Below are 55,683 nucleotides of genomic sequence, written 5' to 3' on the forward strand. Positions count from 1 at the left end.
CAGGATCTTGGCGCCGCAGTCGGCGAGCACATAGGCGATTTCCGGCTTCTGCTGCCGCGTGCCGAGCAGCACCGTGACCAGCCCCTCATGAGCGGCAGCGAACAGCAACAGCGGAAATTCGACGCGGTTGCCGAGCAGGATCGCGACACGATCGCCACGCTGCAGTCCGAGCTTGCGAAAGCCGGCCGCGATCCGCGCGGCCTGCTCCGCGGCCTGCCCCCAGCGCAGCCGGACATTGCCTGAGATCAGCGCTTCACCGTCGCCATTGCGGGCGCAGGCGTCCGCAATCATCGCCCACAGGCTCGACGGCCGATCGCAAAATGCCGGCACTACCCGATCGCCGAAGCGCGCCTCGAACCGCATCGGCGGGATCTGAGATTGCGACCAGTCCATCGGAATGCCCTTGGCTTGTTGCTCTTGTTACCTTCCGCGCATGGGCATGCCGGTCCTGTCTTGTGCTGATCGGCTAGCTGCCGATCACGGGAACACCGATCACGACCGGATGGAACGCAAAAGCCAGCGCCAGATAAGCGACGATTCCGACCGCGACCGCGATCAGATCATTGGTGACGCCGCCCACTGGAATCGGCGGGCCGCCACCATCGGTGCGACGCTTCAGCGTAATGCGATCGTACACCGCCCAGCCCAGGAAGGAGCCGAACAGGATGACGGAGCCGAGATCGCCATTGGCCAACAGATGCGCCGCCGCCCACAGCTTGATGCCGGCCAGCATCGGATGCTTCAGCGTCGCATAGATGCGGCCGCGCAGATATGACGCAACCACAAGGATGACCGCGGGCAACATCAGCGCGAGCGTGATGTGCTTCAGTGCCTTCGGCGGATACCAGACGTCGATCCAACCGGTCGCACGGTAGTGGGCGAAGCCCCAGATGATCAGCGCGAGCCCCGCGAGCGAGACAAGCGAGTAAAGGATCTTGTAGGTCCCCTCGCCCAGTCTCGCGATCGCCTGCGCGCGCGCCTCGCGTTTCGTCGTGAAAACATGGGCCGCGAAAAACAGCGCAAGCCCCAGGATCATGACCAGCAGACCCACGAGATTCTCCCCAACCAGTGCCCCAGCCCATGGCGTATCATCGATTGGCGGCAGGTCGCAACTGATGCGCTACTTGCCGATCTCGCGATTGTCGACATACCGGATCGCGATCGGCCGTCCGGCGAGGGCACCGCCAAGACCGCCCGTGAATTTCAGCGGCAGGCAGGCGTTCAACGATGATTTGATCGCATTGAGGTAGGTGGTTCTAATCTCGGCGGGAACGCCCGAGGTCGCAAAGGTCAGGCGCGGCGGACCGATCAGTCCACCCGCCTTGTTGAAGCTGAAACGCACCGCCATCTGCATGCCCGCCCGCGTATTGTCCGATGGCGGCGACCAGCAGGTGCGCAGCTCGGCGAAGAGATCGCCGATCGTGTCGAGATCGTGATCGGGCTTTTGGTATTTGGCGCGATCGGCCTCCGCCGGTACGCTTTGGATCGTGAGTTGGAGGTTCTGTCCGTAGGGATAATCGATCTCGGGAATACAGGGACCAGGCTCGAGCGGGCTGCAATAGGACGGCGTGCAGGGCCTGCCGTCGAGCACGCTGCATGGCTCGTGCGAAAACGGTATGGGGTTGATCTGCCGGGGCCGCGCGTCCGCGGCGATCGTCGAGATCGCCAGCAGGAGGAAAACAAGGATGCCGCGCCACATCATGCGAGCTCACAGTGCCACATGGAGAAAGGTGGCATCGTCAGTGCACACGTCAAGTCCCCGCGCATTCACGTGCTCGCGCGCGACCCGTTTGCGCGCACGCTAGCCCTTCTTCTTGACGTCCTTGACGTTGGTGAACTCAATGCCTTCGGCCCGTTCCCGGGTGTAGCCGAGGTAGAACTCGTTCCTCGCCAGATACACGGGATCGCCATCGACATCGTCGGCGATGCTGGATGTGTTGGCGGCGATGAAGGTGTCGAGCTTCTTGCGGTCGTCCGAGGAGACCCAGCGCGCAAGCTGGAACTCGCTCACCTCGAACTCGACCGGCAGCGAATATTCCGCATCCAGCCGCGCCTTCAGCACGTCGAGCTGGAGCGCACCGACGACGCCAACCAGCGCGGGTGCGCCGTCGCGCGGGCGGAACACCTGCACCACGCCCTCTTCCGACATCTGCTGAAGCGCTTCCTTCAGCTTCTTCGCCTTCATCGCATCGGTGAGACGCACCCGGCGGACGATTTCCGGCGCAAAGCTCGGCACGCCGACGAAGTTAAAATCCTCACCGTCGGTCAACGTGTCGCCGATGCGCAGCGTGCCATGATTGGGAATGCCGACGACGTCGCCGGCATAAGCCTCGTCCGCAACCGAACGGTCCTGCGCGAAGAAGAATTGCGGGCTGGACAGCGGCATGCTCTTGCCGGTGCGCACGAGCTTCGCCTTCATGCCGCGGCTGAGCTTGCCGGAGCACAGACGCGCAAAGGCGATGCGGTCGCGGTGATTCGGATCCATGTTGGCCTGGATCTTGAACACGAAGGCGCTCATGCGCGGATCGGTGGCTTCGACCCTGCGCTGGTCGCTCTCCTGCGCGCGCGGCTCGGGCGCGAACATGCCGAGGCCTTGCAGCAGGTCGCCGACGCCGAAATTGCGCAGCGCACTGCCGAAATAGACCGGCGTCAGATGGCCCTCGCGAAACGCTTCGAGCTCGAACGGTTTTGACGCCGCGGTGACGAGATCGAGCTCGTCCTTGACCGCTGACACATCGAGATTGGCATTGAGCTTGGCGAGCTCGGCAATCTCGATCTGCTGCGCCGCGCCGGTCTTGGCGCCGCCGCCTTCGAGCAGGCGCACGCCGCCATTGACGACGTCGTAGGTACCGAGGAACTCGCGACCGCGGCCGACCGGCCAGGTCATCGGCGTGGTGTCGAGCGCCAGCGTCTTCTCGATCTCGTCGAGGAGCTCGAAGACATCGCGGCTCTCGCGGTCCATCTTATTGATGAAGGTGATGATCGGGATGTCCCGAAGACGACACACCTCGAACAGCTTTCGGGTGCGCGCCTCGATGCCCTTGGCCGCGTCGATCACCATGACGGCGGAATCGACAGCCGTGAGCGTGCGATAGGTGTCTTCCGAAAAGTCCTCGTGGCCCGGCGTGTCCAGCAGATTGAACACGAGGCCCTCGAACTCGAAGGTCATGACCGAGGTCACGACCGAGATGCCGCGCTCGCGCTCGATCTTCATCCAGTCCGAACGCGTGTTGCGCCGCTCGCCCTTGGCCTTGACCTGGCCGGCCAGATTGATGGCGCCGCCGAACAGCAGCAGCTTTTCGGTCAGCGTGGTCTTGCCGGCGTCCGGATGCGAAATGATCGCAAAGGTCCGCCGCCGCGACACTTCAGCGGCAAGCGGGGAACGGGCCGGCGATTCGGCTGTGGTGGCGATGTCGGACATTGCGGCAGCGTTTGGCAGGGAAAATGAGCCTTATCAAGCCTCATTTGGTGATTGCAGTGCCTTCCGGCCAGCCCCATATCGGGCTTGGATCAGGGCTTGGGAAGGACGGCCTTCCCGCCCATCAGCACGCCAGTCGCGGGGACGACCCTGCCTCGAAGGGAGGGTCGCCATGGCCTGGAGCATCCTGTTCGTCGCCGGTCTCCTGGAGATCGCCTGGGCGATCGGCCTCAAATACACCGAGGGATTTACGAAGCTCGTCCCGTCTGTCCTCACGCTCGGGGCCATGGCCGGCAGCATTATCCTGCTTGGGCTTGCCCTCAAATCGCTGCCGATTGGAACCGCTTATGCAGTCTGGACCGGCATCGGCGCGGTCGGCACCGCGACGCTCGGCATCATCCTGTTCGGCGAGCCGGCCACCGCGTTCCGCCTCGCCAGCATCGGGCTGATCGTCGCCGGGATTGTCGGGCTGAAGCTCGTTACCTGATGAAGATCTGTACTGCCCACCAGGTCAGCGCGGCGACGATGGCGGAGGCCGGCATCGTGATGACCCAGGCATAGACGATCGAGCTGGCGACATTCCAGCGCACCGCCGAGAGGCGGCGGGCGGCGCCGACGCCGACGATCGCGCCGGTGATGGTGTGGGTGGTCGAGACGGGAACACCGAGAAAGGTCGCCATGAACAGGGTCGCGGCACCGCCGGTCTCGGCGCAAAAGCCCTGCATCGGGGTCAGTTTTGTAATCCGCAATCCCATCGTGCGGACAATGCGCCAACCACCCATCAGCGTGCCCATTGCCATGGCCGCCTGGCAGGAGAGCACCACCCAGAAGGGCACGAAGAATTCGCCGCCAAGTTGGCCCTGCGAATAGAGCAGCACGGCGATGATGCCCATGGTCTTCTGCGCGTCATTGCCACCATGGCCGAGCGAATAGAGCGAAGCAGAGGCGAACTGCAGAATGCGGAAGGCGCGATCGACGGCAAAGGGGGTGGAGCGCACCGAGGCCCAGGAGACGATTGCAACCAGTACCATCGCGAGCAGGAAGCCGACGAGCGGAGACAGCACGATCGCGATCACCGTCTTGGACAATCCGCTCCAGACCGCCGCCGAAAGGCCGGCTTTGGCCACGCCGGCACCAAATAGACCGCCGATCAATGCGTGGGACGAAGACGATGGGATGCCGAGCGCCCATGTCACGAGGTTCCAGACGATGGCGCCGACCAGCGCCGCGAAGATCACCTGGGCATCCACGATCGCGGGATCGATGATGCCGGTGCCGATGGTCTGGGCGACGTGCAGCCCGAACACCATGAAGGCGACGAAATTGAAGAACGCGGCCCAGAACACCGCGAATTGCGGCCGCAGCACGCGGGTCGAGACGATGGTCGCGATCGAATTGGCGGCGTCATGCAGGCCGTTCAGGAAGTCGAACAACAGCGCGACGGCGATCAGTCCGACCAGGACGGGAAGACCCAACGCAACATCCACCGCGCGGCCCCTGCCCTAAACTTGCTCGATGACGATGCTGTTGATCTCGTTCGCGACGTCGTCGAAGCGGTCGGCGACTTTCTCGAGATGGTCGTAGATCTCCGCGCCGACGATGAAATCCATCGCGTTGCCGTCGCGATGCTTGAGGAATAGTTCCTTCAGCCCGATATCCTGGAGATCGTCGACGCGCCCCTCGAGCTTGGTCAATTCTTCCGTGATCGCAGTCAGCATGGCCACGTTCTGACCGATCGCCTGCATCAGCGGCAACGCGCGACCGACCAGATTGGCGCATTCCACCAAGAGCACGCCGATCTCGCGCATCGGCGGCTCGAAGATGCGAACCTCGAACAGCATCACGGCCTTGGCGGTCTGCTGCATCTGGTCGATGGCGTCGTCCATCGAGGTGATCAGGTTCTTGATGTCGCCGCGGTCGAACGGGGTGATGAAGGTGCGGCGCACCGCCGTCAGCACCTCGCGGGTGATGTTGTCGGCATCGTTCTCGAACTGGTTGACGCGCTGGCAATAGACCGGCGTCTCCGCGCCCCCGTTGAGCATGCCCTGGAGCGCGATCGAGCCCTGAATCACGGTCTGGGCGTGGCGGTCGAACAGGTCGAAGAACCGTTCTTCCTTGGGCAGGAAAGCGCGAAACAATCGCATCATGGGGGAGAGACTACCGGTTGGATAATGGCCTAGCCCAAGCGGGCCGTCATGAAACTGTCATAGACCATTTTCGATCCACGCGCGTGCCACCTCACGCCCGTGGAGTCGGATCATCCACCGCTTTCGCGCGCCAACGATTTTTCTGCTACATCAATGGCTTACAGCGAACGCCGGAGGTAATGCGCGATTTCGCCGATGACGCCACGGCGGAAGGTGAGCACACAGATCACGAAGATCGAGCCCTGGATCACCGTCACCCACTGGCCGAAGCTCGCCAGATATTGCTGCATGGCGATGATCGCGAAGGCACCGACCACGGGCCCGAAGATGGTCCCGAGCCCGCCGACCAGCGTCATCAGCACCACCTCGCCGGACATCGACCAGTGCACGTCGGTGAGCGAAGCGTTCTGCGCCACGAACACCTTCAGCGATCCCGCAAAGCCGGCGAGCGTGCCCGACAGGACGAAAGCCAGGAACTTGTACTGATCGGTCCGGTAACCGAGCGAGATCGCGCGCGGCTCGTTCTCACGGATCGCCTTCAGGACTTCGCCGAAAGGCGAATTGATGATGCGGTAGATCAGCAGGAAGCCGGCGAGGAAGCCGACCAGCACCACGTAGTAGAGCACGGTCGGCTTGGTCAGATCGAACACGCCGAACATGCGGCCCTGCGGGATGCCCTGGATGCCGTCCTCACCATGGGTGAACGGCGCCTGGAGGTAGATGAAGTACAGCAGCTGCGACAGCGCCAGCGTGATCATCGAGAAATAGATGCCCTGGCGGCGGATCGAGATGAAGCCGGTGATGAGCGAGAGCCCGAACGCCGCGGCAATGCCGACGAGGATGCCGAGTTCCGGCGGCAACGCCCACACTTTCAGCGCGTGCGCGCTGCAATAGCCGGCGGTGCCCATGAACATCGCGTGGCCGAACGAGAGCAGGCCGCCATAGCCGATCAGGAGATTGAATGCACAGGCCAGCAGCGCGAAGCACAGCGCCTGCATCACGAAGAACGGATAGATGCCGCTGAATGGCACCGCAGCCAGCAGCAGCGCCATCACCACGAACACGATCATCTCGTCGCGGATCGCGCGCGGGGGCGCCGGCAGTGTGTCGTCCGTCAAGGCTGTCATATCAGGCCGCCCTTCCCGTCAATCCCGTTGGCTTCACCAAGAGCACCAGCACCATCAGCACGAACACGACGGTGTTGGAGGCCTCGGGGTAGAAATACTTGGTCATGCCCTCGATCACACCGAGCGCGAAGCCGGTGATGATGGAGCCCATGATAGATCCCATGCCGCCGATCACGACCACCGCGAACACGACGATGATGAGGTCGGCTCCCATCAGCGGCCGCACCTGGTTGATCGGCGCCGACAGCACGCCGGCGAGCGCGGCAAGGCCGACACCGAGGCCGTAGGTCAGCGTGATCATGCGCGGCACGTTGACGCCGAAGGCGCGCACCAGCGTCGGGTTTTCGGTGGCTGCGCGCAAATAAGCGCCGAGCCGTGTCTTCTCGATCAGGAACCAGGTCGCGATGCAGACCGCCAGCGAGAAGATGACGACCCAGCCGCGATAGACGGGCAGGAACATGAAGCCGAGATTCATGCCGCCCTTGAGCTGGTCCGGAATGGCGTAAGGCAGGCCGGAGGAGCCGAAGTAGTTCTGGAACACGCCCTGCACAATCAGCGCAATGCCGAAGGTCAGAAGCAGACCGTAGAGATGATCCAGCCCGGTCAGCCATTGCAGCATGGTCCGCTCCAGGATCATGCCGAAGATGCCGACGATGATCGGCGCAAGCAGCAACGCCCACCAGTAGTTGATGCCGCCGAGGTTCAGCAGGAAATAGGCAGCGAACGCGCCCATCATGTAGACCGCACCATGGGCGAAATTGATGATGTTGAGCATGCCGAAGATCACGGCAAGCCCGAGACTGAGCAGCGCGTAGAACGAGCCGTTGATCAGTCCCACCAGTAGCTGAGCGTAAAGAGCCTGCATCGATCCCGCACCCGGTCCCTTCGGCGTTCCCTGAAAGTCGCCCGCAGGCCTGATGGCCTGCGGGCGGTTATCTTACTTCTTCAAGAGCGCGCACTTGCTCTCGGACAGCGGCGTGAAAGCCTGGTCGCCCGGCACCGTGCCGACCAGCTTGTAGAAGTCCCACGGTCCCTTGGACTCGGAGGGCTTCTTCACCTCGAACAGATAGGCATTGTGGATGGTGCGGCCGTTGGGCTGGATCTCGCCCTTGCCGAACAGATCGTCTTCCGTCGGCATCGACTTCATCTTCTCGACGACCTTGGCGCCGTCATGCGGGTTGCCGCCGAGCGCTTCCAGTGCCTTGAAATAGTGACGCACGCCCGCATAGACGCCGGCCTGCACCATGGTGGGCGGCGCGTTGCTCTTCATCCTCTCGGCGAAGCGCTTGGAGAACGCCCGGGTCTGGTCGTTCATGTCCCAGTAGAAGGTCTCGGTGAAGTTGAGGCCCTGCGCGGTCTCGAGCCCGATCGCCTTGACGTCGGTGAGGAACAGCAGCAGCGCCGCGAGCTTCTGACCGCCCTTGACGATGCCGAACTCGGCCGCCTGCTTGATCGTGTTGGTGGTGTCGCCGCCGGCATTGGCAAGGCCGATGATCTTGGCCTTGGAGGCTTGCGCCTGGAGCAGGAAGGACGAGAAGTCCGGCGTGTTCAGCGGATGCTTGACGCTGCCGACCACCTTGCCGCCATTGGCGGTGATGACCGCAGTGGTGTCGCGCTCCAGCGCCGCGCCGAAGGCGTAGTCCGCGGTCAGGAAGAACCAGGTGTCGCCACCGGCCTTCACCAGCGCCTGGCCGGTGGTATGCGCCAGCATGTAAGTGTCGTAGGTCCAGTGCACGGTATTCGGCGAGCACTGCGCATTGGTGAGGTCGGAGGTCGCCGCACCCGAGTTGATGTAGACGCCGTTCTTCTCCTTGACGACGTTGTTGACGGCCAGCGCCACGCCGGAATTCGGCACGTCGACGATGATGTCGACCTTGTCGACGTCGAACCATTGCCGCGCGATCGCGGTGCCGATGTCGGGCTTGTTCTGGTGATCGCCCGAGATGAGGTCGATCTTCCAGCCCTTCGCAGCCAGGCCGGAATCTTCAATGGCCATCTGCGCGGCGAGCGTCGAGCCCGGTCCGCCGAGGTCGGCGTAGAGCCCGGACTGATCGGACAGCGCGCCGATCTTGACGGTCTTGTCCTGCGCGGACGCGACGCCCGTTACGGCGAAGGTGAGCGCGGTGGTCAGCAGCAATGACGCAATCGACATGGTCTTCATGCAACTTTCCTTTTGAATTTTCTCGTTCGCAGTTCTTTTGTTGAGCATGATCTTTCGGAAAACCGCTACACACTTTTCCGGATCATGCTTTAAACGCCGAGATAGGTGTGGAGCTTGTCCATGTTGGCGGCAAGCTCCGCATTGGAAAATCCGTCAATGATCTTGCCGTGCTCGACCACGTAATAGCGGTCGGCGACGGTGGATGCGAAGCGGAAGTTCTGCTCGACCAGGAGGATCGTAAAACCCTCCTTCTTGAGCCGCGCAATGGTGTGGCCGATCTGCTGGATGATGACGGGCGCGAGACCCTCGGTCGGCTCGTCCAGCATCAGGAAGTTCGCGCCGGTGCGTAGGATGCGCGCGATCGCGAGCATCTGCTGCTCACCGCCGGAGAGTTTGGTTCCTTGGCTGTTGAGCCGTTCCTTCAGGTTCGGAAACAGATCGAAGATCTGCTCGAGCGGCAATCCCCCTGGGCGCACCACCGGCGGCAGCATCAGGTTCTCCCGCACGTCGAGGCTGGAGAATATCCCCCGCTCTTCCGGACAGAACGCGATGCCCATGCGCGCGATCTTGTCCGAGGTCGTACGGATGATGTCCTGGTTGTTGAACTTCACCGAGCCGGTACGCTTGCCGATGATGCCCATGATCGACTTCAGCGTGGTGGTCTTGCCGGCGCCGTTGCGCCCGAGCAGCGTGACGACCTCGCCCGCATTCACGTCGAAATTGATCCCGTGCAGGATGTGGGACTCGCCGTACCAGGCTTCCAGGTTGCGGACCTGAAGGATGTTGCCGCCGCTTGCGGTCTTTGCGGGAGCTTGCGCGGTTGCAGTCTCAACCATGACCGGCTCCCAGATAGGCTTCCTTGACGCGTTCGTCCTTGGTGAGTTCGCTGTAATGGCCTTGCGCGAGCACCTGCCCGCGCGTCAGCACGGTGATGATGTCGGAGAGGTTGGCCACGACGCTCAGATTATGCTCGACCATCAGGATGGTATACTTCGCGGAGATGCGCTTGATCAGCGCGGCGATCTTGTCGATGTCCTCGTGGCCCATGCCGGCCATCGGCTCGTCCAGCAGCATCATCTCGGGGTCGAGTGCAAGCGTGGTTGCGATCTCCAGTGCGCGCTTGCGCCCGTAAGGCATCTCGACCGCGGGCGTATTGGCGAACTCGCTGAGGCCGACATCGTTCAACAATTCGCGCGCGCGATCGTTGAATTGGTTGAGCACGGACTTGGAGCGCCAGAAATCGAAGGAGCTGCCGTGCTGGCGCTGAAGCGCGACGCGGACATTTTCCAGCGCGGTGAGATGCGGAAATACCGCCGAGATCTGGAACGAACGAACCAGCCCCAGGCGAGCCACGTCGGCGGGCGCCATCGTGGTGATGTCCTGCCCCTTGTATAGGATTTTTCCGGCAGACGGCTTGAGGAACTTGGTCAAAAGATTGAAGCACGTCGTCTTGCCGGCGCCGTTGGGGCCGATCAACGCGTGAATGCTCCCACGGCGAACCTTGAGCGCAACGTCCCGGACGGCGAAGAAGCCCGCGAACTCCTTGGTCAAGCCTTCCGTTTCGAGAATGAACTCATCGGCCAAACAGTTTTCCCCCTGCCCGCGCAACACGCGTGGCTGTCCTTGTTGCTTCGGTTTCCGGAGGCCTTTTTCCGGAGGCCTTGGAGCCTCTCCGGAACGCCGCCTCCGGGCGCGGAATATGCCGGAGGTGACGGGGGTTAGGCAAGGCGGAAAGCTGAGCAGGTCAGGCCTCCGGCCGGGAGACTTATGCTCCCTTAGTCGGACGTGTTTTGATGTCGCCTGCCCAGCCTCCCGGTCGCAAGGCGCCGGTCATCAAGCCGTCGTTAACGGTCTTTCGGTCCATGCGCCAGCCTTCATAGAAAATTTTCCCGCAACCAGGATCATGCGCGGGTTTTATACGTCGGGAATATTATCGTGGATTTTGCAAGCGCCGCTCCTTCTGTGGTGAAGTCGATCAGGCAGCGTGATCTCCTGAACACGTGGCTGCGGCTTTATGCGCGCGAGCAGATGGCCCCGGCGATCTGGGAGTACCAGCCCGAGCGGCTCGAGGAAGAGCTCTCCGATCTCATCTATTATACGGTCGACATTTCGGCGCCGAAGCCGCGTCTGACCATCCAGAGCGAAGGTACGCGCATCTCGCGCGCCTATGGACACACGGGCAAAGGCGTTCTGCTCGACGACTATATCGGGCCGCGACTCGTGCCCTTTGTGATGCCGGTCTATTATGAATGCGTGGCGCGCGGCCTGCCCGTCTACAGCGTTGCCGACGTCGACGACATTTACGGGCGGATCGTCGCCTATGAGCGCTTGCTGCTGCCGTTCCAGGTCGACGGCAATATCTGTCACATCATCGCATCGCTCAAGACCTTCTGCGAGGATGGCGGCTTCGAGATCAAGAACCTGATGCGCGGAAATGACGCGCTGCCGCGCCCGAGATCGCGCGCGGTGATCGACCGCGACCTGTTCCATCGCGCTCCCGGCCGCATCGCGCCCGCCGAACTGGTCGAGTTCGCGGACCAGTCGGGCTCCGGTGTCACCACCGCGATCATCGAGCTGAACTAGCCGTCAGCGCGATTTGGCGCCGAAATCCTTGGCGTAGATCTCCGGCTTGAAGCCGACCAGCACCTTGCCGCCAATTTCCAGCACCGGCCGCTTGATCATCGATGGTTGCGCTAGCATCAACACCAGCGCCTTCTTCTCGCTCAAGCCTTCCTTGTCGGCATCGGGAAGCTTCCTGAAGGTCGTCCCGGCGCGATTGAGCAGCGTCTCCCAGCCGACCTTGTCGCTCCACTGCTTGAGCTTGTCCTTCTCCACCCCCTCCGTCTTGTAGTCGTGAAACGTGTAAGTCACGCCATGGGTGTCGAGCCAGGCGCGCGCCTTCTTCATGGTGTCGCAGTTCTTGATGCCGTAGATGATGTTGGGCAAGACGTTCCTCGCGCATGCGTCGTATCGTGATCCCCAAGCGTTGTACGCAACTCCGGTTCGCGCGACAATATTGCGAACGACGCCAACTCTCCGAACGGACACTCCATGCACGTCACCCACGATCCAGCCGCGACCGCGTCGCCGACCATCGACTTCAACAGCTTCCTCGCGGTCGATATTCGCGTCGGCACCATCGTCGATGCAAAACCGTTCCCGGAGGCGCGCAAGCCGGCCTGGCGTCTGTGGATCGACTTCGGTCCCGCGATTGGCGTGCGCAAGAGCTCGGCGCAGATCACCGAAAACCATCCGCTTGAGACGCTGGTCGGCCAACAGGTCGCGGCCGTCGTCAATTTCCCGCCGCGCCAGATCGGTCCGGTCGTCTCGGAGGTACTGACGCTCGGTTTCCCCGATGCCGAGGGCAAGGTCGTGCTGGTGCAGCCGAGCAAGCCCGTGCCGAACGGCGGACGGCTGTTCTAGCCCTAAGGCCGCTTCGGAATGTTCAGCCCGCTCTGGACGGAAGGACGCGCAAGGCCGCGTTCGAGCCAGGCGCCCACCGACTTGAATTGGCCGAATTCTACGAGATCGCCGGCGCCGTAGAACCCGACGAGGTTGCGCACCCAGCCGAGCATGGAAATGTCGGCGATGGTGTAGTCGTCATCCATGAACCATTGCCGGCCGGTAAGATGCGTCTCCATCACGCCGAGCAGGCGCTTGGCCTCGCCCGCGTAGCGCCCGAGCGGCCGCTTGTCCTCGAAATCCTTGCCGGCGAATTTGTGGAAAAAGCCGACCTGGCCGAACATCGGCCCGATGCCGCCCATCTGGAAATGCAGCCACGCGAGCGTCTGGTAACGGCGCGCCGCATCCTGCGGCAGCAGCTTGCCGGTCTTCTCCGCGAGGTACTGCAGGATCGCCCCGGACTCGAACAGCGGCAGCGGCCTACCGCCGGGACCGTTCGGATCGAGGATCGCCGGGATCTTGCCGTTCGGATTAAGCGAGAGGAATTCCGCCGTCTTCTGATCGTCTTTGCCGAAATCGACGAGGTGGACTTCGTAAGGAAGCCCGATCTCTTCCAGCATGATCGAGACCTTGACGCCGTTCGGCGTCGGCAGCGAATAAAGCTGGAGCAACTCCGGGTGCTTGGCTGGCCAGCGCTTGGTGATGGGAAAGGCGGACAGATCGGACATCGGGACCCCGGCTTCGTTCATGAGACGCCGCCTAATCTAGGCGAGCGGACGAACGACGCAAGGTCGAGTGCTCAGATCGATTTCCCGCACCGGGATCAGGTCACAATGGCCGTAGCAAATGGCTGGTGGCGTAAGTCATATCGCGCTGTACGCGCTGCTCGATGAAGCGCTGCCCGGTAACGAGCAGCGCTCCGGTGAAAACAAGCGCGAGCATCGCGGTCGCGAACTGACTGGTATCATTCATCGCACGAGCTTCTCTCACATCGGTTCGCACGGGGAACGCGGGCCGACCATCGACAGTTCCTGCAGGCTTCAAATAAATTGCCGCTTTTTCCCGGCTCATGAGCCGGCTGCCCGCCTCAATAGTTGATCTCCATCCGCAGTCCGTGCGGGTCCTCCTCCTCGCCGACACGTTGCGTGCTGTCGCGTGCCGCGACGGTGCAAGCACAGGCGTCGATAAGATCGTCGCGGCCGATGCCGGTGCCGTGACGTTGGGTCAACCATTTCGGCAGGCGCGTGAAGCCGCGTTGCGCGAGGAGCGCGATGCGCTGCTCACGGCCTTCCGCGGATGTCTTCTTCGCAAGCCGGACACACCCTGCGAGATTCCAGAAGATCAATTCCGGATGCGCTTCGCCGATCGTCGCCTGCCGCGCCGGCGTCATGATCCCGTCGACGTCCCTGATCTTGTCTCTGATATTCCAGAGCTGTGCCGATACGCCCCTGCCCTTGCCTTCGCGCTCCCAATAGTGGCGATTGGCTGCCGCCATGTCGGCAAATGTCCAGAGGTCTCGGCGCGCGCCGAGAAACACGGCGGGACCGACCAGCTCGCGTGCGCGCAAATCGCAGATGCGATAGCCGCTCGGCTTCAATCCGATCGGCATATCGATCATCGCACGCGCGTGCGGCATCGCGAGCAAGCGCGTCAGGCCGGGTGAATAATCGAAGCCATGATCGCCGCTCGCGTCGATCCAGGCAGCGACCCAGCCGAAGCGAAATCCGTCGAGGCCGAGATAGTTGTTCACGCGTACGATCCAGCCGCCGACCCGCGCTCGTTCATCCCGTGCCCTCGCTCCGATGTCGCTCGAACAGGCGCTGCGCCAACAGTGCATGGCCGAGCGTGCCGCCGGCGCGAACAGCCGCCGCAATCAATGCGGCCTCCGCGACTTCCTCGCGCGTTGCACCGGCCTTCGCCGCCTGCGCCGTGTGCACGTCGAGGCAATAGGCGCATTGCGTGGTGAGTGCGACCGCGAGGGAGATCAGCTCGCGATATTTTGGCGGGATCAATCCGTCCTTGCGCTCGACCGCGTGGTTGAACGCAAGGAACGCGCTGGCCTCGACCGGCGCGAGCGCCACGAAGTCCGGGATCGATTTCAGATCGTCAGGGCTTTGATAACAGGTCATGGCTCACCTCGTCAGATATTCGCGCATCAGGGCGCGGGCGCGATGCAGGCGTGCCTTCACGGTTTGCCTTGTCGTATCGAGTGCGACGGCGATTTCGTCGATGGTCATTTCCTTGACGTCGCGCATCAGCGCGACATCGCGGTAGTGCGGCGGCAGCGCCTCGAAGGCTGCCGCGACGTCGAGCCGCAAATCGGCTTCTGGGCGCGACAGCAGCAGCGCCTCCGCCTCTCCGTCGTCAATCGCCGGCGCGAGCCCCGCCTTGCGGGCGAGCCGCAGGCATTCGCGGCGGACCACGCTGAACAGCCAGGCCGAAAACGCGAGCCACGAGCGGATCGTGCCGACATGGCGAAACAGGATCCACAGCGCCTCCTGCGTCGCATCCTCGGCATCCGCCGAGCTGCGGCAGGTGGCGCGGGCATAGCGACGGATGTTCGGCTGCGCCGTCTTGAGCAGAGACGCGATCGCCTGGGGATCGCCGAGGCGCGCGGCCTCGAACAGGTTTGGCGAGATCACGGCGGCTCTCACGACACCCCTCCCCTTCCGATGCCGGCCATCGCGCAGATCGGACAATAGCCGACCAGGCCGGTCAGCGCGAAGCCGGCGCCGCCGAACGCAACCAGCCACGCCGCAGCACCGCTGAGATACACGAATGCGGCGACCGTCACCGCGACGCCTAAGGCAATCCGCACCGCCTGATGCAGGCCGCCGATGTTCTTCCTGTAAAATGCCATCACATCCTCCGAGATGAGCCGAAGCAAAATGCCCCGACCATCAAGAGAGGGCGCGACGACCCGAAACGATTCGCGGCACCGTGCAATTTTTTTCGCGCTCAGCTTCCGACGGCCTGATAGGCCAGACGCTTGAATTCGAAGAAGAACGGATTCCAGAAACCCATGTAGCGCTGCGTCATCAGCACGCCGGCGGTATTGGCCTGCGGGCAGATCCACCAATGGGTGCCGGCAAGGCCGCCCCACTGGAATTCGCCGGTGGAATTCGGGGGATCGAACGGCATCGGCGCGAAGGTGACGGCGCCGCCGAGGCCAAAGCCTTTGCCGGGGATTGGGCCGAGATTGGCGAAGCGGATGGTCTGGCCTGCGGGCAACTGGTTCGTCATCATCTGCCGCAGCGTCTCCGGCTTCAGCAGCGCATCCGGGCCGGGTAGCAGCGCCCGTACCAAAGCGAGCATGTCGGGCAAGGTCGAGACCAGCCCGCCGCCGCCCGACAGCCGCGGGAACTGCCGTCGATAGGCCTGCGGATAAGGCAGATTGTCGGCCCGGGTGAGGCCGGGCTTCATCGGGTCCAGCACGTCGGCACCATTGTACAGCGCGACCAACCTGCCCTGCTGCGCGTCCGGCACGTGGAAGCCGGTGTCGGTCATGCCGAGCGGCTCGAAGATGCACGCCTTGAAGACGGCGTCGAGCGGCTTGCCGGAGACGACCTCCACGACACGCCCGAGCACGTCGGTCGCAACCGAATATTCCCAGGACGAGCCGGGATGATAGGACAGCGGCAGATCGGCGAGCTGGTCGATCATGCCGGTCAGCGGCGTGAGCGGATTGAGGATGATCGCCTCGTTATAGCCTTTGAACAGCACCGAGCCGGGATCGAAGATGCCGTAGCTGAGGCCGGCCGTATGGGTGAGAAGCTGGCGGACCGTGATCGGGCTCTTGGCTGGCTCGACGTCGGCAAGGCTCGAAGCGCCCGGCTTCAGCACCTTGCGATTGCCGAGTTGCGGCAAGAATTTCTCGACGACATCATCAAGCCCGATGCGGCCTTCCTCGACCAGCAGCATGACCGCGCAGGTGACGAAGATCTTGGTATTGGAAAACGCCCGAAAAATGTGATCGGGCCGCAGCGCGGTACTCGCCTCGCGATCGGCGAAACCGACGCATTGCTGATCGACGACCTCGCGCCCGCGCAGCACCGCCCAGGATGCGCCAGGAATGATCTCCTGATCGACGTAACGCTGCATTGCCGTCCGTGTGGCGGAAAAATCAGGTGTTCTGGCGTCCATGTGCTTCCCCCAATGATGGTTGGGATCGATATAGCGTGAATTCGCCGGATATGAAGCCCGTCCGAACGGCGCAGCTCAGTCCTGTTTCATGAACGCAGTGATGTGCAGGCGGCGCCGAATCCGCATCCCCTGCCGCAGGTACAGCGCGATGGCTGATGAGTTGCTCGAAAACACGTGCAGGAACGGAATTTCGCCGCGTGCCTCGATCTGGCGCGCGACCGCCGCGAGCAGTGCCTGCGCGTAGCCTCGCCCCCGATGATCAGGGTGGACGCAGACGGCCGTCATCTCGACGAAATTGCCCGGCTTCATGCGCTCGCCGGCCATCGCGACCAATTCGCCGCCGGTGCGGATGCCGAGGAACGTGCCGAGCTCGTGCGTGCGTCGCGCGAAGGGACCGGGCTTGGTCAACTCGGTCAGCGCCATCATGGCGGGAACGTCGGCCGCACCCAACCTGACGATCTCGGCGTCGCGAAGCGGGCTGTCGGCGGGCGAGCCGATCATCTGCTCGCAGGGTCCGGCGAGCACGACCTTGAAGCCGGCGGGAACGTCGACCGTATCCGGCGTAAACAGCGCGGCGACCTGCGAGCCGGAGAGAAGATCGCCGAGCGCGGCAAAGCTCGCCTCGGACATGTCGACCATGTCGGCAAACGGCGTCATGTCCACGGGGTAGCGCAGCGCGCGCGGGTCCCCTTCGGCCAGATGTTTGTGGCTGGTCGTGAGCGCGCTCCAGATCGGGCGATCCAGCAGCGTCACGTCACCGTCGGACACAGTCTCAATCCTGCTCGAAGCTGACGATGACGGCGGCATTGGCGATGAGGATGGGGTCGTTGCCCTGTTCCGGGGCCGAGGGAATCTCCAGCCCACCCTTGACCGCGTTGACGGTCACCGTGCCGTAAGGCAGCTCCTTGGCGACGGCTTCCTTGTCCACGCTTTCCGGATTCGGCACGGCGATCGTGACGTCGACGAACATGTCGTTCGCGGTCTTGTTGATCATCCGGAAGAAACCGAGGCTCGAATGCCTGATGGCATCCGACACCGCGCGCTTGGCCGCTTTGGTGGCGTCCTTGCCGTGGACGTCCACGCCCATGCCCATCTCGGTGATACAGCGAACGCGAGTCATGCTCATTCCTGTCGGTGCTGGAATTTCGGTGCTGGAATTCAGAGGGGCTGAGCTTCCGCGATCCGCGCCTCCGGCACAAGCGCCTTTTCGCGCAGGAAATATGCGTTGCGGTCCTCCTCCTGCGCATTCACGACCGCGCGAATTCGCAGCAGATCCTTGCGCGCCACCAGACCCACCACACGATGGTTGGCGCGGTCGACCACCGGCAAGCGGCCGATATCCGAGGCGACCATGAGATCGGCGACCCGCCCCAGGACGTCGTCGGGATGTGCCACCACTGCCGACGTATCCGACACGACATCGTCGAGCGTTGCGGCCTGGTGATCGCCCTCGGTGCGCCAGCGCAGCACGTCGGCACGGGTGACCATGCCGGCGAGCCGCCCGTCGGCGGCGACCACCGGATAGGATTTGTGACGGCGCTGATCGGCGGTGAAGAAAGCGACCGCCGCGTCGACAGGCATGTCGACCGGCAGCGTGTCGACATTCGTCACCATGACATCGGCGGCGCGCAGCAGCTCGAATGGATCGATCGCGTATTCGCGCGTGATGTGCTGACCGCGGCGCGCAATCTTCTCGGTCAGGATCGAGCGCTTCAGCAGCAGCACGGTAACCGCATGCGCCGCGCCGGTTGCCGCCAGCAACGGCAGCAGCATGTCGATGTTACCGGTCAGCTCGATCGCGAACATCACGCCTGTCAGCGGCGAGCGCATCGTGCCGCCCATCATCGCGGCCATCCCGACCAGCGCCCAGAACGACGTTCCGCCGGGCAGCACCAGTCCCTCGATCCAGCCGGCCGTGCCGCCGAGGATGAGCAGCGGCGCCAGTACGCCGCCTGACGTACCCGAGCTCAGCGCGATCACCCAGATCGCGGACTTCACCAGCAGCAGCCGGATCGCCTCGTCGCGCGCCATGTGACCCGACAACAGATCGGCGATCACGTCGTAACCGACGCCGAGCGCGCGCGGATCAATGAACCCGCCGAGGCCAACGGCGAGGCCGCCGAGCATCGGCCACCACATCCAGTGCACCGGCAGATGGTCGAACAGGTCTTCGATCGCGTAGAGCAGCCGCGTCATCAGGCCGGATTGCAGGCCGGCCACGATCCCGACGCCGACCGCAGCTGCCAGTCCCCACCAGGGCAGATCCGGCCGCTCCGCGAACGGAAACAATGGCCCTGTCCCGAACAGCAACGGGCGCCACGCCGCCGAGATCACCGCCCCCGTCACGACAGGCAGGAAGCTGCGCGGCTTCCATTCGAACAGGAGCAGCTCGACTGCGAGCAGGACCGCCGCGATCGGCGTGCCGAAGATCGCCGTCATGCCGGCAGCGGCACCGGCGACCAGCAGCGTCTTGCGCTCGGCTGCGGTGAGATGGAAGCACTGCGCGAAGATCGAGCCGATCGCACCGCCGGTCATGATGATCGGCCCCTCGGCGCCGAACGGACCGCCGCTTCCTATCGACACCGCCGAGGACAGCGGTTTCAGGATCGCGACCTTCGGCTGCATCCGGCTGCCGCCGATCAGGATCGCCTCGATCGCTTCGGGGATGCCGTGGCCGCGGATCTTCTCCGAGCCGAACCGCGCCATCAGCCCGATCACGAGGCCACCGAGCGCCGGCGCCAGCACCATCCAGATTCCCGGATGGGCGTTCGCGAGCGAGACATTCTCGGTGCTGATATGACCGAACCAGACCAGATTGGTCACCAGCGCAATCAGCTTCAGCAGCACCCACGCGGCTCCGGCGCCGAGGCTGCCGACCAGCACCGCCATGCCGATCAGGACCAGCACGCGGCGGTCGGCGGTGAAATCTCCGGGCTTGCCGCGAGGACGCGGGAGGCCGCCGGTAATGTCCACGGTCTGGCGCATGAACTGCTCTTGAAGGATTTGATTTGGGAGGGATTCTTGTGCCTGCCAATATATCGTAACACGATATATATCAAGGAATGGCTGCCATGATCCTCCGAGACCATTCGATGGCCTGGGCGCTACTTCTCCCGCGCCCGCAACTCGTCGACGAGCACCCGCACATTCTCCGAATAATCGATCGGGATCACGACCAGATGCACGCCGCCTTCCTTGAAGGCGGCATCGAGCGTCGGAGCAAAACTGTCGATGCTCTCGATTCTATGTCCCTTCGCCCCATAGGCCTGCGCGTACAGGACGAAATCGGGATTGCCAAAGGTCATGCCGAAATCGGCAAAATGGTCGACGGCCTGTTTCCAGCGGATCATGCCATAGGCGTTGTCCTCGAGCACCAGCACGACCAGGTTGAGCTTGAGGCGGACGGCGGTCTCCATCTCCTGGCTGTTCATCATGAAGCCGCCGTCGCCGGCGACCGCGAGCACGCGGCGGTCGGGATAGAGCATCGCGGCCATCATCGCCGACGGCAGGCCGGCGCCCATCGTCGCCAGCGCGTTGTCAAGCAGCAGCGTGTTGGCGACGCGGGTGCGATAGTTGCGCGCAAACCAGATCTTGTACATGCCGTTGTCGAGCGCGACGATACCGTTCTCCGGAATGACCTGCCGGATGTCGTGCACGATGCGTTGCGGCGTCGGCGGCCAGCGCGCTTCAGTGGCGCGATCGGCGATCCGGCCGAGAATCGTTTCGCGCAGCGGCAGCAGCGCGGCGGCTTGCGGCAGCTTGCCTTCGAGCCGGTCGGCGAGCAGTTCCAGGCTCGGGCCGACGTCGCCGACGACTTCCGCATCCGGAAAATACACCTGCTCGACGCTGGCCGGCGTGTAGCTGACGTGAATCACCTTCGGGCCCGAGGGCCCCATGATGAAGGGCGGCTTCTCGATCGGGTCGTGGCCGATCGCGACGATCAGATCGGCGGCGTCGATCGCGTCATGAACGTAGTCGCGTTCGGACAGCGCGGCAGTGCCCATGTAGAGATTGGTACCGCCCGGCACCGTGCCCTTCCCCATTTGCGTGGTGAAGAACGGAATGCCGGTCCGCCGCACGAAGGTCGCGATGCCGTGCGTCGCGCGCGGCCGGCTGGTCGCAGCGCCCATCATCACCAGCGGGTGCTTCGCAGCCAAAATCATCTCGGCAGCGCGATCGAGCGCGGCGCGATGGGCGACCGGGATCTCGATCGGATGAACCGGGATCATCGGGACATCAGGCACTTCATCGCCCGCGATGTCCTCGGGCAATTCGAGGTGCACCGGCCCCGGCCGCTCCTCCATCGCCACGCGAAACGCATCGCGCACCACAGTCGGGATGCTGGAGGCGCTGATGATCTGCCGCGACAGCTTCGTCAACGGCTTCATGGAGGCAACCACGTCGACGATCTGGAAACGCGCCTGCCGGCTGCTCATGATCGGCTTCTGGCCTGTGATCAAAATCATCGGCATCGCACCAAGATGCGCATACGCCGCGCCCGTCGACAGATTGAGCGCGCCCGGACCGAGCGTCGAAAGACAAACACCGGGCTTGCCGGTCAGCCGCCCGTACGTCGCGGCCATGAAGGCCGCGGCCTGTTCATGGCGGGTCAGGATCAGCTCGATCCTGGAGGTACGGAGCGATTCGACCACATCGAGATTTTCTTCGCCGGGCACGCCGAAGATGCGGTCGACGCCTTCGTTCTCCAGCGCGGCGACAAACAGGTCCGATCCTTTTGCTTTACGCTCCTGCCCACTCATGTCGCCTCCCGGTCACAATGTCGGCTCCCGTGTTCCACGGCAGCGGAGGCATGGTAACGGTCCGCAGCGCAGGCACAACTCACAAAGAGGCGCGCAGCTGCATCATCCCTGTCATCGCGAGCACAGCGAAGCAATCCAGACTGTCGCCGCGGAGAGATCCTGGATGGCTTCGCTGCGCTCGCAATGACGGAGTGTGGCGACAACGCTCCTCCCTCTCGTGTCCCGGACGCGGTGCGGCACGCAGTGACGCTTCGCAGAGCCAAGGAAGCTACGCCCATCGCTGTTGCACAGGCCCCGCCTCCAGCGCACCGCGAAGAGGCGCTGCGCTGCGTCTGGGGCACGACCATCGTTGAAGGACTGGCATGGGCTCGCATCCTCGCGGCATGTTCGCCCGAGCTTTGCTTTGCTTCATCGCCTTGCCCTCTTATGAAAGAGGGCGCAGGGAAGACCGGGTGCCGGCTGGCACCCACGGTCCACTGTGCGAAAGTTGCGCTACGAAAAGCTGCACAGCGGCATACAGGTGAAGCCAAACAACCGGCCTTCCCTGCGCAGCGGTTTTACGGCTTATGCCGTGCTCTCCCCGGGGAGCGATGCACTATTGCCCCCGTCGCCTCACAGATGCGCGGACCCGGTCGGGCCGCCACATCACCGCAAGACTTGACGCACAGACCCCGGGCGTCAGGACGACACGGTTTTGCCGTACGCGAGAGCGCACCGGTCGTGTGCGCGACGCCTTCGCTCACGGTTGCCCGCCCTGCGAAGCCGTTCGCGCCGGTGTGCCCAGCGTCCGCCGCCGCCCGGCCCGCGTTCGTGACGATCGCGATACGCCCCTCTTCCTTGGGCCGGAGTGAGGCGACACATACGTCGTTTCCGAATTTCGGTAAAGTGGAATATTTTTGATGGCCGGCATCGACCAACGGATGGCGTGTTTTGCCGACGGGCAACACAAAGTCTTGTAGCCCGGCGCCCTCACCTCGCCATCAGGCTAATCTCCGTGACGAGGCGGCGTTGCAAGCCGCGTGCGCCGTGCTATCGCTTGGGCGATGACTCCCAAAACCTTCGAAACCCGCTGCCTGCACCTGCCCGCTGTCACCAAGGTGGTACAGTGGGAGGGCACCTCCGTGTTCAAGGTCGGCGGCAAGATGTTCGCACTCGGCGGCGGCTTTGCCGCGCGCTCCGGCGGCTACATGTTCAAGGTCTCGAACATGGCCTATGCCATGCTGATCGAGCACGGCCTCGCGCGGCCGGCGCCGTATCTGGCGCGCGCCAAATGGGTGCAGCTCGTCGGCAACAGCGCACTGTCAGACGCCGAGCTCACAACCTATCTGGCGCAGGCGCACACGCTGATCGTGGCGAAACTGACGCGGAAGTCCCGCAAGGCGCTGGGCCTGGACTGAAGCGCGGCCGCTGCTGAGGCTGCTGAAGCGAGGGCCTGCAGTGATTGACTTCGATAATATGCCTGACTAAAGTCAGACATCATGCTCGACCCTGTTTCCCGCGTCCGCCGCTTCAACCGTGCCGTCACGTCGGCTGTCGGCGCGCTCGATACGTCATTCCTGGGACGCGGGCGGCCACTGGGGGCGGCGCGCGTGCTCAACGCGATCGGGCACGGGCGGTCGGACGTGGCCGAGATTCGCGACTATCTCGGCCTCGATTCCGGCCTGATGAGCCGCCTGCTCCGCAGCCTCGAGGACGAAGGGCTGGTCGAGACCATTGCGCATGAAGATGATGCGCGCCGCCGCGTGGCAACGTTGACACGTGCGGGCCGGCGCGAGTTCGCGGCCTATGAGGCGCTGTCGAATACGCAGGCCGAGAGCTTTCTCGCCCAACACTCGCAACGCGAGGCGCTGCTGGCGGCGATGGATTTGATTGCCTCCGCATTGACGCGCGAGCGCGTCACGCTGGACGAGATGGATCCACGGAGCGAACAGGCCCGTTATTGCCTCGGCGAATATTATGGCGAGCTCGGCCGCCGCTTCAAGCAGGGCTTTGACGTCTCGCTGTCGCGCGATCCTGACGCCAAGGATATGCGCCGCCCGCGCGGCACGTTCATCATCGCGATCTCGGACACGCTGCCGATCGGCTGCGTCGGGCTCAAGGGCACGGATCACGGCTATGCCGAGATCAAGCGGCTGTGGGTCGCACCGGCAGCGCGCGGATTGCGGCTCGGCCGGCGCCTCATGGAAATGACCGAGGATGCTGCGCGCGGGCTCGGCATCAAGCTGCTGCGGCTCGACACCAACAGCGCCCTGGCGGAGGCCGGCCAGCTCTACCGAGGAAGCGGCTGGACCGAGATCCCCCGCTTCAATGACGATCCCTACCCGGACCTGTTCTTCGAAAAACGTCTGTGAGCGCCGGCGCCGATCGCCCTGTTGCCGCGTTATGGCCGGAGCCGCAGGAGCAACGCCATGACCAGGTCCGACCTCGCCGACATCTACCGCGACTACATCGCCTGCCTGAACCGGCGGGATTGGCCCGCCCTCGGACAGTTCGTCCACAATAACGTCGCCCACAATGCGCGACCGTTCGGACTATCCGGCTATCGTGCCATGCTGGAGCAGGATTTTCGCGCAATTCCGGATCTGCATTTCGACATCGAGCTGCTGGTCTGCGATCCGCCGCAAATCGCCGCCCGGCTGAAGTTCGATTGCACGCCGGCTGGAACGTTTCTGGGGCTGGATGTGAACGGCAGGCGCCTGTCCTTTTGCGAAAACGTGTTCTATCAATTTCGTGACGGAAAAATACGGCAAGTGTGGTCCATCATCGACAAGCGCGCGATCGAGGCGCAGCTCTAGCGCTGCGCCTCGATGAACCTGCTTACGCCGCCGCCGGCGCCACCTCCGCTTGAGGCTTCGCGAACGGCCTGAAATTCATCGCCATCAGGAAGGCGCCGAGGCCCATCGCCCAGGAGGCGATGTAGAGCCAGGCGTAGCTCGAGAACGCATCGTAGATCAGGCCGCCCGCGAGCGGGCCCGTGGCCATGCCGAGGCTGCCGGCCATCGCAGTGCCGCCGATCACCGTACCCATCATCTTGAGCGGAAAGTTCTCGCGGATCAGCACCGCGTAGAGCGGCATGGTGCCGGCATAGATGAAGCCGAAGACGGCCCCGACCGCGTAGAACGTCGCAAGCTGATGCGCGAAGACATAGGCGAGTGCGCCGAACGCCTGCAACAGCAGACCCGAGACCAGCACGCGCTTGGCACCGAAGCGGTCGCCCATCAGGCCGAAGGCGATGCGCCCGCCCATGCCGGCAAAGCCCTCGATGCTGTAGATCGTCACTGCCGCAATCAGCGGAATGCCGCAGCTCACGGCATAGGAGACAGTGTGGATGATCGGGCCGGAATGCGTGGCGCAGCAGAAGAAATTGGTCGCGAGCAGGATTAAAAATTGCGGCGAGCGCAGCGCTTCCGTCAGCGACATTTCCCCTTGCGGCGCACCCTCGCCCGCAGGCGCGGCCACGGCGTGCGCGAGCGCCGGCGGGGGACGCACCAGGAACGAGACCGGGATCATGATGGCGCCAACCACCAGCGCCACGATCTGCATCGAGGTGCGCCAGTCATGGCCGGAGACGAGCCAGGCCGCGAGCGGCGCCATCGTCATCGGCGCCATGCCCATGCCGGCCGACACCAGCGACACCGCGAGGCTGCGATGGGTGTCGAACCAGCCGGTCACGGTCGCCATCATCGGCGCGAAGATCGCTGCACAGGAGGCCCCGACCAGAAGGCCAAAGACGAACTGAAACGCCAGCAGCGAGGTCGCGTGGCTCGCGGCGAACAGGCTGACGGACAGCACCGCCGAGCCCGTCAGCACCACCGGCCGCGGCCCGAACCTGTCGCTCAGCGTGCCCCAGGCCATGCTGGTGCAGGCCATCGCCAGAAAGCCGATTGTCATCGCGCTGGAAATGCCGGTCACGGACCAGCCGGTGTCCTTTGCAATCGGCTGCAAAAACACCGGCAGCGAAAACATGCCGCCGATCGCGACGCAGCCGAGCAAGCCGCCCGCGGCGACGACCACCCAGCGATACGAGGAAGAGTTCATTTTGGTCTCCCGTCAGGTCTGTCTGGGTGGAAGACGAATGGGAACTGCTCGCGGCGACAGCCGGCACCACGGCATCGGAGCAATTTTTTCGGGACCGGCCGCGCTCACGCTCCGCCTAGTTCGCCAGTCCCTGCTTCCCGATCCAATCATTGATGAGCCTGGCGACGTCGTCCGAATTGCGGTCCATCATCATCATGTGGGTGTTGCCCTTGATCCCCATCTTGGGCAGCTCGAACGTATCGACCTTGCCGCCCGCCGCCGCGACCGCCTGGCCCCATTTGGTCGGATTGACCACGAGCTTGGACCAGACCGGGACCTTGTCGAGGAAATCACCCCATACGATCAGATGCGGCACGCCCTTGAGTTTCGCAGCATCGGCCTTGGCCGGATCGGGTGCCCCCGACGGCTCGACGGTGATCAGCGCCTTCACCTTGTCCGGCGCATTGAGGGCGGCGGTGAAGCCGAAACTGCCGCCTTGGCTGTGAACCAGGATGATGCACGGGCACACCTTCTGCACCAATGCATCGTAGGCTTTTTGCGTGGCCGCGTCATTGGTGGCCCAGCGCGGAATGCCCTGCTTGGCGAACTGGTCGAACGCCTCGATCGGGAATTGCTCGCCCTCGAATGCCTCGCGCTTGCCGCCGACCTCGTAGCTCGGCCCGATCCGGAACAACTCCCATGCTTCCTTCTTGGGCCGGAAGAACGGCTCGCTCTTGAAGATCTCCGGATAGCGCGCCCAGGAGGCGCGGCCGCGCTCCACCGCATCCGAGACGTAGACGTCATAGCCCGCATTCAGGAAGAACTGCTGCCAGCCCGGCTTGCCGTCGGGCTTGGTCTCCCATGTCACCCCCGAAAGGCCGCCGCCGTGCCAGAGCAGCAGCGGCAGTTTCGACTTCGGCGCTGCCTGCTTGACGAATTGAACGTACATCTGCTCGACCTCGAACTCGCCGTTCGGATCGACCTTGATCGGCGGAGCGCCTGGCGAGAACACAATCTCCTTGGAAGGAAGCCCGCTCAGCGTTTCGGTGTGGCCGCCGACGTGAAAGCCGCCGACTTCCTTGACCAGATAGTCGGCCGCGGCCGGGGTCGCGGCTGCGATGGTCGCCGCCAGCGCGATTGCGATTGTGCGCATGAAGCTCTCCTCCGACTCTTGTTGTTGGCGCATTGTCCTCAACAAAAATGCGGAAAACAACCCCATGCACAGTAGACGGCCCCTGCGGGATCAATGGCTTACGATGCGAGTAACTTGCGATTCCAAGAACTTCCGATGCTAAGCCGCGAATTGACTCGTCGGGCAAAACATCAGCATGATGTCATCATCCCGCCATCGCATCATCGCTGCTGTGTCCTCTTGACGCTATGGTGCCATTCGCTGACGGTCAACCATACCGCCGAGACCAGGAAGTAGAGCGCGCCGACAGCAGCATAGCCCGCGACATTCGCGATCGATGGAGACATCGGCGTCGTGGCCTGAAAGATGAAGAAGCCGCCTGCGAGCGCCGACTGGGCCCCGCTGAGCACCATGGCCCATTGCGCGCCAAAACTCCTCCAGCGGCGGATGGCCGTCCCGAGCTGGAGCAGTCCTGACAGGATCGCCCAGGCCCCGAACACTCCGAGCACCCGGTTCATGCTCATCTGCAAGGCAACAAGCACCGCGACGGTGGTCGCCAGGCTGACCACGACGTTCAGAGCCTGCGTGCGGTTTTGAGCGAGCCCGCCGCTGCGCAACGCGTCGACCAAGTTGGCCGCGGCGTCCCATGCCGGGTAGAGCACGAGCAAGGCTCCCGCGATCACCGGAGATGACGGCCCGACGGCAAACGAAGCTCCGACCCAGGCGACCGAGAACGCCGCCCGGATGAAGTAGTAGAACTTCAGCCATCGCTCGCGATCGGCACGAACGAGATCCAATTGATGATACGCCATTCTACCCTCCTTTACCTACTAGTTGGTAGTCTTTCGCCGATAGCAAGGCGCCTCGCCCGGCTTGGCTGCCGGGTGTCGTGGTCGTCTCGCCGATGTCTCTCAATGTCTGGTGGACAGCCGATCCAGCAGCGGGGTGGTGATCACACCGAACATTTTTGGATCGCCATAGGCGCGCGCCGACAGCATCGCGCCGTGAATGGTCGCCATGAAGCCTTCAGCCTCGACCTTGGCTGTGCCGGAGAGTTTGAACCGCCCCTTCCGCTTGCCGCGCTCCATCACCGATGTCAGCCACGAAGCCAGCGAACGGAAGTGCGCACGGACTTCGAGCGCGACTTCCTCCGGCAAGATCGGAAGCTCGCTGGCAAGCAGCGCGCACACGCAGAACGGTGCCGTCGCATCATTGATGCACGCTTCCCAATACGCGACATAGTTTTTGAGCTGATCGCGCGGATCAGGGACATTGCGCTCGAGCGCCGACAGTCCCGCCTCGGCTCCGGCGCGGTAGCGCGACACGAGGGTGCGGACCAGATCGACCTTGCTGGCGAAATGGTGGTGGATGCTCGGCTTGCGGATGCCGACAACATCGGCCACGTCGGCGTAGCTGAAGCCGTTATAGCCGCCCGCGATGATCAAGGTGCGCGCGCAGGCGAGGATGTCGTCGGCAGTCGAGGAAACATTGGTCATGGCCGACTAGCTACCTTCCAGTTGGTAGGGCGTCAAGAACGGGATGCTTCAACCATCCGTGAGTGGTAGGAGCCTGCATGACCATTCGCCCGATCGTCCGCTATCCCGACCGCCGCCTCACGATGCCGGCTCGCCCCGTCACTGCATTCGACGCCGCCTTGCGCGAGCTTGCAGCGGATTTGCTTGAGACCATGCGCGCCGCGCCCGGCATCGGCATCACGGCGCCGCATATCGGCGTGCCCTTGCGCGTCGTCGTGCTCGAGCTCGACGCCAGGGAGGGCGCGCGCACCTACGTCAATCCGGAGATCGAATGGGCCTCACCCGAGATGATCCTGCATCGCGAAGGCAGCGTCTCGATGCCCGGGGTCAACGACGAGGTCCAGCGCCACGCCCGCGTGCGGATCAGCTATTGGGATCTCGACGGCAACATGCAGAGCGAGGAGTCGGAAGCCTTGCGCGCCGTCTGCCACCAGCACGAGATCGACCAGCTCGACGGGATGTTCTGGATTCAGCGGCTGTCGCGGCTGAAAAGGGAGCGGCTGATCAAACGGTTCGAGAAGACCGGACGGAATTCGTAGGGTCCGCGATACTGGCGAGATATTTCGCCGGCGGCTTCCCAATCACCACGTACAATCACAACAGGTGCTTTATCGCAGCATTGACGCAAGCGTGGGTTTGAAGTGTCTCACACGAAGGTGCGACGGTTGAGCACCGGCGGTCGAAGGAATGGCAGTGCGTAATGCGAAGCCGGCGTTAAGCGGCATTGACGGCGTCCATCTGAGGCATATCTTTGCCTCAACTGATACGAGGTCCCGTGAGCAGCCAAGGTACCATCCTCGCCAACCTGCTCGGCATCAAGTCGAGAACGCCCGAGACGGCACTCGCGCTGGCCATTTCCGTGGAAAAGGGGCTGCCGGTGTCGGCGCTGGACAAGTTCGCCGGGCGCATCTCGCCGCTCGACGTGCGCGGCTTTGCCTATCGCGTCGTGCCGAAGCCGACCCTGGAACGTCGCCGAAAGCAGAAACAGCATCTAACGACCGACGAGAGCGACCGGTTGGCGCGCGTTGCCAAGGTCTTCGCCTTTGGCCTCGAAGTCTTCCGCGACGAAGCGAAGGTGCGCGACTTTCTCAATCGGCCGCATCCGATGCTGGATGACAAGGTCCCGCTGGAACTTGCCCTCGCGACCGGTCCCGGCGCCGATGCGGTGGTGAATCTGCTCGGGCGCGCGGCCTATGGCGGCGGCGTCTGACCGTGCAGACGAGCGATCGCATTCTATCCAGCGGCCTCTGTTCAGAAATAGATGAGCATTTTTGGGAATTGCGCTAGAGCGGCGGAAAGGAGTTGCCGTGGTATCATTCAACAATTTTCTTTCGCTTGACCCCGACGCCGTAGAAGTGACGCGAGAGTTGGCCGAGAACGCAGATCGTCAAAGATCTGCGTTCATGTCCTTCGTGAATACTTGGATGGCATTCAACGGTTGGATGGAGGCTGTCACAGAAGCGAACAACGACGCTCAAATGATAACTAGCCTAGCCGAAAACAGAAGGATGATTACTGCTTACGACAGCTTGATGGATCAACATCAACCCTTTCGTCGACGAGTAGTCACCTTCTCCGAACGCTGGCCGGTAGTAAATGTTCGAGACGCTCGGAAGAAATTGGGGCGCGATGTGCTTTTTCGACTCTCGCGTGAGGATTTTGCAAACGAATGCAGGCTGCAAGATGTTAGATTTCACCCGGCTGGCTGGACCGACGGCGACATTCCAACTTGGCCTCAACTTCTTCGGACCATCTATGCAATCCGCTGCAATATGTTCCATGGCGCCAAGTCACCGCAAAATGCTCGTGACCGCGAATTAGTGTTGCACTCCGACCGAATTCTCAGAGCATTCATCGATCGAACCCGCTGCTTCGAGTGGCACGACTAGAGGGTCGGTAAAGACAAAAAGAGCCAGCAATCCCGTCTTCGAGTGTGATGTGTTTCGCTACGCTCTGCCCATCCTACCCGCTACGCGACGATTCGATGTCGTTGATATTCGTTGTCACACGCGCGCTGGCCAGTCTGGCGGAATCAATTTTTCCTTGGTCTGAGAAGTCCATCGGCCTCGAATCGCCTTGACGTAATCGGGATCGTCGCCGATGTACGCGTGTTCGATAAGGATGATCTGAAGACCTTTCCGACGCGCCGTTTCATCAAAGATAAAGCGAACAATCTTGCGCATAGCTGCCCTATCGCCGTTGTTGGCCATCTCCTCTAGCGTCTTTTCGTCGCCTCCTTCCGGATAATAGGGACGACTGATCTGATCGATTACAATGAGGCCTGGAATAGGCGCGTTGATGCCTTCAAAATGCTTCTGGAGCGAGAATGCGAGCGCAAGATGAATAGCGAGATAATTTTGGTCCGACCCTACTTCTGCAAGAGTGAGCGCAGCACGGCGAACCGGCTCGATCAAGGTGACCTTTGGGCTGGCAAAGAACAGCAAACGGGAATTTGTTGCCGGCACCTCCGTCGGCAGTTCAGACAGCATTTCCGTCGCGTAGTTGCTGACTATGCTCTCAGCGTCTCTGAGGCGGCTTCGTTTTGCCTCAGGGTCAACTTTTTCCTGAAGGTCTGCAATATCGCCTCGAAGAGAAGCAAGATTGGTCGAGGGATCATCAGAGTCCTGCGCTGTCATTTCGAGGAACTGATGGACTCTGCCGACAACCAGCGCTCTCTCCTGCGCTAATGATGCCGTTTTCGTCGCGTCTTCTCCCTGGCGGATTATGGCGCTCACCTGAGCCTCGACCTCCCGAAGACGGTGGGACTTGGAACCAATGTCGTCGTCAAGGCGGGCAGCTTCACTGGCCAATTCTGGACGCAGCCTGCTCACTGCCGTGACCTCCTCACGCACGACTGCCAGCGAGGAACGGATTTCATCAGCCATGGCTCGTCCAACCGTATTCTCAGCTTCGCATACCGGGCATTTCCCACTGTCGAGTTTCAGATATTGAACCAACGCTAGCTTGTGGGATTGTCCGGAAACTGCCGTCTCGTATCCGGATGCCTCATTGATTGCCTGCTTGAGCGCGCGACGTCTCTCGCGCCTTCCTTGCAGCTCCCTCACTAGGCCTAGTCGCTCCGATTCCAAGGCCGCGAGTTCATCGCCGTCTGGCGCAGAAACTTCTGCAAGGTTTGTGTCACTCACCTTTTGGAGCTGGCCCAGAAGCAACGGATCTGAAGTATCCCCCCCGGGCGCTAACGCTAAGCCGACAGCGGCCGCTTGAGTAAGGAGGGCCATAGACCGTTCCGTCATACGGCTTCGGCTACGCTCTCGGGCCTCTGCCTCACGCTCGAGGCGACCAAGGACAGCCTCCAACTGCCGCAACTTGCGCTCCGCGAGTACGCTTTCCTGGTCCACAGCTCCCAAGAAGAACGGCATCGTCGTTTTGATGTCGCGAGCCTTCTCGGGACGATTCATATCGTGTAGCAGCGTTGTCTTGCTGATGATGACATCCCCCGAGAGGAACAGGTAGGGCGTGATGTCTCTGACGGTAGCTCGTCCTTTTTGAAAAGTCTCCGAAGCGCTCGGGTTCTCGACATCGCCGATTCCGAACGCTCGCTCGATTATGGAACGGGCAGTGTCACGATTGGTCGGCCCATTCAGGCCCTCGATGTTCTCAGGAAGCGAAAGGTGCCGGCCGGTACTGACGAACATCTGTTCGGTACCCTTGCCCGCCCTTGGGATGTTTCTACCGACAATGAGATGACTTTCGCCCCCAACCCAATGTGCTGCGACTGCGAGCGCATGTTCTCGAACGTAGAACGGAAGCCCACAGCTTGATGAACCAAGACAGTAGTCTATTGCATCGATGATGGCCGATTTTCCCGTTCCGGACGCTCCGGTGATGACATTGACCTCATCAGGCCGAAAGCCGACGATCCTGCGTCTGCCCTCGACACCGTAGAAGGCAATTTCAAGAAGATTCCAACGGATCACGGCAAAACTCCAAATGCTGAGAAAATTGATCCTGTCGTACCGGCTCCCGCCATCCATGTGCCCAGCCGTTCAGCACGTCGGATGACCTGCTTAGATTCGCGCGGAAGCCGTTCCACATGCGACTTGGCCGGCACGTCGCTTCCGAGCCCGATCACGCCGCCCTTGCCTAGTTCCAGTGCCCGCGAAGTAAGCCCCAGCTTGACCGCGGCCGAAACGATCGGAAGCGAAGCATCCAGTCGCGCGCCAAGATCCAGACGAATTTCGGGATACCTATTTAGCCAAGCAAGAAGGCCCGTTCTTGAGTTTGTATCTGAAAAGGAAGTCTGGGTGTCTCCAGACAATGCAATGGGTATCGCCAAATACACCAGCCCGACTGCAGGCGCCGTTTCCGACGTATCCCAAAAGCTCCGGCAGAAGCCTACAATGGTAAAGACCCCAAACGCCGGATTCGTCTCTGCGAAGAGGTCATACGCGACATTCATTCATCGAACCCTAAGAGCTTCCGATAATTGGGATGCCAACCTACGTTCCCATTTACTGACAGCACCTGGTACGTACCCCTGACGTAGTATGGCGAGACGATTTTAGGCGCGATCGGCTCTAAATCTTTAGGCGCCGTGTAATGGCTCCAGTTCAGAAGCTCTAACCCCTTACCTTTGAGTGCTTCATCCGGTGCTTCGGCGGATCCGCCACAAATATCACCATGCCGGTCCGACCATTCCTCTACGAGCCGATCGTCGTACTTTATGATGATGTCGTGCCTAGCTGGATTCTCTCGCGACCATCGGGAGCGCTCCTCGCGCGCGCGCCACTCCTCTCGAACGGCTCGCCGCAGCTCGATGCTCCCCCCACCCACCAGCGATATCTGGCGCTCGATCATGCTGTCGAACTGATACGAAGAAGGATGGGTTGCTGTCGCGAAAGCGCTTGTGAGTTGGTCCAGCTCGATCGCGCTGACGATCTCCATGTAGCGCGTTACTAGCTCGAACCGGGACACGCCAACCTTCCGCTTCTTGGTCAGAAGGTCTAAGATTTGGCCGCCCCACCACTCAACGAGCTGCCTAGCGACTTGCGCTCGTCTACTGCGAACCACAGTCGTCAAGCTCCCGGCGAGTAAGTCCTCAATCTTGGAGATATTCGGCTGCTTCGGCTTTATCCGGGCTCGTGAAAGCAGTGTGCCCTTCGCCTCTTTGGAAAGACTAAGAAAAGCTTCGCATGCCGTAGCTCGTTCAGCGTGAGGGAGAGGCGTTTTACCTGCAATCGCTGCTTCGGCTCGCTCTTGCTTAACTCGCTCGGCCTCTTCGTTCAACGCGTCCAATAGATCGTTTCTGTCGATACCATCATCAAGCAGCGCCTCGAGAGGCGAACCCTTTGAGATGTCCGCGACCGCCACGAGATGAAACCATGTGCGAGACAAGTCGAGTGCGTGTAACACGTCGATCCATGCCTTCAAGGTCTTCCACAGCTGCAGGCTTGCAACTGTGAGCGAAGGCGGCTTTGCTTTCAAAGAATGCTTGAGTTGCTCAAGGAGAGTATCGCCATTGGCGACCAGAACGACGTCATCGAGCGTTTCAAGATAAACTACGGCATCATCATCGGCTTCATGCCACAATAGCACCAGCGCGTATTGCGCCTGGTACAGGAAGCCCAACGCAGCGTCTTCGGCGCTGTGCGCGTTCTTCGTGGTCAACCCCGCCCTCCGGCCTCTTGAGACAGATGCTAGCGGGCAGTTTCGTTGTATCGTGAGGCATATGCAATCGGACTACGTCGATATCGACATACAATGTGCAGTCGGCCTGATCGGTTCAGCTGCCTTATAGTCCGAAAGTTCAAGGCCGAGAGCAGCTTTCGCATTGCAAAAGAGGATCCCAATGCTGCTCAACGGAACTCAAATCAGACGGAACGGCAGTGAAGATCGCCGCCGACGATGCCCCTATTGCCGCATCCCCCTTACTCCCACTCAATCGTCCCAGGCGGCTTGCTCGTCACATCATACACCACCCGGTTCACGCCCTTCACCTCGTTGATGATGCGCGTGGCGGTCTCGCCGAGGAACTTCATGTCGAACTGGTAGAAGTCCGCGGTCATGCCGTCGGTCGAGGTGACGGCGCGCAGGCCCACGACGAAGTCGTAGGTGCGGCCGTCGCCCATGACGCCTACCGTCTTCACGGGCAGCAGCACGGCAAAAGCCTGCCAGATGTCGTCGTAGAGGCCTGCTTTCCGGATCTGGTCGATGTAGACGGCGTCGGCCTGGCGCAGGATGTCGAGTTTTTCGCGCGTGATGTCGCCGGGGCAGCGGATGGCGAGGCCCGGGCCCGGGAACGGATGGCGGCCGACGAAGATTTCGGGCAGGCCGAGCTCGCGCCCGAGCTTGCGCACCTCGTCCTTGAACAGCTCGCGCAGGGGCTCGACGAGCTTCATGTTCATGCGCGCAGGGAGGCCGCCGACATTGTGGTGCGACTTGATCGTCACCGAGGGGCCGCCGGTGAAGGAGACGCTCTCGATCACGTCGGGATAGAGCGTGCCTTGGGCGAGGAAGTCGGCGCCGCCGATCTTCTTGGCTTCCTGCTCGAACACCTCGATGAAGAGGCGGCCGATGGTCTTGCGCTTGGTCTCGGGGTCGGTGACGCCTTCGAGCTCGCCCAAAAATTGCTTCGACGCATCCACGTGCACGAGCGGGATGTTGTAATGGTGGCGGAACAGGTCAACCACGGTCTTGGCTTCGTCGAGGCGAAGCATGCCGTGATCGACGAACACACAGGTGAGCTGGTCGCCGATGGCTTCGTGGATCAGCACGGCGGCCACGGCTGAATCGACGCCGCCGGAGAGGCCGCAGATCACCTTGCCCTTGCCCACCTGCGCACGGATCTTCGCGATCTCCTCCTCGCGGAAGGCGCGCATCGTCCAGTCGCCGGAGAGGCCTGCGATCTTGCGGACGAAATTGCGGATCAGTTTTGCGCCGTCGGGCGTGTGCACCACTTCCGGGTGGAACATCAGGCCGTAATATTTGCGCGTCTCGTCCTGGATGATCGCGAAGGGCGCGTTCGGTGAGGTGCCGGCGACGGAAAAGCCCGGCGGCATCTTTGTGATGCGGTCGCCATGGCTCATCCAGACCTGGTTCTTGCCGCCTGACGACCAGACGTCCTCGAACAGCTTGCTCGCGGCTTTGACCTCGACATCGGCGCGGCCGAATTCGCGGTGATGACCGCCCTCGACGGTGCCGCCGAGCTGGGCTGCCATGGTCATCTGGCCGTAGCAGATGCCGAGCACGGGCACGCCCGAATCGAAGATTGCTTGGGGCGCGCGGGGCGAGCCCGCCTCATGCACCGACTCAGGGCCGCCGGAGAGAATCACCGCCTTCGGCTTCATCTCCTTGAAAGCTTGTTCGGCCTTGTTGAACGGGACGATCTCGCAATAGACGCCGTCCTCCCGCACGCGACGCGCAATCAGCTGCGTCACCTGGCTGCCGAAGTCGACGATGAGAATCTTGTCGTGCGCCGAGGCCACTGAGAGCGTCGACGCGGAGCGGTCGTTCTGTGCTGCTGTCATGGCAAGCAGATACGCGACGGGGGCTTTTCCCGCAACCGCGCGGGCCGCGCGCCCACATTCTTCTTTGGGTATGGACAAATGGATTTAGGTAAGTATTATTGACCTAATATGTCCCGGCGCTCACCAGGGGCCGATCAGGGAGGACGTCATCCCACCGCATCATCAGCCGTCGAATCTCGCCGCGCTCGGCCGCACCTGGGTCGAGGCCTGGAATACTGCCGATCTCGAACGCGTGCTCACGCTCTATGACGACGAGGCCGTGATGACCTCGGATCGCATCCCGGCGATGGGATTCGAGCCGGATGGCACCGTGCGCGGCAAGGACGCTTTGCGCGCCTATTGGGGAAAGGCGCTCGGGCTGTTGCCGAACCTGCATTTCTCGTTGATCGAATTGTTCGTCAGCCCTGATAGCGTGGTGGTGTTCTACGAGAACGAGCGGGGCAAGCGGATCTGCGAGTATTTGCGGGTGAACGCGGCGGGGCTGATCGTGCAGGGCTCGGCTAATCATTTGGCGCCCTAAGCCTATCCTCGTCATTGCAATGACGGAGACTGTGGCGAACGCATACGCTAACAACACCGCCGCCGGCACCACGACCAGGACCCCCACCATGAAACTCCCGACGTCCCCCTTCACGGTCACCGACTGGAGCAAGGTCACCTCCACCACGCATCCCGGCGAAACCGGGCAGGCCCAGTGGCGCACGCTCAACATCGGCGATCTCCGGGTGCGGATGGTCGAGTATTCACCGGGTTATCTCGCCGACCATTGGTGCGATCGCGGCCACGTGCTCTACGTGCTGCAGGGCGAGCTCGACAGCGAGCTGCGCGACGGCCGCACGTTCAAGCTCACGGCGGGGATGAGCTACCAGGTCTCGGATTTCGGCGACGCCGCGCATCGGTCCTCCACAGCGACCGGGGCAACGCTTTTCATCGTCGATTGAGGCCTCCCGGGTGGCTAATTTGCACCGCAAAATAGCAAATCAGCGCGAGATCCCGAACCACGGGTGGTGCCTTGAAGTGGCCCCAAAATCTCGCTATATTGTGATCATCGATACTTGGCCGAACGACTGGGCCGCTTCGCTTCGTTGCTGACGGGCGCGCACGCTTCAGATGAATTCTCCAACATCGACTGATGAGGACTATGGACGCAATGTCGCGTTCCGGTCTGCGTGTTAACTTCTCAAGCAAAGGAAATTCCCCATGGCTATGGGCACCGTGAAGTGGTTCAACAATCAAAAGGGTTTTGGTTTCATCCAGCCGGATGACGGCGACAAGGACGTGTTCGTGCACATCAGCGCCGTCGAGCGCGCCGGCCTCTCGACCCTCAACGAGGGCCAGAAGGTCTCGTTCGACATCGTCGCCGATCGTCGCAGCGGCAAGTCCTCCGCTGACAATCTCCGCGTCGGCTAATCGCCGCGCAACAGCGCTCTGACCACGGACGTACCGGTTAGAAGCGTTGAGACAACAGACCCCGCGACCGGTAACGGTTCGCGGGGTTTTTGTTTTGAGTGGATCTAGCCAGATTTCTTTAGCAGCGAGACGAAGAACCCGTCCGTGCCCGTCCGCCGCGGCGTCATCAGCCATCCCTCAGGCGATTGCAGCGCGGCCTGCGCAAACTCCTCCGCCTTGTCCCAGAGCACACTCGCGGTCTGCTCGGGTGGCACCACCGCGAATTCGGGATGGCGGCCGGTGAACGCCCTCACCTGCTCGCCGTTCTCCTCGGGCAGCACCGAGCAGGTGATGTAGGCGATGCGGCCGCCGGCCTTGACCAGCGGAACCGCGCGATCGAGCACCGCGGTCTGGTCCCTCAGGCGAATCTCCAGTGCCCCCGGGCGCATGCGCCATTTGGCGTCGGGGTTGCGGCGCCAGGTTCCGGTTCCCGTACACGGCGCGTCGATCACGACAAGGTCGGCGGTGGCGCTGATGTCGGCCAGCGGATCGGCCTCGCCCTTGGGCGTGCGCACATCGGCATTGTGGACGCCGGCGCGCGACAGGCGCTCGTGAATGGGAACAAGCTGCCGCTTGTCGCTGTCGGTTGCGATCAGCCGGCCCTTACCCTGCATCATCGCGGCGAGCGCCAGCGTCTTGCCGCCGGCGCCGGCGCAGAGATCGATCACCTGCTCGCCGGGTTTTGCCGCAGTCAAAGCGGCCGCAAGCTGCGATCCCTCATCCTGCACTTCAATTGCGCCCTTGATGAAATCCTCTTCCGAATGGACGCCCGGGTTGCGTGCATCGGCCGAAAGCGCGATGCGCAGGCCGGTTGCGGACCAATGCGTCGGTTTCGCATGAAGATGAGCAAGCGCCCCCAGCACCTTGTCGCGATTGGATTTTAGCGTGTTGACGCGCAAGTCGAGCGGCGCCCGGCTCGCCATCGCGGCGGCCTCCGCCACGCGGTCCTCGCCGAACGCTTTCGCAAAGTATGGATCCAGCCATTCCGGATAGTCGCCGGCGATTGCGGCCGGGGCGTCCTTCAGCGAGCGCGCGGCGAGCGCGGCCTGCTCGGCGTCGGTCAGCGGCGCGGGGGCAAAGCGGCTGCCGTCGAACAATGCGGCCATGGTGGCCGCGTCCATGTTGCGCTCGAGCCGGAGCATGCCGATCAGCCGCGCCCGCGCGGTGTCGGCATCCATCAGGAACGCACTCGAGGCATAGCGGCGCAGCACGTCCCAGACGAGGCCGGCGATCGCGGCGCGGTCGCCGGAGCCGGCGAAGCGGTGCGCAGTGCCCCACTCCTTGAGTGCCTTGGCGGCAGGAACGCGGTCCTTCTCGATGGTGTCGATCAGTTCGATGGCTGCGGACAGCCGGGCAGCGGGAGTCATTTCAAATCTTTCAGTGAATCCTGCAGATCAGGATTGGCGATTAGCGCCTAGATCAGCAACAGCATTTTCAGCGCGAAGTAGATCCACATCGCCAGCAGCACGAGCACGCCGGCGAGCCAGATCGTGGAGCGCGGGCCGAGCTGGTTCGAGGAGACGAATACGCCGGCATGGACGAACCGCGTCGCCACGAACACCCAGGACATCAGCACGATGAAGAGATCGGCATGGCGCAAGGGAAGCGCCAGCGCGATCAGGACATAGAGCAGCACCGGCAGCTCGAACTGGTTGCGGTAGCAATTGGCGAATTGTGTGGCGCCCTGCGGCCAGTTGGGCTCGCCCAGGGCAATGTCGCGGCTCTTGGTCTCGCCGGAGACGAGCGCGCGCCGGCGCCCCAGCGCCATGGCGATCAGGAGCGCGAAGGTGAGACCGACCTGCACGAAGACCGGCAGCAAAACCATTTGAATGGACATCGGAATTTTCCCGGGATCTTCCCATCCGGCGGAAGGCACAGCTAGCGTCCATTAGCCGTCACCGCTGTTCCTGACAATCAACGAGTTGAACCGGCGTTCCCGATGAGGCGACCAACTGTCGATAGGCCTCAATTCACTGGTGATGAACTCAGGGCTCGCCTTCGAGCCGAGCAGTTCGAGATGTTTGCGCATATCGACCTGCGCCGGATCGCCAGCGGTCACGTGCACCAGCGGCGCGACTTCACCTGGCGCCACACCCACCACGTCTGGGCGCCTCAGCCGGCTTCAGGGATCAACGACGCGCGCCAGGACCGGATCGCGATCAAGAAGGTCGGGCTCGCGGAGTACCGCTTCCAGCCCGACAGCTTTGAGGTCCGCCATGTCAGGGCGGCCGGCCAGGTCGACGTCGACATCGAGGAGCTGTTCGCCCAGATGGGCGGCGAGCACTAGCTCGCCGGCCGGTGTTCAAGCGACGCTTTTGAGATCCTGCTGGATCGCGGCAAGCAAGGATTGCAGCGCCTCGCTGTTCACCGGCTTGGTCCCGGTATCGGCACGCTGAACATTGGCAGGCCGCGCGACTTTGACCGGACGCTTGGGGAATGGCGGCAAAGGCGTGGGCATCGCGGGTTGCGTGAACGCGCGCTCATCATCGCCGTGAACGAATTTGCCATGGATGACGTCGTCTCGACGGCCCATGACGAACATGGTCGCCCAATAGCCAGCGGCCAAAAGGATTACGCAGAAAACAACAATCTCTAACATCATCGCACCTGAAATATGCGCAATGATTCAATGCCTTCGCCGCCCCGTCAATGAACCGACGGTCACACTTGCGGCTTTTGCGGGCAGGTGTGGCCGATCGGTCACTCTTTATTAACCATCTCCGCCCCCGAGGGGGCCGGAGCGGCGGATCAAGCCTTGTCCGGCCCGACCCGCACCAGCTGCTTGCCGAAATTGGCGCCCTTCAGGAGCCCCATGAAGGCTCCGGGCGCGCTTTCCAGGCCCTCGGTGACGAACTCCTTGTACTTGACCTTGCCGTCCCGGACCCAGCCGGACATATCGCGCAGGAAGTCACCATGGCGGGAGGCGAAGTCGGAGACGATGAAGCCGCGGAACGTCAGCCGCTTGGTCAGGGTCGCGCGCATCATGCTGGCCGCCCATTTCGGCGGCTTGGCCTCGGTGTCGTTGTAATGCGCAATCAGGCCGCAGACCGGCACGCGCGCGAACGGGTTGAGCAGCGGGAACACCGCCTCGAACACCACGCCGCCGACATTCTCGAAATAGACATCGATGCCCTTCGGACAGGCGTCTTTCAGCTTCGCCGCCAGATCAGGATCGCGGTGATCGAGGCAGGCATCGAAGCCGAGCTCCTTCACCACGTAGTCGCATTTGTCCTTGCCGCCGGCGATGCCGACTGCGCGTGCCCCCTTGACCTTCGCGATCTGGCCTACCGCCGAGCCGACGGCACCGGAGGCGCCGGCGACGACGACGGTCTCGCCTTCCTGCGGCTTGCCGATATCGAGCAGGCCCGTGTAGGCGGTCATGCCGGGCATGCCGAGCACGCCGATGGCCGTCGAGATTGGCGCGAGCTTCGGGTCGATCTTGTTCAGCCCCTTGCCGTCGGAGATCGCATGCGTCTGCCAGCCCGCGCGCGACAGCACGATGTCGCCCTTGGCGAAGTTCGGATTGTTGGACGTCGCGACCTCGCAAACCGTACCGGCTTCCATCACGCCGCCGACCGGCACCGGCGTCGCATAAGACGGACCGTCGCTCATGCGCCCACGCATATAGGGATCGAGCGACAGCCAGATCGTGCGCAGCAGGACTTCGCCCGCGCCTGGCGTCGGGACTGCGAATTCCTCAAGGCGGAAATCGGACGACTTCGGCTCGCCGACGGGACGCGCGGCGAGAACGATGCGTTTTGCTTGGGTCATGATGGCTTCCTCCGGAGTTTTCTTCGTCGCGAGCGAAGCGGAGGGAGGCAGCTGCGTCAATACAAAAGCATTGGGGTAACCGGCGCTGATGCGAGCGCCTCTCGTGTCCCGGACGCGCTGCAGCGCCCTTGCGCTGCTGCGCAGAGCCGGGACACAGAACGCCCCATGCGATCAGGTGGAAAGATGGGCCCCGGCTCTGCAGCGCACCGCTAAAGAAGCGCTGCGCTGCCTCCGGGGCACGAAGGCGAGACGACTAACCGCCGCCCGGATAGTTCGGCGCTTCACGCGTGATGGTCACGTCGTGGACGTGGCTTTCGCGCAGGCCCGCACCGGTGATGCGGACGAAGTTCGCCTTCTCATGCAGCTCCTTCATGTCCTTTGCACCGACATAACCCATCGCGGCGCGCAAGCCCCCGGCGAGCTGGTGCATGACGTTGCCGACCGGGCCCTTGTAGGGCACCTGGCCCTCGATGCCTTCTGGCACGAGCTTCAGCGTGTCCTTGATGTCCTGCTGAAAGTAGCGGTCGGCCGAGCCGCGCGCCATCGCGCCGACCGAGCCCATGCCGCGATAGGCCTTGTAGGAGCGGCCCTGCCACAGGAACACCTCGCCGGGCGTCTCGTCGGTGCCGGCGAGCAGCGAGCCGACCATCGCGATGTCGGCGCCGGCGGCGAGCGCTTTGGCAAGGTCGCCGGAGAACTTGATGCCGCCGTCGGCGATGACGGGGATGTCGGCCTTCTTGGCAGCTTCGACCGCATCCATGATCGCGGTAAGCTGCGGCACGCCGACGCCGGCGACGATGCGCGTGGTGCAGATCGAGCCCGGGCCGATGCCGACCTTGATGCAGTCCGCGCCCGCATCGATCAGCGCCTGTGCGCCCTCGGAGGTCGCGACGTTGCCGGCAACGACCTGCACCGAGTTGGACAGTCGCTTGATGCGGTTGACCGCATGGAGCACGTGACGGGAATGGCCGTGCGCGGTGTCGACCACGACGAGATCGACGCCGGCATCGATCAGCCGCTCGGTGCGCTCGAAGCCGCTATCACCGACCGTGGTGGCGGCGGCGACGCGCAGACGCCCCTGCGCGTCCTTGCAGGCCAGCGGATGCGCGACCGCCTTCTCTATGTCCTTCACGGTGACCAGTCCGACGCAGCGATATTGATCGTCGACGACGAGCAGCTTCTCGATGCGGTGATGGTGCAGCAACCGCCGCGCCTCGTCCTGGCTGACATTCTCGCGCACCGTGACGAGACCTTCATGTGTCATCAGCTCGGAGATTTTTTGCTGGCGGTCGGTGGCAAAGCGGACGTCGCGGTTGGTGAGGATGCCGACCAGCTTGCCCGGTGTGGACTTACCCGCACCGGTGACGACGGGAATGCCCGAGATGCCGTGATCGCTCATCAGCTTGAGCGCGTCGTCCAGCGTGGCGTCGGGGCTGATGGTGAGCGGGTTCACCACCATGCCCGACTCGTAGCGCTTGACCTGCCGCACCTGGGCGGCCTGCCCTTCGGGATCGAAATTGCGGTGGATGACGCCGAGGCCGCCGGCTTGCGCCATGGCGATCGCCATGCGGGCTTCGGTGACCGTGTCCATGGCGGAGGCCATGATCGGGATGTTGAGCGGGATGGCGCGGGTGACGCGGGAGCGGATGTCGACCTCGCCCGGCATGACGTCCGACAGGCCCGGCTTCAACAGCACGTCGTCGAACGTAAAGCCTTCGCGAATGCCCTGAAGTTGCACCGTGGCCATTTGCCAACTCCTTCCTGCGGCCCTGCCGCAAATAGCTATGGATGAGCGCCGCCCTCGGCGTACCTTGCGGCATCGCCGGAGAATCGGAGCCCATCGGTGGGGTTGACGCGGGTCGATAGCACGGGAGGGTGACGAATCAAAGCAAATCGGACCGCCGGCCAGCCATGCACAGGCCTTTTTAGGCAAGTTCAGCGCGGATAGCTCCGCGGCCCGTGCCGCCGGATGGCGTCCACGACGGCCCCGTGCCGGTAAATCATCGCGATCTCCGGCGCAGGGGCGCGCCCATCTGGGGTCACGCAGGATTTAGGTGCTATGCGTTGATCCGCAATGGTGGCGGGTCGGCGGCGATGATAAGCCGCAACTCCGCCCTTCCTTCCGATTTCCATTACCAATTCGTCATGGTCGACAAGCAACGCGTCATTCCACTGATCGTGGCCACTGCTCTCTTCATGGAGAACATGGATTCGACGGTCATCGCCACATCGCTGCCGGCGATCGCGGCCGACATCGGCACCAGCCCGTTGACGCTCAAGCTCGCGATCACCTCCTATCTGCTGTCGCTTGCGGTGTTCATCCCGGCGAGCGGCTGGACTGCCGACCGGTTCGGCGCGCGCATGGTGTTTGCGATCGCGGTCGGCGTGTTCATGGTCGGCTCGGTCGGCTGCGCGCTCTCGACATCCGTCAACGATTTCGTGTTCGCGCGCATCCTGCAAGGCATGGGCGGAGCGATGATGACCCCGGTCGGACGCCTCGTGCTGCTGCGCTCCGTCGACAAGAGCGCGCTGGTCAATGCAATGGCCTGGGTGACGGTCCCTGCCCTGATCGGCCCAGTGATCGGGCCGCCGCTCGGCGGCTTCATCACCACCTATGCGTCGTGGCACTGGATCTTCCTGATCAACATCCCGATCGGGCTGCTCGGCATTTTCATGGCCTTGCGCTTCATCGATCCCATCAAGAGCGAGGAACGCGAGCCGTTCGACCTCTACGGCATGGTGCTGGCGGGCCTCGGCCTTGCCGGCATTGCGTTCGGGCTCTCGGTTGCCGGTCTCAATCTGTTGCCGTGGAGCACGATTGCCGCCCTGGTCGTCGGCGGATCGATCTCGATGACGCTCTACGTCATTCACGCGCGGCGGACGGGATCGCCGGTGCTCGACTTCTCGCTGCTGAGGCTTCCGACGCTGCGCGCGGCCATTCTCGGCGGGTTCATATTCCGGCTCGGCATCGGCGCGCTGCCGTTCCTGTTGCCGCTGCTGATGCAGATCGGCTTCGGCCTGTCGCCGTTCAAGTCCGGTCTCGTCACGTTTGGCTCTTCGCTCGGCGCCATGGGCATGAAGGCGCTGGCCGCACGCATCATCCGCGCGTTCGGCTTCCGCAAGCTGATGACGGTGAACGCACTCGTCAGCGCGGTTTTCCTCGCCGCCTGTGCGCTGTTCACGGTGACGACGCCGCTGCTCATCATCATGATCATCCTGGTGATCGGCGGCTTCTTCCGCTCGCTGGAATTCACCGCGATCAACACGGTGGCCTATGCCGAAGTCGAGACTGCGCAGATGAGCCGCGCCACCACGCTCGTCAGCGTCAACCAGCAGCTCGCGGTCTCGGCCGGCGTCGCCGTGGGTGCCGCCTCGGTGGAGACCACGATGTGGCTCAGCCATGTCAGCGAGCTCAACGCCACCGTGTTTGCGCCGGCCTTCGTCGTGATCGCCCTGACCTCGGCTGCGTCGAGCTGGTTCTTCTGGCAGATGCCCGATGATGCCGGCCACGAAGTCTCCGGCCGCAAGGCGGTCGAGATCGCGAGCCGCAAGGGTGCGGGCAAGGGCGCGGCGAGTGCCGCCATCAAGGCAGCGACGGAGGATACCCAGGACGCGCGGGATCAGCGGCTGGGATAGTCTCTGTTCTCGTCATTGCGAGCAATGACGGAGTTTGTTGCTATTCCGTCGCCCCGCCCCGAAATCCCGTCGCGAGCACGTAGCGCTCCGAGGAATCCGCACGGCTTGCGGCAGGCTTGACGTGACGCACCGTCGCAAAATCGCGCTTGAGCTGAGCGAGCAGCTCGGCGTCGGCGCCGCTCTGGAACGCCTTTGCCAAAAAAGTTCCGCCGGGCTTCAGCACGTCGCAGGCAAAGGCGGCGGCGGTCTCGATCAGGCCGACGATGCGGAGCTGGTCGGTCTTGCGGTGGCCGGTGGTGTTGGCGGCCATGTCGGACATCACGACATCGGCGCCGCCGTCGAGCATGGCCTTGAGCTTGTCCGGCGCGTCATTGTCCATGAAATCGAGCTGAGCGAACTCGACGCCGGCAATCTCGGGGATGTCCAACAGGTCGATCGCGATCACCTTGCCCTTGCCGTCGACCGAGCCGACGCGCTTGGCGGCGATCTGGCTCCAGCCGCCCGGCGCAGCGCCGAGATCGACCACCGCCATGCCGTGCTTGAGCAGCCGATATTTGTCGTCGATCTCCAGCAGCTTGAACGCGGCGCGCGAGCGATAGCCCAGCGCCTTCGCCTTGATGACATAGGGGTCGTTGAGCTGCCGCTCCAGCCAGAGCTTCGACGACAATTTGCGCTTGCCGTGGGTCTTGACCTGGACGTGCAAGCGGCCGGTGGTGTCCTTGGCCATCTCACCAGCTCCTGAGTGCGCCGTCTTCGCGCATCATCTCGACCAGCATGCCCTCGCGCAGGCCCCGGTCGGCGACGCGCAGGCGCGGCAGCGGAAAGGCGCGGCGGATCGCATCGAGGATGGCGCAGCCGGCCAGCACGAGATCGGCGCGCTCGACGCTGATGCAGCTGTTGCCGGCGCGTTCCTCGTAGCTCATGCCGAGCAGCATGTTGATGGTCGCGGTGACGTCGGTATCATTCATCCAGACGCTGTCGATCCGGCGCCGATCGTAGCGCGCGAGCTTGAGATGGATGCCGGCAAGCGTCGTCACCGTGCCCGACGTGCCGAGCAGATGCATGTCGGCAAGATCGCCGCCATGCTGTTCGGCGAACGGCGTGATGTGACGGGCGACCTCGCGCTCCATCGCAGCGTAGATCTCCGGCGTCACGTCGCGCCCGCCGAATTGCTCGGCCAGTGTGACCACACCGAACGGAATCGACATCCAGGCTTTTATGCGTGGCTCCGGATTCTCCCAGTCGCGCTCGATCCGCACCAGCTCGGTCGAGCCGCCGCCGATGTCGAACAGGATCGCGCCGCGCCCCCTGGGATCGACCAGCGGCGAGCAGCCGAGCACGGCGAGCGCCGCCTCGGTCTCGCGGTCGATCACCTCGAGCTCGATGCCGGTCTCGGCCGCGACGCGGCTGCGAAAATCCTCCGCATTCGAAGCCGCACGGCAGGCCTCGGTGGCGATCAGCCGCAATCGCTTGGCTTTGCGCAGATTGATCTTGTCGCGACAGATGCCGAGCGCCACGACGGCGCGCTCGATCGCAGCCTCGCTGATGCAGCCGGTTGCCGAGACACCCTCGCCGAGCCGGATGATGCGCGAGAACGAATCGACCACGCGAAAGCCGTCATCGGTCGGACAGGCTATCAGGAGCCTGCAATTGTTGGTGCCGAGGTCCAGCGCCGCATAGACGCCGGTTCCCGGCGCTTGCGCGCCGACGGCCGGTTCCGTGGCAAACGCCACCGCCGCCATCGACCCCAGCTCACCGTGCGGCGCGAGGCCGTCGCGGAGCCGCGTGTGGTCATTCATACAAATTGTCTTTCCGCGGCCGGGTGGGCCGAGCTGGAATTGCTTTTTCGCCTGAAACCTTAGCAGTGCGTCAGTCCTGCGCAACAACGCATCACATGGGACCATGCCCATTCGTGCGTTGTCGTGAACGGGCCGGTGGGTTATCTCAACAGGATCCGGTCCCCCGCTGGCGCGAAAATGCGCAAATGCCGGCTTTTCAGGTCATTTCCATGCAAGAACACACGAAATCATCCACGCTCGAAAACGCTATTGCACTGCAAAAATACGGTGTCGGGCAGCCGGTCCGCCGCAAGGAGGATGACACGCTGGTGCGCGGCAAGGGCCGCTATACCGACGATTTCAACCTGCCCGGCCAGGCCCATGCCGTGGTCGTCCGCTCCACCCATGCCCATGGCGTCATCCGCGGTATCAACACCGACGCCGCCAAGGCGCTGCCCGGCGTGCTGGGGGTCTGGACCGGCACGGACCTCGATGCGGCCGGCTACGGCCCCTTCACCTGCGGCCTGCCGCTGAAGAACCGCGACGGCTCCCCCCTGCGCCAGACCAACCGCCAGCCGCTGGCGACCGACAAGGTCCGCTTCGTCGGCGATCCCGTCGCCTTCGTGGTCGCGGAGACGCTGGCCCAGGCGCGCGACGCGGCCGAGGCGGTCGAGCTCGACATCGAGCCGCTGGCCGCGGTGACCGAGCCCGAGGACGCCGCAAAACCCGGCGCGCCGCAACTCTACGACCACATCCCGAACAATGTCGCGCTCGACTACCATTATGGCGACATCGAGAAGGTCAACGCCGCCTTCGCCGGCGCCGCTCACGTAACCAAGGTCGACATCGAGAACACCCGCGTCGCCGTGGTCTCGATGGAGCCGCGCGTTGGCCTTGCCTCCTACGACAAGAAGACCGAGCGCTACACCATCCAGATGCCGACGCAGGGCGTCGCCGGCAACCGCGCCAACCTCGCCAAGAACCTGAAAGTGCCGAACGAGAAGGTGCGCATCCTCACCGCCAATGTCGGCGGCTCCTTCGGCATGAAGAACGTCAACTACCCCGAATACATGTGCATCCTGTACGCGGCCAAGGAGCTCGGCCGCCCGGTGAAGTGGCTGGACGAACGCTCCACCAGCTTCTTGTCCGACAGCCACGGCCGCGCGCAGAAGATTCATGCCGAGCTGGCGCTTGACGCCGAGGGGCATTTCCTCGCGGCAAAGCTCGAAGGCTACGGCAATCTCGGTGCCTACATCACCGGCGTTGCGCCCAGTCCGCTCTCGCTCAACACCAGCAAGAACTTTTCCAGCGTCTATCGCACACCGCTGATGGCCGTCGACATCAAGACGGTGCTGACCAACACCACGCTGATGGGCGCCTATCGCGGCGCCGGCCGGCCCGAGGCCAACTACTACATGGAGCGGCTGATCGACCGCGCCGCCGACGAGATGGGCATCAACCGCCTGACGATGCGCAAGCGCAACTTCATCAAGCAGAACCAGATGCCGTTCGCCGCCTCCTCCGGCGTCACTTATGACAGCGGCGACTTCCAGGCTGTCTTCAACAAGGCGCTCGAAATCTCCGACCACGAGAATTTTGCCAAGCGCAAGAAGGAGAGCAAGAAGGCCGGCAAGCTGCGCGGTATCGCCGTCGGCTCCTATCTGGAGGTTACGGCACCTCCCGGCGTCGAGCTCGGCAAGATCGTGTTCGATCCCGACGGCTCCGTGCAGCTCATCACCGGCACGCTCGATTACGGCCAGGGCCACGCATCCGCATTCGCGCAGGTGCTGTGTGCGCAGCTTGGCGTGCCCTTCGACAGCGTCAAGCTGGTGCAGGGCGACAGCGACATCGTCCACACCGGCAACGGCACCGGCGGTTCGCGCTCGATCACCGCGAGCGGCATGGCGATCGTGGGGGCCGCCAAGCTCGTAATCGAAAAGGGCAAGCGTGCCGCTGCGCACATGCTGGAAGCGTCCGAAGCCGACATCGAATTCGCCGACGGCAGCTTCACGATCGCCGGCACCGACCGCAGCATCGACATCATGGAACTCGCCAAGCGCCTGCACGACGGCAAGACGCCGGAGGGCGTGCCTGACAGCCTCGACGTCGACCACACCAGCGAACCGGTGCCCTCGGCCTTCCCGAACGGCTGCCACGTCGCCGAGGTCGAGATCGACCCTGACACCGGCGTGGTGCAGGTCGTCCAGTACAGCGCCGTCAACGATTTCGGCACGGTGATCAACCCACTGCTGGTCGCGGGCCAGCTCCATGGCGGCGTCGTCCAGGGCATTGGGCAGGCGCTGATGGAGCACATCCGCTACGACGAGAGCGGCCAGCCGATCACGGGCTCGCTGATGGACTACGCCCTGCCGCGCGCCGAGGACGTTCCGTTCATGACGGTCGGCGACCACCCCGTGCCGGCCACGACCAATCCGCTCGGCAGCAAGGGCTGCGGCGAAGCCGGCTGCGCCGGCAGCCTGTCGACGGTCGTGAACGCAGTGATCGACGCCCTCTCCGACTACGGCATCAAGCACATCGACATGCCGCTGACCCCGGAGCGGGTGTGGCGCGCGATCCAGGATGCGAAGGCGGCGTAAGGCTGCGTAATCTCCGCGTCCACAACTGTCATCGCCCGCAAAAGCGGGCGATCCAGTATTCCAGAGGCGGCGCGGCTAGAATCGAGAAGCCGCGGCGTACTGGATGCCCCGCCTTCGCGGGGCATGACAGCGCGTGTTGTTACGCCGCCGCCTGCTCGCGCGGCTGGAAGATCGCGGTGTGCTGGCAATGCGCCAGCGGCGTGGTGCCGTTGGCGACCACCAGCGCGTCGAGCTCGACGAAGCGGTGGCCTTTCTTCTCGTAGTTCGCGGTCACTTTTGCCCGCGCGGTGATCTCGTCGCCGGCGCGTGCGGCTGACAGCAGCTGCATGCGGCTGCCGACATGGATCCACGGGCCCAGAATGGTGTTGTCCACCAGCACGCGGTTCATGACGCGCTGGATCAGGCCGGGATGGCCGAGCCCCTCGCGCGCGAAGATCGGATCGGGCTTCCTGATGTCGGCGAGGTAGTCGGCTGCATCCTGCCCGGCCCAGCGCCGGGGCGTCGTGCCCAGCCAATTTCCGGTTTCGAAGGTCGCTGCGCTGACTGGCTTACGCTCGGCCACCACAGGCACCGCGATATACTCGCTCAACGACACCGCAGTCGCGGCGGCCGCCGGCAGCGTTGCCGTCCCGGTGGCGCAGAGCTCGGTGCGGCTGAACACCTCGATCGTGAGCAAGCCATTGTGCTCGGTCGCATCGACATCGGCGGTCTCGCCGTCATAGACCGGCTTGATGAAGCGCGCCTCGACCAGCCCGCGCGACAGGAAATCGCGGCCCCAGCGCGCCACCGGCACGTGCATCATGTAGGCGAAGACATCGACACCGGGAACCAGCCCGCCGGAAAAGCCGAAGCGGCGCGCCACATTGTCGTCATGCATCTTGTTTTCGGATTGTTTTGCAGTGTTGTAGGCCACGACGCGATGGGTTTCGAGCCGGTTCGGCATGGCGTCACCTTCCCTCAATTCTTGCTCTGAATTCTTGTTGTTGCGGATCGATCGTAGGCCTTGAGGAACCGGGGTCAATCCCCTCGCCTTTGCGGCCCGGATGGGGTACCACGCGCGGGCTGCGGAACCGCTTCGCAAGCCCCATCTACGGATAATGACGAACCCTCAAAACACCACCCGCATCTACGTCGACGCCGACGCCTGCCCCGTCAAGGACGAGATCTATCGCGTTGCCGGCAGGCACGGCTTGCCCGTGAGCGTGGTCGCGGGCAATTTCATCCGTGTGCCGCAGGACCCGCTGATCGAGCGGGTGGCCGCGGGCGCTGGTATGGATGCCGCCGACGACTGGATCGCCGAGCGCGCGGGGCCCGGCGATATCGTTATTACCTCGGATATTCCGCTCGCGAGCCGCTGCGTGAAGGCCGGCGCCGATGTGATTGCATCCAACGGCAAGCCGTTCACGGAAGAATCGATCGGGATGACGCTCGCGGTCCGCAACCTGATGACGGATTTGCGCTCTGCGGGCGAAGTCACGGGCGGCCCGAAATCGTTTGCACCACGCGACCGCTCGACGTTTCTGTCGACGCTCGACCAGACCATCCGCCGCATTCAGCGCCGCCGCGCCGACCAGGCCGCAACAAGACAGGACTGAGACACCGCATGGCGCCACCGCTGATTCAACTGCGCGATATCAAGCTGACCTTTGGCGGCACGCCGCTCCTGGCGAACGTCGAACTGTCGGTTTCGACCGGCGAGCGCGTCTGCCTGATCGGCCGCAACGGTTCGGGCAAATCGACACTGCTCAAGATCGCTGCCGGCCTGGTCGAACCGGATGGCGGCAGCCGTTTCGTGCAGCCCGGCGCCACCATCCGCTACCTGCCGCAGGAGCCGGATTTTGCCGGTTTCTCCACCACGCTGGCCTATGTCGAGGCCGGCCTCCATGCCGGCGACGATCACTATCAGGCGCGCTATCTGGTCGAACAGCTCGGCCTCAGCGGCGAAGAAGACCCGGCGCATGTGTCGGGCGGCGAAGCGCGCCGCGCCGCGCTGGCGCGCGTGCTGGCGCCCTCGCCCGATATCCTGCTGCTGGACGAGCCGACCAACCATCTGGATCTCACGACCATCGAATGGCTGGAGGGCGAACTGGAGAGCCGCCGCTGCGCGCTGGTGATCATCAGCCACGATCGGCGCTTCCTGAGCAATCTCTCGCGCAGCACCGCCTGGCTCGACCGCGGCCAGATCCGGCAGATCGACCGCGGCTTCAGTGCCTTTGAGGCCTGGCGCGATGAGGTGCTCGCGGAGGAAGAGCGCGACCAGCACAAGCTCGACCGCAAGATCGTCAATGAGGAGCACTGGTTGCGCTACGGCGTCTCGGGCCGCCGCAAGCGCAACGTCAAGCGGCTTGGAAACCTGCACGCGCTGCGCGATCAGCGCCGCACCCATCGCGGAGCGACGGGCAACGCCAACCTCGCGGCTGCCGAAGCCGACAAGTCCGGCAAGCTCGTCATCGAGGCCAAGAATATCAGCCGGTCCTATGGCGAGCGAAAGATCGTCGACGGCTTCTCGATCCGCGTCCAGCGCGGCGACCGCATCGGCATCGTCGGCCCGAATGGCGCCGGCAAGACGACGTTGATCGAGATGCTGACCGGCGGCAGCGCACCGGACAGCGGCAGCTTACGGCTCGGCGCCAACATCGAGATGGCGACGCTCGACCAGCACCGCGAAAGTCTCGATCCCAAATCGACGCTGGCCGAGGCGCTGACCGGCGGCCGCGGCGACCACGTCATGGTCGGCGGCAAGCCAAAGCATGTCGTCAGCTACATGAAGGACTTCCTGTTCGCCCAGGAACAGATGCGCACGCCGCTGGAGGTGCTGTCCGGCGGCGAGCGCGGCCGGCTGATGCTGGCACGCGCGCTGGCGAAGCCCTCCAATCTCCTGGTGCTGGACGAGCCGACCAACGACCTCGATCTCGAGACCCTCGACGTCCTCGAGGAAATGCTCGGCGACTACGAGGGCACCGTAATTCTGATCAGCCATGATCGCGACTTTCTCGACCGCGTGGTGACGTCCGTGATCGTGCCCGAGGGCGATGGGCGCTGGCTCGAATATGCCGGCGGTTACACCGACATGTTGGCCCAGCGTGGCGTCGACTTGAAGCGCGCGACGGCGAAAGCCGCCGAAGAGAAGAGAGAGACGCGGTCAGCAGCGCCTTCCGGCGTCACCAAACGACGGTTGACGTTCAACGAGCAACACGCGCTGGAGACGCTGCCCAAGGCCATCGCCAAACTGCAGGCCGAAATCGCCAAGCAGCAGCGGTTCCTTGACGACCCCGATCTCTTCCGCAAAGATCGCAAGCGCTTCGATCAGGCTTCCGACGCTCTGACGAAAGCGCAAGGGGAACTGGCCGAGGCCGAGGACAAATGGCTGGAGCTCGAAGTGCGGCGCGAAGAGATCGAGAAAGCTTGACCCATGACAACGACACTCGCTGCAAAAATCGCCCGCGAATACGGCACGCCCTGCGCCGTCATCGACATGGACAAGGTCGAACGCAACATCGCGCGCATCCAGAAGGCCTGCGATGACGCGGGTGTCGCCAACCGTCCCCACATCAAGACGCACAAGAATCCGACCATCGCGAAGATGCAGATCGCGGCCGGCGCGAAAGGCATCACCTGCCAGAAGCTCGGTGAAGCCGAGATCATGGCCAATGCCGGCATCGATAATATCCTGATCAGCTACAACCTGCTCGGCGACGAGAAGATGGCGCGGTTAGGGGCGTTGCAGGCCAAGGCCAACATGACGGCCGCCGCCGACAACTCGACCGTCGTCGCCGGTCTGCCCAAGGCCGCCGCTGCGTCGGGACGACCGCTGTCGGTCGTGGTCGAATGCGATACTGGGCGCAAGCGCGCCGGTGTTGAAACGCCGGCCGAGGCGATTGCGCTCGCGCGCGAGATCGCCGCGTCCAAGGGGCTCGAGTTCGCCGGCTTCATGCTGTATCCGACCGAGACCGGCTGGGCGGACGCGCAAAAGTTCTACGACGAGGCTCTGGCCGGCGTGCGCGCGCACGGGCTGGATGCAAAAATCATCTCGACCGGTGGCACGCCAAACCTGAAGAATCTCGGCAAGCTCAAGGGCGGCACCGAGCACCGCTTCGGCACCTACATCTACAACGACCGCATGCAGGTCGCCGCCGGCTCCGCCACCTGGGACGACTGCGCGCTGCACATCTATTCGACGGTGGTCAGCCGCGCCGCGCCCGAGCGCGGCATCCTCGATGCCGGCTCCAAGACGCTGACCACGGATACCGGCGGCCTCGACGGCCACGGCCTGATCCTGGAGCACCCCGAAGCCAAGATCGCGCGCTTCGCGGAAGAACACGGCTTCCTCGACCTCTCCCGCAGCAACACCAGGCCCAATGTCGGCGACATCGTGCGGATCGTGCCCAATCATGTCTGCGTCGTCGTCAACATGATGGACGAGGTGGTGATGGTGCGCGGCGAAGAAATCATCGGCACGCTTCCAGTCGCGGCACGGGGGAAGCTGCGGTAGGGGCTTCGACGATTCCACAGCCGTCATTGCGAGGAGCTCTTGCGACGAAGCAATCCAGACTACCTCCGTGGAGGATTCTGGATTGCTTCGCTACGCTCGCAATGACGGTGTTTAGCGGTCGAGCCACTTGAGCATACCCCGCCCCGCCGCAGCCCCCGTCGCGAACGAGGCCTGAAGCAAATAGCCACCCGTCGGCGCCTCCCAGTCCAGCATCTCACCGGCTGCGAACACGCCCGGCAGCTTGCGGATCATGAAGTCCGCGTCGAGCTCGTCGAACGAAATCCCGCCGGCGCTGGAGATCGCGCGCGCGATCGGCGCCACGCCTGCGAGCTTGATCGGCACGGCGTTAATCAGCTCCGCCAATCGTTCAGCCGACATTGCCGACAACGATTGACCCGCACCGATGGCGGCTTCCTGCAACAGCCCGACAGCGACCGGAGACAGCTGCGCAGCCTTGCGCAAGAAGTTGGAGAATGACTGCTTGCCGCGCGAGGCGGACAGACGCTTGACGAGTTCGCCATGATGGACGTCCGGCCGCAACGCGACGTGCAGGACCGCTTCGGCGTTCGCCGCAATCGCCTCGCGCAGTTCGGCCGACAATCCATAGATCGCCCCGCCCTCGATCCCGCCGCTTGTGATGACGGCTTCGCCGCGCGCGCGGTGCGGGCCGAAGGACAGCACAGCACCCTTGAGCGGATGGCCTTCGAAGCGCGTGCGGAAGATTTCGGACCAAGCGACGATGAAGCCGGAGTTCGCAGGCCGCAGCGGCGAGATTGAAATGTCTTTGTCGGCCAGGATCGTCGTCCAGCCGCCATCGGAGCCCAGTCTCGGCCAGCTTGCGCCGCCGAGTGCCAGCACCGTGGCGTCTGCGGCGATGGCGGCGGCGCCGCCGGGTTTTTCAAAGACTAGCCGTCCCTCCCCGTCCCAGCCCATCCAGCGATGGCGAAAGGCAAAGCGCACGCCGGCGGCATCGAGCCGTCGCAGCCAGGCCCGCAGCAAGGGCGAGGCCTTGAACGCTTTCGGAAACACACGCCCGCTGGAGCCGACAAACGTCGGCTCACCCAGCGCCTCGCTCCAGGTACGCAAGGCGTCAGGTGGAAACGCTGCGATCGCCGCGTGCAGCTTCGGCGCCGCCTCGCGATAGCGCGCCATGAACTGCGGCAACGGCTCGCTGTGGGTGAGATTGAGCCCGCCGCGGCCGGCCATCAACAATTTGCGGCCCGCGGACGGCATCGCGTCGTAGACGGTGACGCGAGCACCGCCTTGCGCCAGCACTTCGGCCGCCATCAGCCCGGCAGGGCCGGCGCCGATGACGGCGACGGCTGTCAGAGTTTTACCCCGGCGCGCGCAGCGGCCTGCGCCACGTATTTCTGCGTCTGCTCGAACGCTCCCTGCAGCGCCTTCGCCTTCGACATGTCGCTGATCTCGGCGAAATGCGCGGCGACCGCGTCCGGGGTCCACTCGGACTCCGGCAGATTGATGCCTTCGCTCTCGACGATCTTGATCACTGCGAAGGATCCGGCGCCGGCGCCCATGATAGTGCGCGTGGGCGCGTCCTCGCTGAGCATGTACTCGACTGCGGGCGTGATCGCGTTCGGCTTCATCAATTGCAGCGCCTGCGGCGGGAGCAGCTCTTCCGTCATGCGGGTTGCCGCCGTCGGCGAGATGATGTTGACGCGGATGTCGGTCTTGCGGCCCTCTTCCGCCAGCACGTTCATCAGGCCGACCATGCCGGACTTGGCCGCACCGTAATTGGCCTGGCCGAAATTGCCGTAGAGGCCGGAGGACGACGTGGTCAGCACGATGCGGCCGTAGCCACGGTCGCGCATGCCGGCCCAGGCCGCCTTGCAGCAATAGAAGGTGCCGACGAGGTGCACGTCGAGCACCTTCTGGAAATCGGCCGCTTCCATCTTGCCGAACGACTTGTCGCGCAAAATGCCGGCATTGGCGCACAAGAGGTCCACGCTGCCCCACTCCCTGGTGGTGCGCTCGACCATGGCGGTGACCTGCTCGAAATTCGAAACGTCGGCGCCGTCGGCCATCGCGGTGCCGCCGGCCTTGCGGATTTCCTCGACCACGGCTTCCGCAGGCGAGAGCGAACCGCCGCTGCCATCGCGCGCGCCGCCGAAATCGTTGACCACGACTTTCGCACCGCGGCTCGCCAGCCCCAGCGCATGCGCCCGTCCGAGACCATTGCCCGCGCCGGTAACGATGGCGACGCGTCCGTCGAACCTGATTGCCATTGTGCAGTTCCTGCTTCTTCTTCCTTCTCCCCTTGTGGGAGAAGGTGACGCGAAGCGCCGGATGAGGGGTCTCTATCGACGGCGGAGCTCGCGGAGAGATACCCTCACCCGGCTTCGCGTTCCGCGAAGCCACCCTCTCCCACAGGGGAGAGGGTGAGAAAGCTCCGCGAGAGATTTGAACAGCTTTTGAGCAGCGATGGCTGGCCGGGTCAAGCCCGGCCATGCCGACCTACCCTAGGCGAAATAGATCAAGCCAAGCCACTCCGCGACCAGCGCGGGCTTGTCTTCGCCTTCGATCTCCACCGTGACGTTGGTGCGCGACTGCAGCTCGTTCGGCTTGCGCAGCTTGGCTTCCGCCAGCACGAAGCGGCCGCGGACCCGCTTGCCC

At 63.5% G+C, this 55,683-nt stretch carries 60 protein-coding genes (2 of these 60 running past the window's edge); 18 read left to right on the forward strand and 42 right to left on the reverse strand.

The features are described 5' to 3' along the window. The 4 genes from ABIB00_RS05590 to ABIB00_RS05605 form a co-directional block, all read right to left on the reverse strand. A protein-coding gene (locus ABIB00_RS05590) for a class I adenylate-forming enzyme family protein (protein WP_354103653.1) crosses the window boundary here: on the reverse strand, positions 1-393 show its beginning. 1,200 nt of this gene lie to the left of the window's left edge; the window shows 393 of its 1,593 coding nt (coding positions 1-393); its start codon is at positions 391-393; its stop codon lies off the left edge, out of view. Positions 394-466: 73 nt separating this feature from the next. Beyond that, the gene (locus tag ABIB00_RS05595) at positions 467-1,051 is read right to left on the reverse strand and encodes an NnrU family protein (RefSeq protein WP_354103654.1); all 585 of its coding nucleotides are present in this window, start codon (positions 1,049-1,051) and stop codon (positions 467-469) included. A 69-nt stretch (positions 1,052-1,120) separates the two neighbouring features. Further along, positions 1,121-1,699 (reverse strand): UCP034077 family protein, encoded by a 579-nt coding sequence (locus ABIB00_RS05600; RefSeq protein ID WP_354103861.1) that lies wholly within the window; start codon positions 1,697-1,699, stop codon positions 1,121-1,123. Between the two features lie 102 nt (positions 1,700-1,801). Then, entirely contained in the window at positions 1,802-3,421 is a 1,620-nt protein-coding gene (locus tag ABIB00_RS05605; protein ID WP_354103655.1) for a peptide chain release factor 3, read from the reverse strand. A gap of 169 nt (positions 3,422-3,590) precedes the next feature. Between ABIB00_RS05605 and sugE the strand changes: the two genes are divergently transcribed. After that, positions 3,591-3,905: a quaternary ammonium compound efflux SMR transporter SugE gene (sugE, locus tag ABIB00_RS05610; RefSeq protein WP_247346198.1), complete on the forward strand. Its 315-nt coding sequence runs from the start codon at positions 3,591-3,593 to the stop codon at positions 3,903-3,905. Here the strand turns inward: sugE and ABIB00_RS05615 are convergent. The 7 genes from ABIB00_RS05615 to ABIB00_RS05645 form a co-directional block, all read right to left on the reverse strand. After that, a complete protein-coding gene (locus ABIB00_RS05615) occupies positions 3,898-4,905 on the reverse strand; it encodes an inorganic phosphate transporter (protein WP_247346195.1) in 1,008 nt (335 codons plus the stop codon). The genes sugE and ABIB00_RS05615 overlap by 8 nt on opposite strands. A gap of 15 nt (positions 4,906-4,920) precedes the next feature. Beyond that, on the reverse strand, positions 4,921-5,565 hold the full coding sequence (locus ABIB00_RS05620; RefSeq protein ID WP_354103656.1) for a DUF47 domain-containing protein: 645 nt from the start codon (positions 5,563-5,565) through the stop codon (positions 4,921-4,923). 158 nt (positions 5,566-5,723) lie between these two features. Further along, positions 5,724-6,692 (reverse strand): branched-chain amino acid ABC transporter permease, encoded by a 969-nt coding sequence (locus ABIB00_RS05625; RefSeq protein WP_247446872.1) that lies wholly within the window; start codon positions 6,690-6,692, stop codon positions 5,724-5,726. A gap of 1 nt (position 6,693) precedes the next feature. Next, the gene (locus ABIB00_RS05630) at positions 6,694-7,557 is read right to left on the reverse strand and encodes a branched-chain amino acid ABC transporter permease (RefSeq protein ID WP_354103657.1); all 864 of its coding nucleotides are present in this window, start codon (positions 7,555-7,557) and stop codon (positions 6,694-6,696) included. A gap of 72 nt (positions 7,558-7,629) precedes the next feature. Then, entirely contained in the window at positions 7,630-8,853 is a 1,224-nt protein-coding gene (locus ABIB00_RS05635; protein WP_354103658.1) for an ABC transporter substrate-binding protein, read from the reverse strand. An 89-nt stretch (positions 8,854-8,942) separates the two neighbouring features. Further along, positions 8,943-9,689, reverse strand: a complete 747-nt coding sequence (locus ABIB00_RS05640) for an ABC transporter ATP-binding protein (RefSeq protein WP_247346178.1) — start codon at positions 9,687-9,689, stop codon at positions 8,943-8,945. Further along, positions 9,682-10,437: an ABC transporter ATP-binding protein gene (locus ABIB00_RS05645; RefSeq protein WP_247346176.1), complete on the reverse strand. Its 756-nt coding sequence runs from the start codon at positions 10,435-10,437 to the stop codon at positions 9,682-9,684. Before ABIB00_RS05645 ends, ABIB00_RS05640 begins: the two co-directional genes overlap by 8 nt. Before the next feature lie 351 nt (positions 10,438-10,788). On the opposite strand from ABIB00_RS05645, the gene ABIB00_RS05650 reads away from it, so the two are divergent. After that, positions 10,789-11,436, forward strand: coding sequence for a hypothetical protein (locus ABIB00_RS05650; protein ID WP_247346173.1), 648 nt, complete (start codon positions 10,789-10,791; stop codon positions 11,434-11,436). A 3-nt stretch (positions 11,437-11,439) separates the two neighbouring features. Here ABIB00_RS05650 and ABIB00_RS05655 read toward each other — a convergent pair whose 3' ends face one another. After that, positions 11,440-11,799, reverse strand: coding sequence for an ArsC family reductase (locus ABIB00_RS05655; protein ID WP_247346170.1), 360 nt, complete (start codon positions 11,797-11,799; stop codon positions 11,440-11,442). A 105-nt stretch (positions 11,800-11,904) separates the two neighbouring features. Here ABIB00_RS05655 and ABIB00_RS05660 point away from each other — a divergent pair, with 105 nt between their 5' ends. After that, positions 11,905-12,276 carry a tRNA-binding protein gene (locus tag ABIB00_RS05660; protein ID WP_247346167.1) on the forward strand — a complete coding sequence of 124 codons (372 nt, stop codon included), beginning with the start codon at positions 11,905-11,907 and terminating at the stop codon, positions 12,274-12,276. Positions 12,277-12,278: 2 nt separating this feature from the next. Here ABIB00_RS05660 and ABIB00_RS05665 read toward each other — a convergent pair whose 3' ends face one another. The 11 genes from ABIB00_RS05665 to ABIB00_RS05715 all read right to left on the reverse strand — a co-directional run bounded on the left by ABIB00_RS05665 (position 12,279) and on the right by ABIB00_RS05715 (position 21,158). Then, a complete protein-coding gene (locus tag ABIB00_RS05665; protein WP_354103862.1) occupies positions 12,279-12,983 on the reverse strand; it encodes a glutathione S-transferase family protein in 705 nt (234 codons plus the stop codon). 100 nt (positions 12,984-13,083) lie between these two features. Continuing rightward, positions 13,084-13,326, reverse strand: coding sequence for a hypothetical protein (locus ABIB00_RS05670; RefSeq protein ID WP_354103659.1), 243 nt, complete (start codon positions 13,324-13,326; stop codon positions 13,084-13,086). A gap of 16 nt (positions 13,327-13,342) precedes the next feature. Beyond that, positions 13,343-14,005, reverse strand: a complete 663-nt coding sequence (locus ABIB00_RS05675; protein ID WP_354103660.1) for a DUF429 domain-containing protein — start codon at positions 14,003-14,005, stop codon at positions 13,343-13,345. Positions 14,006-14,036: 31 nt separating this feature from the next. After that, the gene (locus ABIB00_RS05680; protein WP_354103661.1) at positions 14,037-14,384 is read right to left on the reverse strand and encodes a carboxymuconolactone decarboxylase family protein; all 348 of its coding nucleotides are present in this window, start codon (positions 14,382-14,384) and stop codon (positions 14,037-14,039) included. Positions 14,385-14,387: 3 nt separating this feature from the next. Continuing rightward, the gene (locus tag ABIB00_RS05685) at positions 14,388-14,909 is read right to left on the reverse strand and encodes an RNA polymerase sigma factor (protein ID WP_247446865.1); all 522 of its coding nucleotides are present in this window, start codon (positions 14,907-14,909) and stop codon (positions 14,388-14,390) included. Further along, on the reverse strand, positions 14,906-15,115 hold the full coding sequence (locus ABIB00_RS05690) for a YgaP family membrane protein (protein ID WP_247446864.1): 210 nt from the start codon (positions 15,113-15,115) through the stop codon (positions 14,906-14,908). Before ABIB00_RS05690 ends, ABIB00_RS05685 begins: the two co-directional genes overlap by 4 nt. 98 nt (positions 15,116-15,213) lie before the next feature. Continuing rightward, entirely contained in the window at positions 15,214-16,398 is a 1,185-nt protein-coding gene (locus ABIB00_RS05695) for a serine hydrolase domain-containing protein (RefSeq protein ID WP_354103662.1), read from the reverse strand. Between the two features lie 75 nt (positions 16,399-16,473). Then, positions 16,474-17,166 carry a GNAT family N-acetyltransferase gene (locus ABIB00_RS05700; protein ID WP_354103663.1) on the reverse strand — a complete coding sequence of 231 codons (693 nt, stop codon included), beginning with the start codon at positions 17,164-17,166 and terminating at the stop codon, positions 16,474-16,476. 4 nt (positions 17,167-17,170) lie between these two features. After that, positions 17,171-17,518, reverse strand: coding sequence for a Lin0512 family protein (locus tag ABIB00_RS05705; protein WP_354103664.1), 348 nt, complete (start codon positions 17,516-17,518; stop codon positions 17,171-17,173). A gap of 38 nt (positions 17,519-17,556) precedes the next feature. Beyond that, positions 17,557-19,383 carry a chloride channel protein gene (locus ABIB00_RS05710; RefSeq protein WP_354103665.1) on the reverse strand — a complete coding sequence of 609 codons (1,827 nt, stop codon included), beginning with the start codon at positions 19,381-19,383 and terminating at the stop codon, positions 17,557-17,559. 119 nt (positions 19,384-19,502) lie between these two features. Further along, on the reverse strand, positions 19,503-21,158 hold the full coding sequence (locus ABIB00_RS05715; protein WP_247346137.1) for an acetolactate synthase large subunit: 1,656 nt from the start codon (positions 21,156-21,158) through the stop codon (positions 19,503-19,505). A 1,043-nt stretch (positions 21,159-22,201) separates the two neighbouring features. Between ABIB00_RS05715 and ABIB00_RS05720 the strand changes: the two genes are divergently transcribed. The 3 genes from ABIB00_RS05720 (at position 22,202) to ABIB00_RS05730 (ending at position 23,953) form a co-directional block, all read left to right on the forward strand. Then, the gene (locus ABIB00_RS05720) at positions 22,202-22,555 is read left to right on the forward strand and encodes an MmcQ/YjbR family DNA-binding protein (protein ID WP_247346135.1); all 354 of its coding nucleotides are present in this window, start codon (positions 22,202-22,204) and stop codon (positions 22,553-22,555) included. Positions 22,556-22,636: 81 nt separating this feature from the next. Further along, positions 22,637-23,509, forward strand: coding sequence for a bifunctional helix-turn-helix transcriptional regulator/GNAT family N-acetyltransferase (locus ABIB00_RS05725; RefSeq protein ID WP_354103666.1), 873 nt, complete (start codon positions 22,637-22,639; stop codon positions 23,507-23,509). A gap of 57 nt (positions 23,510-23,566) precedes the next feature. Beyond that, complete coding sequence (locus ABIB00_RS05730) at positions 23,567-23,953, forward strand: ester cyclase (RefSeq protein ID WP_354046847.1); 387 nt, start codon at positions 23,567-23,569, stop codon at positions 23,951-23,953. A 22-nt stretch (positions 23,954-23,975) separates the two neighbouring features. On the opposite strand, the gene ABIB00_RS05735 is transcribed toward ABIB00_RS05730, so the two are convergent. The 4 genes from ABIB00_RS05735 to ABIB00_RS05750 all read right to left on the reverse strand — a co-directional run bounded on the left by ABIB00_RS05735 (position 23,976) and on the right by ABIB00_RS05750 (position 27,803). Continuing rightward, positions 23,976-25,196 carry an MFS transporter gene (locus ABIB00_RS05735; protein ID WP_247446856.1) on the reverse strand — a complete coding sequence of 407 codons (1,221 nt, stop codon included), beginning with the start codon at positions 25,194-25,196 and terminating at the stop codon, positions 23,976-23,978. A gap of 115 nt (positions 25,197-25,311) precedes the next feature. Then, entirely contained in the window at positions 25,312-26,328 is a 1,017-nt protein-coding gene (locus ABIB00_RS05740) for an alpha/beta hydrolase (RefSeq protein WP_354103667.1), read from the reverse strand. Positions 26,329-26,528: 200 nt separating this feature from the next. Then, positions 26,529-27,119 (reverse strand): DUF308 domain-containing protein, encoded by a 591-nt coding sequence (locus ABIB00_RS05745; RefSeq protein ID WP_354103668.1) that lies wholly within the window; start codon positions 27,117-27,119, stop codon positions 26,529-26,531. A 99-nt stretch (positions 27,120-27,218) separates the two neighbouring features. Beyond that, positions 27,219-27,803: a TetR/AcrR family transcriptional regulator gene (locus ABIB00_RS05750; protein ID WP_354103669.1), complete on the reverse strand. Its 585-nt coding sequence runs from the start codon at positions 27,801-27,803 to the stop codon at positions 27,219-27,221. 77 nt (positions 27,804-27,880) lie between these two features. Between ABIB00_RS05750 and ABIB00_RS05755 the strand changes: the two genes are divergently transcribed. The 3 genes from ABIB00_RS05755 (at position 27,881) to ABIB00_RS05765 (ending at position 29,731) form a co-directional block, all read left to right on the forward strand. Further along, a complete protein-coding gene (locus ABIB00_RS05755; protein WP_354103670.1) occupies positions 27,881-28,381 on the forward strand; it encodes a peptide deformylase in 501 nt (166 codons plus the stop codon). A 236-nt stretch (positions 28,382-28,617) separates the two neighbouring features. Continuing rightward, positions 28,618-29,052 (forward strand): Xre family toxin-antitoxin system antitoxin, encoded by a 435-nt coding sequence (locus tag ABIB00_RS05760; RefSeq protein WP_354103671.1) that lies wholly within the window; start codon positions 28,618-28,620, stop codon positions 29,050-29,052. A 97-nt stretch (positions 29,053-29,149) separates the two neighbouring features. Next, positions 29,150-29,731, forward strand: coding sequence for a hypothetical protein (locus ABIB00_RS05765; protein ID WP_354103672.1), 582 nt, complete (start codon positions 29,150-29,152; stop codon positions 29,729-29,731). Between the two features lie 114 nt (positions 29,732-29,845). Here ABIB00_RS05765 and ABIB00_RS05770 read toward each other — a convergent pair whose 3' ends face one another. The 4 genes from ABIB00_RS05770 to guaA all read right to left on the reverse strand — a co-directional run bounded on the left by ABIB00_RS05770 (position 29,846) and on the right by guaA (position 35,329). Beyond that, positions 29,846-31,780 carry a DUF3732 domain-containing protein gene (locus ABIB00_RS05770; protein ID WP_354103673.1) on the reverse strand — a complete coding sequence of 645 codons (1,935 nt, stop codon included), beginning with the start codon at positions 31,778-31,780 and terminating at the stop codon, positions 29,846-29,848. Beyond that, positions 31,777-32,262 carry a three component ABC system middle component gene (locus ABIB00_RS05775; RefSeq protein ID WP_354103674.1) on the reverse strand — a complete coding sequence of 162 codons (486 nt, stop codon included), beginning with the start codon at positions 32,260-32,262 and terminating at the stop codon, positions 31,777-31,779. The genes ABIB00_RS05770 and ABIB00_RS05775 overlap by 4 nt, the downstream gene beginning before the upstream one ends. Further along, positions 32,259-33,470, reverse strand: a complete 1,212-nt coding sequence (locus tag ABIB00_RS05780) for an ABC-three component system protein (RefSeq protein ID WP_354103675.1) — start codon at positions 33,468-33,470, stop codon at positions 32,259-32,261. Before ABIB00_RS05780 ends, ABIB00_RS05775 begins: the two co-directional genes overlap by 4 nt. A gap of 260 nt (positions 33,471-33,730) precedes the next feature. After that, positions 33,731-35,329 (reverse strand): glutamine-hydrolyzing GMP synthase, encoded by a 1,599-nt coding sequence (gene guaA, locus ABIB00_RS05785; RefSeq protein ID WP_354103676.1) that lies wholly within the window; start codon positions 35,327-35,329, stop codon positions 33,731-33,733. Positions 35,330-35,477: 148 nt separating this feature from the next. Here guaA and ABIB00_RS05790 point away from each other — a divergent pair, with 148 nt between their 5' ends. The 3 genes from ABIB00_RS05790 (at position 35,478) to ABIB00_RS05800 (ending at position 36,739) form a co-directional block, all read left to right on the forward strand. Further along, positions 35,478-35,849: a nuclear transport factor 2 family protein gene (locus ABIB00_RS05790; protein ID WP_354103863.1), complete on the forward strand. Its 372-nt coding sequence runs from the start codon at positions 35,478-35,480 to the stop codon at positions 35,847-35,849. An 88-nt stretch (positions 35,850-35,937) separates the two neighbouring features. Next, on the forward strand, positions 35,938-36,270 hold the full coding sequence (locus ABIB00_RS05795) for a DHCW motif cupin fold protein (RefSeq protein WP_354103677.1): 333 nt from the start codon (positions 35,938-35,940) through the stop codon (positions 36,268-36,270). Positions 36,271-36,529: 259 nt separating this feature from the next. Continuing rightward, a complete protein-coding gene (locus tag ABIB00_RS05800) occupies positions 36,530-36,739 on the forward strand; it encodes a cold-shock protein (protein WP_007592195.1) in 210 nt (69 codons plus the stop codon). 104 nt (positions 36,740-36,843) lie between these two features. Here ABIB00_RS05800 and ABIB00_RS05805 read toward each other — a convergent pair whose 3' ends face one another. Then, positions 36,844-38,145: an RsmB/NOP family class I SAM-dependent RNA methyltransferase gene (locus tag ABIB00_RS05805; RefSeq protein ID WP_354103678.1), complete on the reverse strand. Its 1,302-nt coding sequence runs from the start codon at positions 38,143-38,145 to the stop codon at positions 36,844-36,846. 47 nt (positions 38,146-38,192) lie between these two features. Beyond that, positions 38,193-38,615: an MAPEG family protein gene (locus tag ABIB00_RS05810; RefSeq protein ID WP_247346033.1), complete on the reverse strand. Its 423-nt coding sequence runs from the start codon at positions 38,613-38,615 to the stop codon at positions 38,193-38,195. A 180-nt stretch (positions 38,616-38,795) separates the two neighbouring features. Here ABIB00_RS05810 and ABIB00_RS05815 point away from each other — a divergent pair, with 180 nt between their 5' ends. Beyond that, positions 38,796-39,065, forward strand: a complete 270-nt coding sequence (locus tag ABIB00_RS05815) for a hypothetical protein (RefSeq protein WP_502917789.1) — start codon at positions 38,796-38,798, stop codon at positions 39,063-39,065. A gap of 15 nt (positions 39,066-39,080) precedes the next feature. On the opposite strand, the gene ABIB00_RS05820 is transcribed toward ABIB00_RS05815, so the two are convergent. The 3 genes from ABIB00_RS05820 to guaB all read right to left on the reverse strand — a co-directional run bounded on the left by ABIB00_RS05820 (position 39,081) and on the right by guaB (position 42,296). After that, positions 39,081-39,377: a hypothetical protein gene (locus ABIB00_RS05820; RefSeq protein ID WP_354103679.1), complete on the reverse strand. Its 297-nt coding sequence runs from the start codon at positions 39,375-39,377 to the stop codon at positions 39,081-39,083. Positions 39,378-39,526: 149 nt separating this feature from the next. After that, the gene (gene curA, locus ABIB00_RS05825; protein ID WP_354103680.1) at positions 39,527-40,549 is read right to left on the reverse strand and encodes an NADPH-dependent curcumin/dihydrocurcumin reductase; all 1,023 of its coding nucleotides are present in this window, start codon (positions 40,547-40,549) and stop codon (positions 39,527-39,529) included. 253 nt (positions 40,550-40,802) lie between these two features. Beyond that, the gene (gene guaB / locus ABIB00_RS05830; protein WP_354103681.1) at positions 40,803-42,296 is read right to left on the reverse strand and encodes an IMP dehydrogenase; all 1,494 of its coding nucleotides are present in this window, start codon (positions 42,294-42,296) and stop codon (positions 40,803-40,805) included. A 398-nt stretch (positions 42,297-42,694) separates the two neighbouring features. On the opposite strand from guaB, the gene ABIB00_RS05835 reads away from it, so the two are divergent. Continuing rightward, on the forward strand, positions 42,695-44,185 hold the full coding sequence (locus ABIB00_RS05835) for a DHA2 family efflux MFS transporter permease subunit (RefSeq protein ID WP_354103682.1): 1,491 nt from the start codon (positions 42,695-42,697) through the stop codon (positions 44,183-44,185). 40 nt (positions 44,186-44,225) lie between these two features. Here ABIB00_RS05835 and ABIB00_RS05840 read toward each other — a convergent pair whose 3' ends face one another. Continuing rightward, positions 44,226-44,912 carry an RlmE family RNA methyltransferase gene (locus tag ABIB00_RS05840; RefSeq protein ID WP_247346005.1) on the reverse strand — a complete coding sequence of 229 codons (687 nt, stop codon included), beginning with the start codon at positions 44,910-44,912 and terminating at the stop codon, positions 44,226-44,228. A gap of 1 nt (position 44,913) precedes the next feature. Continuing rightward, a complete protein-coding gene (locus ABIB00_RS05845) occupies positions 44,914-45,984 on the reverse strand; it encodes a Ppx/GppA phosphatase family protein (RefSeq protein ID WP_354103683.1) in 1,071 nt (356 codons plus the stop codon). Between the two features lie 209 nt (positions 45,985-46,193). Between ABIB00_RS05845 and ABIB00_RS05850 the strand changes: the two genes are divergently transcribed. After that, positions 46,194-48,560 (forward strand): xanthine dehydrogenase family protein molybdopterin-binding subunit, encoded by a 2,367-nt coding sequence (locus ABIB00_RS05850; protein WP_354103684.1) that lies wholly within the window; start codon positions 46,194-46,196, stop codon positions 48,558-48,560. Positions 48,561-48,699: 139 nt separating this feature from the next. Here ABIB00_RS05850 and ABIB00_RS05855 read toward each other — a convergent pair whose 3' ends face one another. Continuing rightward, positions 48,700-49,503, reverse strand: a complete 804-nt coding sequence (locus ABIB00_RS05855; protein WP_354103685.1) for a hypothetical protein — start codon at positions 49,501-49,503, stop codon at positions 48,700-48,702. A 154-nt stretch (positions 49,504-49,657) separates the two neighbouring features. Between ABIB00_RS05855 and ABIB00_RS05860 the strand changes: the two genes are divergently transcribed. The 3 genes from ABIB00_RS05860 to ABIB00_RS05870 are packed head-to-tail and all read left to right on the forward strand — an operon-like array spanning position 49,658 to position 53,052. Continuing rightward, complete coding sequence (locus ABIB00_RS05860; protein ID WP_247506122.1) at positions 49,658-50,155, forward strand: YaiI/YqxD family protein; 498 nt, start codon at positions 49,658-49,660, stop codon at positions 50,153-50,155. Between the two features lie 8 nt (positions 50,156-50,163). Further along, positions 50,164-51,969, forward strand: coding sequence for an ABC-F family ATP-binding cassette domain-containing protein (locus ABIB00_RS05865; protein ID WP_354103686.1), 1,806 nt, complete (start codon positions 50,164-50,166; stop codon positions 51,967-51,969). A 3-nt stretch (positions 51,970-51,972) separates the two neighbouring features. Continuing rightward, positions 51,973-53,052 carry a D-TA family PLP-dependent enzyme gene (locus tag ABIB00_RS05870; protein ID WP_354103687.1) on the forward strand — a complete coding sequence of 360 codons (1,080 nt, stop codon included), beginning with the start codon at positions 51,973-51,975 and terminating at the stop codon, positions 53,050-53,052. A 111-nt stretch (positions 53,053-53,163) separates the two neighbouring features. On the opposite strand, the gene ABIB00_RS05875 is transcribed toward ABIB00_RS05870, so the two are convergent. From ABIB00_RS05875 to ABIB00_RS05885, 3 genes are all read right to left on the reverse strand, one after another. Further along, positions 53,164-54,381 (reverse strand): TIGR03862 family flavoprotein, encoded by a 1,218-nt coding sequence (locus tag ABIB00_RS05875; protein ID WP_354103864.1) that lies wholly within the window; start codon positions 54,379-54,381, stop codon positions 53,164-53,166. Next, positions 54,378-55,295, reverse strand: coding sequence for an SDR family NAD(P)-dependent oxidoreductase (locus ABIB00_RS05880; RefSeq protein WP_354103688.1), 918 nt, complete (start codon positions 55,293-55,295; stop codon positions 54,378-54,380). Before ABIB00_RS05880 ends, ABIB00_RS05875 begins: the two co-directional genes overlap by 4 nt. A gap of 234 nt (positions 55,296-55,529) precedes the next feature. Continuing rightward, positions 55,530-55,683, reverse strand: partial view of a MaoC family dehydratase gene (locus ABIB00_RS05885; protein ID WP_354103689.1) — the 3' end only. The gene runs 326 nt beyond the window's last position; only the last 154 of its 480 coding nucleotides appear in the window; its start codon lies off the right edge, out of view; it ends in the stop codon at positions 55,530-55,532.

It is taken from the genome of Bradyrhizobium sp. LB14.3 (genome assembly GCF_040547985.1).
Classification (GTDB): domain Bacteria; phylum Pseudomonadota; class Alphaproteobacteria; order Rhizobiales; family Xanthobacteraceae; genus Bradyrhizobium.

Coding starts and splice junctions, on each gene's coding strand:
- ABIB00_RS05690 (WP_247446864.1), bottom strand. CDS start 15,115: ATGGCATTTTACAGGAAGAACATCGGCGGCCTGCATCAGGCGGTGCGG.
- ABIB00_RS05730 (WP_354046847.1), top strand. CDS start 23,567: ATGACCAGGTCCGACCTCGCCGACATCTACCGCGACTACATCGCCTGC.
- ABIB00_RS05625 (WP_247446872.1), bottom strand. CDS start 6,692: ATGACAGCCTTGACGGACGACACACTGCCGGCGCCCCCGCGCGCGATC.
- ABIB00_RS05705 (WP_354103664.1), bottom strand. CDS start 17,518: ATGACTCGCGTTCGCTGTATCACCGAGATGGGCATGGGCGTGGACGTC.
- ABIB00_RS05635 (WP_354103658.1), bottom strand. CDS start 8,853: ATGAAGACCATGTCGATTGCGTCATTGCTGCTGACCACCGCGCTCACC.
- ABIB00_RS05815 (WP_502917789.1), top strand. CDS start 38,796: ATGTTTGCGCATATCGACCTGCGCCGGATCGCCAGCGGTCACGTGCAC.
- ABIB00_RS05775 (WP_354103674.1), bottom strand. CDS start 32,262: ATGAATGTCGCGTATGACCTCTTCGCAGAGACGAATCCGGCGTTTGGG.
- ABIB00_RS05845 (WP_354103683.1), bottom strand. CDS start 45,984: ATGAATGACCACACGCGGCTCCGCGACGGCCTCGCGCCGCACGGTGAG.
- ABIB00_RS05860 (WP_247506122.1), top strand. CDS start 49,658: ATGACGAACCCTCAAAACACCACCCGCATCTACGTCGACGCCGACGCC.
- ABIB00_RS05880 (WP_354103688.1), bottom strand. CDS start 55,295: ATGGCAATCAGGTTCGACGGACGCGTCGCCATCGTTACCGGCGCGGGC.
- guaA (WP_354103676.1), bottom strand. CDS start 35,329: ATGACAGCAGCACAGAACGACCGCTCCGCGTCGACGCTCTCAGTGGCC.
- ABIB00_RS05710 (WP_354103665.1), bottom strand. CDS start 19,383: ATGCGCCAGACCGTGGACATTACCGGCGGCCTCCCGCGTCCTCGCGGC.
- ABIB00_RS05795 (WP_354103677.1), top strand. CDS start 35,938: ATGAAACTCCCGACGTCCCCCTTCACGGTCACCGACTGGAGCAAGGTC.
- ABIB00_RS05745 (WP_354103668.1), bottom strand. CDS start 27,119: ATGGCGTATCATCAATTGGATCTCGTTCGTGCCGATCGCGAGCGATGG.
- ABIB00_RS05680 (WP_354103661.1), bottom strand. CDS start 14,384: ATGACCTGTTATCAAAGCCCTGACGATCTGAAATCGATCCCGGACTTC.
- ABIB00_RS05850 (WP_354103684.1), top strand. CDS start 46,194: ATGCAAGAACACACGAAATCATCCACGCTCGAAAACGCTATTGCACTG.
- ABIB00_RS05605 (WP_354103655.1), bottom strand. CDS start 3,421: ATGTCCGACATCGCCACCACAGCCGAATCGCCGGCCCGTTCCCCGCTT.
- ABIB00_RS05695 (WP_354103662.1), bottom strand. CDS start 16,398: ATGGACGCCAGAACACCTGATTTTTCCGCCACACGGACGGCAATGCAG.
- ABIB00_RS05800 (WP_007592195.1), top strand. CDS start 36,530: ATGGCTATGGGCACCGTGAAGTGGTTCAACAATCAAAAGGGTTTTGGT.
- ABIB00_RS05820 (WP_354103679.1), bottom strand. CDS start 39,377: ATGTTAGAGATTGTTGTTTTCTGCGTAATCCTTTTGGCCGCTGGCTAT.
- ABIB00_RS05640 (WP_247346178.1), bottom strand. CDS start 9,689: ATGGTTGAGACTGCAACCGCGCAAGCTCCCGCAAAGACCGCAAGCGGC.
- ABIB00_RS05620 (WP_354103656.1), bottom strand. CDS start 5,565: ATGATGCGATTGTTTCGCGCTTTCCTGCCCAAGGAAGAACGGTTCTTC.
- ABIB00_RS05725 (WP_354103666.1), top strand. CDS start 22,637: ATGCTCGACCCTGTTTCCCGCGTCCGCCGCTTCAACCGTGCCGTCACG.
- curA (WP_354103680.1), bottom strand. CDS start 40,549: ATGACCCAAGCAAAACGCATCGTTCTCGCCGCGCGTCCCGTCGGCGAG.
- ABIB00_RS05810 (WP_247346033.1), bottom strand. CDS start 38,615: ATGTCCATTCAAATGGTTTTGCTGCCGGTCTTCGTGCAGGTCGGTCTC.
- sugE (WP_247346198.1), top strand. CDS start 3,591: ATGGCCTGGAGCATCCTGTTCGTCGCCGGTCTCCTGGAGATCGCCTGG.
- ABIB00_RS05835 (WP_354103682.1), top strand. CDS start 42,695: ATGGTCGACAAGCAACGCGTCATTCCACTGATCGTGGCCACTGCTCTC.
- ABIB00_RS05665 (WP_354103862.1), bottom strand. CDS start 12,983: ATGTCCGATCTGTCCGCCTTTCCCATCACCAAGCGCTGGCCAGCCAAG.
- ABIB00_RS05735 (WP_247446856.1), bottom strand. CDS start 25,196: ATGAACTCTTCCTCGTATCGCTGGGTGGTCGTCGCCGCGGGCGGCTTG.
- ABIB00_RS05840 (WP_247346005.1), bottom strand. CDS start 44,912: ATGGCCAAGGACACCACCGGCCGCTTGCACGTCCAGGTCAAGACCCAC.
- ABIB00_RS05855 (WP_354103685.1), bottom strand. CDS start 49,503: ATGCCGAACCGGCTCGAAACCCATCGCGTCGTGGCCTACAACACTGCA.
- ABIB00_RS05750 (WP_354103669.1), bottom strand. CDS start 27,803: ATGACCAATGTTTCCTCGACTGCCGACGACATCCTCGCCTGCGCGCGC.
- ABIB00_RS05755 (WP_354103670.1), top strand. CDS start 27,881: ATGACCATTCGCCCGATCGTCCGCTATCCCGACCGCCGCCTCACGATG.
- ABIB00_RS05670 (WP_354103659.1), bottom strand. CDS start 13,326: ATGAGCCGGGAAAAAGCGGCAATTTATTTGAAGCCTGCAGGAACTGTC.
- ABIB00_RS05720 (WP_247346135.1), top strand. CDS start 22,202: ATGACTCCCAAAACCTTCGAAACCCGCTGCCTGCACCTGCCCGCTGTC.
- ABIB00_RS05600 (WP_354103861.1), bottom strand. CDS start 1,699: ATGTGGCGCGGCATCCTTGTTTTCCTCCTGCTGGCGATCTCGACGATC.
- ABIB00_RS05715 (WP_247346137.1), bottom strand. CDS start 21,158: ATGAGTGGGCAGGAGCGTAAAGCAAAAGGATCGGACCTGTTTGTCGCC.
- ABIB00_RS05870 (WP_354103687.1), top strand. CDS start 51,973: ATGACAACGACACTCGCTGCAAAAATCGCCCGCGAATACGGCACGCCC.
- guaB (WP_354103681.1), bottom strand. CDS start 42,296: ATGGCCACGGTGCAACTTCAGGGCATTCGCGAAGGCTTTACGTTCGAC.
- ABIB00_RS05630 (WP_354103657.1), bottom strand. CDS start 7,557: ATGCAGGCTCTTTACGCTCAGCTACTGGTGGGACTGATCAACGGCTCG.
- ABIB00_RS05865 (WP_354103686.1), top strand. CDS start 50,164: ATGGCGCCACCGCTGATTCAACTGCGCGATATCAAGCTGACCTTTGGC.
- ABIB00_RS05660 (WP_247346167.1), top strand. CDS start 11,905: ATGCACGTCACCCACGATCCAGCCGCGACCGCGTCGCCGACCATCGAC.
- ABIB00_RS05740 (WP_354103667.1), bottom strand. CDS start 26,328: ATGCGCACAATCGCAATCGCGCTGGCGGCGACCATCGCAGCCGCGACC.
- ABIB00_RS05805 (WP_354103678.1), bottom strand. CDS start 38,145: ATGACTCCCGCTGCCCGGCTGTCCGCAGCCATCGAACTGATCGACACC.